Source organism: Erwinia sp. GW821-FHT03D09 (assembly GCF_059420805.1).
In genome coordinates this window covers 185991-231702 of record NZ_JBWKUK010000007.1, presented here as the reverse complement: position 1 = coordinate 231702, position 45712 = coordinate 185991, and the positions used below count along the sequence as shown (strand labels likewise).

Annotated in this window: 41 protein-coding genes, 3 tRNA genes and 3 pseudogenes; 21 read left to right on the top strand and 26 right to left on the bottom strand. The window is 52.8% G+C overall.

The genetic code is table 11. The features are described from left to right. Positions 1-73 (bottom strand): hypothetical protein (locus tag AC07U6_RS09230; protein WP_494764795.1); only part of this gene is annotated, 73 nt, incomplete at its 3' end. A gap of 25 nt (positions 74-98) precedes the next feature. Further along, entirely contained in the window at positions 99-533 is a 435-nt protein-coding gene (locus tag AC07U6_RS09225) for a DcrB-related protein (protein ID WP_494763992.1), read from the bottom strand. Positions 534-814: 281 nt separating this feature from the next. Between AC07U6_RS09225 and AC07U6_RS09220 the strand changes: the two genes are divergently transcribed. Continuing rightward, on the top strand, positions 815-1198 hold the full coding sequence (locus AC07U6_RS09220; protein ID WP_494763993.1) for a DUF2645 family protein: 384 nt from the start codon (positions 815-817) through the stop codon (positions 1196-1198). Positions 1199-1838: 640 nt separating this feature from the next. On the opposite strand, the gene AC07U6_RS09215 is transcribed toward AC07U6_RS09220, so the two are convergent. Then, positions 1839-1914, bottom strand: a tRNA-Gly gene (locus tag AC07U6_RS09215). 293 nt (positions 1915-2207) lie between these two features. Between AC07U6_RS09215 and AC07U6_RS09210 the strand changes: the two genes are divergently transcribed. Then, complete coding sequence (locus tag AC07U6_RS09210; protein WP_494763994.1) at positions 2208-2669, top strand: substrate-binding domain-containing protein; 462 nt, start codon at positions 2208-2210, stop codon at positions 2667-2669. Between the two features lie 563 nt (positions 2670-3232). On the opposite strand, the gene AC07U6_RS09205 is transcribed toward AC07U6_RS09210, so the two are convergent. The 7 genes from AC07U6_RS09205 to orn all read right to left on the bottom strand — a co-directional run bounded on the left by AC07U6_RS09205 (position 3233) and on the right by orn (position 8682). Further along, positions 3233-4486 carry a hypothetical protein gene (locus tag AC07U6_RS09205; protein WP_494763995.1) on the bottom strand — a complete coding sequence of 418 codons (1254 nt, stop codon included), beginning with the start codon at positions 4484-4486 and terminating at the stop codon, positions 3233-3235. Then, positions 4483-4827, bottom strand: a complete 345-nt coding sequence (locus AC07U6_RS09200; protein ID WP_494763996.1) for a DUF2645 family protein — start codon at positions 4825-4827, stop codon at positions 4483-4485. The genes AC07U6_RS09205 and AC07U6_RS09200 overlap by 4 nt, the downstream gene beginning before the upstream one ends. Continuing rightward, positions 4824-5546 (bottom strand): hypothetical protein, encoded by a 723-nt coding sequence (locus AC07U6_RS09195; protein ID WP_494763997.1) that lies wholly within the window; start codon positions 5544-5546, stop codon positions 4824-4826. Before AC07U6_RS09195 ends, AC07U6_RS09200 begins: the two co-directional genes overlap by 4 nt. Positions 5547-5560: 14 nt before the next feature. Further along, on the bottom strand, positions 5561-6040 hold the full coding sequence (locus tag AC07U6_RS09190) for an Hcp family type VI secretion system effector (RefSeq protein WP_494763998.1): 480 nt from the start codon (positions 6038-6040) through the stop codon (positions 5561-5563). 721 nt (positions 6041-6761) lie between these two features. Next, entirely contained in the window at positions 6762-7622 is an 861-nt protein-coding gene (locus AC07U6_RS09185) for a tyrosine-type recombinase/integrase (protein ID WP_494763999.1), read from the bottom strand. Positions 7623-7848: 226 nt separating this feature from the next. Next, positions 7849-7924 (bottom strand) — tRNA-Gly (locus AC07U6_RS09180). Positions 7925-8136: 212 nt separating this feature from the next. Beyond that, complete coding sequence (gene orn, locus AC07U6_RS09175) at positions 8137-8682, bottom strand: oligoribonuclease (RefSeq protein WP_494764000.1); 546 nt, start codon at positions 8680-8682, stop codon at positions 8137-8139. A 102-nt stretch (positions 8683-8784) separates the two neighbouring features. On the opposite strand from orn, the gene rsgA reads away from it, so the two are divergent. The 3 genes from rsgA to mscM all read left to right on the top strand — a co-directional run bounded on the left by rsgA (position 8785) and on the right by mscM (position 14252). Beyond that, positions 8785-9846, top strand: a complete 1062-nt coding sequence (gene rsgA / locus AC07U6_RS09170; RefSeq protein WP_494764001.1) for a small ribosomal subunit biogenesis GTPase RsgA — start codon at positions 8785-8787, stop codon at positions 9844-9846. 161 nt (positions 9847-10007) lie between these two features. Then, the gene (gene asd, locus AC07U6_RS09165; protein WP_494764002.1) at positions 10008-10871 is read left to right on the top strand and encodes an archaetidylserine decarboxylase; all 864 of its coding nucleotides are present in this window, start codon (positions 10008-10010) and stop codon (positions 10869-10871) included. A 45-nt stretch (positions 10872-10916) separates the two neighbouring features. After that, a complete protein-coding gene (mscM, locus tag AC07U6_RS09160; protein ID WP_494764003.1) occupies positions 10917-14252 on the top strand; it encodes a miniconductance mechanosensitive channel MscM in 3336 nt (1111 codons plus the stop codon). Between the two features lie 192 nt (positions 14253-14444). On the opposite strand, the gene epmA is transcribed toward mscM, so the two are convergent. Next, positions 14445-15422 (bottom strand): elongation factor P--(R)-beta-lysine ligase, encoded by a 978-nt coding sequence (gene epmA / locus AC07U6_RS09155; protein WP_494764004.1) that lies wholly within the window; start codon positions 15420-15422, stop codon positions 14445-14447. A 268-nt stretch (positions 15423-15690) separates the two neighbouring features. Between epmA and frdA the strand changes: the two genes are divergently transcribed. The 4 genes from frdA to frdD are packed head-to-tail and all read left to right on the top strand — an operon-like array spanning position 15691 to position 18960. After that, the gene (gene frdA, locus AC07U6_RS09150; RefSeq protein WP_494764565.1) at positions 15691-17460 is read left to right on the top strand and encodes a fumarate reductase (quinol) flavoprotein subunit; all 1770 of its coding nucleotides are present in this window, start codon (positions 15691-15693) and stop codon (positions 17458-17460) included. Next, positions 17453-18187, top strand: coding sequence for a succinate dehydrogenase/fumarate reductase iron-sulfur subunit (locus tag AC07U6_RS09145; protein WP_494764005.1), 735 nt, complete (start codon positions 17453-17455; stop codon positions 18185-18187). The genes frdA and AC07U6_RS09145 overlap by 8 nt, the downstream gene beginning before the upstream one ends. Before the next feature lie 11 nt (positions 18188-18198). Then, positions 18199-18594 (top strand): fumarate reductase subunit FrdC, encoded by a 396-nt coding sequence (frdC, locus tag AC07U6_RS09140; RefSeq protein ID WP_494764006.1) that lies wholly within the window; start codon positions 18199-18201, stop codon positions 18592-18594. A gap of 9 nt (positions 18595-18603) precedes the next feature. Further along, a complete protein-coding gene (gene frdD, locus AC07U6_RS09135; protein ID WP_494764007.1) occupies positions 18604-18960 on the top strand; it encodes a fumarate reductase subunit FrdD in 357 nt (118 codons plus the stop codon). Positions 18961-19049: 89 nt separating this feature from the next. Here the strand turns inward: frdD and AC07U6_RS09130 are convergent, their stop codons facing one another. Both AC07U6_RS09130 and efp read right to left on the bottom strand, forming a co-directional pair. Then, the gene (locus AC07U6_RS09130; RefSeq protein WP_494764008.1) at positions 19050-19181 is read right to left on the bottom strand and encodes an entericidin A/B family lipoprotein; all 132 of its coding nucleotides are present in this window, start codon (positions 19179-19181) and stop codon (positions 19050-19052) included. Positions 19182-19319: 138 nt separating this feature from the next. Further along, positions 19320-19886, bottom strand: a complete 567-nt coding sequence (efp, locus tag AC07U6_RS09125; protein WP_494764009.1) for an elongation factor P — start codon at positions 19884-19886, stop codon at positions 19320-19322. A 42-nt stretch (positions 19887-19928) separates the two neighbouring features. Between efp and epmB the strand changes: the two genes are divergently transcribed. After that, positions 19929-20957 (top strand): EF-P beta-lysylation protein EpmB, encoded by a 1029-nt coding sequence (epmB, locus tag AC07U6_RS09120; RefSeq protein ID WP_494764010.1) that lies wholly within the window; start codon positions 19929-19931, stop codon positions 20955-20957. 81 nt (positions 20958-21038) lie between these two features. On the opposite strand, the gene AC07U6_RS09115 is transcribed toward epmB, so the two are convergent. From AC07U6_RS09115 to AC07U6_RS09100, 4 genes are all read right to left on the bottom strand, one after another. Beyond that, the gene (locus AC07U6_RS09115; protein ID WP_494764011.1) at positions 21039-21383 is read right to left on the bottom strand and encodes a DUF4156 domain-containing protein; all 345 of its coding nucleotides are present in this window, start codon (positions 21381-21383) and stop codon (positions 21039-21041) included. Positions 21384-21568: 185 nt separating this feature from the next. Continuing rightward, the gene (groL, locus tag AC07U6_RS09110; RefSeq protein WP_494764012.1) at positions 21569-23215 is read right to left on the bottom strand and encodes a chaperonin GroEL; all 1647 of its coding nucleotides are present in this window, start codon (positions 23213-23215) and stop codon (positions 21569-21571) included. Between the two features lie 47 nt (positions 23216-23262). Then, a complete protein-coding gene (locus AC07U6_RS09105; RefSeq protein ID WP_105592113.1) occupies positions 23263-23556 on the bottom strand; it encodes a co-chaperone GroES in 294 nt (97 codons plus the stop codon). Between the two features lie 227 nt (positions 23557-23783). After that, positions 23784-24245 (bottom strand): FxsA family protein, encoded by a 462-nt coding sequence (locus AC07U6_RS09100; RefSeq protein WP_494764013.1) that lies wholly within the window; start codon positions 24243-24245, stop codon positions 23784-23786. A 460-nt stretch (positions 24246-24705) separates the two neighbouring features. Between AC07U6_RS09100 and aspA the strand changes: the two genes are divergently transcribed. The 6 genes from aspA (at position 24706) to AC07U6_RS09070 (ending at position 31199) form a co-directional block, all read left to right on the top strand. Next, entirely contained in the window at positions 24706-26136 is a 1431-nt protein-coding gene (gene aspA, locus AC07U6_RS09095) for an aspartate ammonia-lyase (protein WP_105592115.1), read from the top strand. A 122-nt stretch (positions 26137-26258) separates the two neighbouring features. After that, positions 26259-27560: an anaerobic C4-dicarboxylate transporter gene (locus tag AC07U6_RS09090; RefSeq protein WP_494764014.1), complete on the top strand. Its 1302-nt coding sequence runs from the start codon at positions 26259-26261 to the stop codon at positions 27558-27560. Between the two features lie 180 nt (positions 27561-27740). Continuing rightward, positions 27741-29546: a protein-disulfide reductase DsbD gene (locus AC07U6_RS09085; protein ID WP_494764015.1), complete on the top strand. Its 1806-nt coding sequence runs from the start codon at positions 27741-27743 to the stop codon at positions 29544-29546. Between the two features lie 64 nt (positions 29547-29610). Beyond that, positions 29611-30189 (top strand): division control transcriptional repressor DicD, encoded by a 579-nt coding sequence (dicD, locus tag AC07U6_RS09080; protein WP_494764016.1) that lies wholly within the window; start codon positions 29611-29613, stop codon positions 30187-30189. 110 nt (positions 30190-30299) lie between these two features. Continuing rightward, positions 30300-30375 (top strand) — tRNA-Phe (locus tag AC07U6_RS09075). Between the two features lie 161 nt (positions 30376-30536). Further along, positions 30537-31199: an integrase arm-type DNA-binding domain-containing protein gene (locus tag AC07U6_RS09070; RefSeq protein ID WP_494764017.1), complete on the top strand. Its 663-nt coding sequence runs from the start codon at positions 30537-30539 to the stop codon at positions 31197-31199. A gap of 215 nt (positions 31200-31414) precedes the next feature. Here AC07U6_RS09070 and AC07U6_RS09065 read toward each other — a convergent pair. Then, positions 31415-32068 (bottom strand): annotated as a pseudogene (locus AC07U6_RS09065) (integrase domain-containing protein); the annotation flags it as partial. Between AC07U6_RS09065 and AC07U6_RS09060 the strand changes: the two are divergent. Further along, positions 32024-32182: a hypothetical protein gene (locus tag AC07U6_RS09060; RefSeq protein WP_494764018.1), complete on the top strand. Its 159-nt coding sequence runs from the start codon at positions 32024-32026 to the stop codon at positions 32180-32182. The pseudogene AC07U6_RS09065 and the gene AC07U6_RS09060 sit on opposite strands and share 45 nt — an antisense overlap. A gap of 312 nt (positions 32183-32494) precedes the next feature. On the opposite strand, the gene AC07U6_RS09055 is transcribed toward AC07U6_RS09060, so the two are convergent. Next, positions 32495-32722 (bottom strand): helix-turn-helix domain-containing protein, encoded by a 228-nt coding sequence (locus AC07U6_RS09055; RefSeq protein WP_494764019.1) that lies wholly within the window; start codon positions 32720-32722, stop codon positions 32495-32497. Beyond that, positions 32719-33006 (bottom strand): annotated as a pseudogene (locus tag AC07U6_RS09050) (hypothetical protein); the annotation flags it as partial. The gene AC07U6_RS09055 and the pseudogene AC07U6_RS09050, both read right to left, overlap by 4 nt. Here AC07U6_RS09050 and AC07U6_RS09045 point away from each other — a divergent pair. Further along, on the top strand, positions 32996-34744 hold the full coding sequence (locus AC07U6_RS09045; protein WP_494764020.1) for an AAA family ATPase: 1749 nt from the start codon (positions 32996-32998) through the stop codon (positions 34742-34744). The pseudogene AC07U6_RS09050 and the gene AC07U6_RS09045 overlap by 11 nt on opposite strands. A 73-nt stretch (positions 34745-34817) precedes the next feature. Here AC07U6_RS09045 and AC07U6_RS09040 read toward each other — a convergent pair whose 3' ends face one another. Continuing rightward, positions 34818-35960 carry a Fic family protein gene (locus AC07U6_RS09040; RefSeq protein ID WP_494764021.1) on the bottom strand — a complete coding sequence of 381 codons (1143 nt, stop codon included), beginning with the start codon at positions 35958-35960 and terminating at the stop codon, positions 34818-34820. Between the two features lie 828 nt (positions 35961-36788). On the opposite strand from AC07U6_RS09040, the pseudogene AC07U6_RS09035 reads away from it, so the two are divergent. The 3 genes and pseudogenes from AC07U6_RS09035 to AC07U6_RS09025 all read left to right on the top strand — a co-directional run. Beyond that, positions 36789-37782 (top strand): annotated as a pseudogene (locus AC07U6_RS09035) (IS3 family transposase); the annotation flags it as partial. 332 nt (positions 37783-38114) lie between these two features. After that, entirely contained in the window at positions 38115-38825 is a 711-nt protein-coding gene (locus tag AC07U6_RS09030) for a flagellar brake protein (RefSeq protein WP_494764022.1), read from the top strand. Positions 38826-38922: 97 nt separating this feature from the next. After that, positions 38923-39636 (top strand): EAL domain-containing protein, encoded by a 714-nt coding sequence (locus AC07U6_RS09025; RefSeq protein WP_494764023.1) that lies wholly within the window; start codon positions 38923-38925, stop codon positions 39634-39636. Positions 39637-39669: 33 nt separating this feature from the next. Here AC07U6_RS09025 and AC07U6_RS09020 read toward each other — a convergent pair whose 3' ends face one another. From AC07U6_RS09020 to AC07U6_RS09000, 5 genes are all read right to left on the bottom strand, one after another. After that, positions 39670-40320, bottom strand: a complete 651-nt coding sequence (locus AC07U6_RS09020) for a fimbrial protein (RefSeq protein ID WP_494764024.1) — start codon at positions 40318-40320, stop codon at positions 39670-39672. Between the two features lie 14 nt (positions 40321-40334). Then, positions 40335-41330, bottom strand: coding sequence for a fimbrial protein (locus AC07U6_RS09015; protein WP_494764025.1), 996 nt, complete (start codon positions 41328-41330; stop codon positions 40335-40337). Beyond that, entirely contained in the window at positions 41321-43807 is a 2487-nt protein-coding gene (locus tag AC07U6_RS09010) for a fimbria/pilus outer membrane usher protein (RefSeq protein ID WP_494764026.1), read from the bottom strand. The genes AC07U6_RS09015 and AC07U6_RS09010 overlap by 10 nt, the downstream gene beginning before the upstream one ends. An 11-nt stretch (positions 43808-43818) precedes the next feature. After that, the gene (locus AC07U6_RS09005; protein ID WP_494764027.1) at positions 43819-44520 is read right to left on the bottom strand and encodes a fimbrial biogenesis chaperone; all 702 of its coding nucleotides are present in this window, start codon (positions 44518-44520) and stop codon (positions 43819-43821) included. A gap of 93 nt (positions 44521-44613) precedes the next feature. Next, positions 44614-45222, bottom strand: coding sequence for a fimbrial protein (locus AC07U6_RS09000; protein ID WP_494764028.1), 609 nt, complete (start codon positions 45220-45222; stop codon positions 44614-44616). Between the last annotated feature and the right edge of the window lie 490 nt (positions 45223-45712).

The following is a 45712-nucleotide window of genomic DNA, read 5'->3' as shown; positions in this document are numbered from 1 at the left end:
TTGTGCCGCCGATCAGTCCGGCGAGCGCACCCGAATGGCCGATGGTATCCCCAACGCGTGCTGCTTCCAGCATGGTAAACCGTCCTTGGTTGGAAGCGTTAAGGGTGTCGGTAGCTGCTCAGGCAACGCGAGAAAAAGGCTTCATCCGTTTCCGTTAACGGATTGACACTTGCCAGCGTGAATATCAGTACCGTGGTGGCCGATATCGGAAATACGGCCTGACGCTGATACTGGGTCTGGCCCTTTTGCGGGTGGTAACGGGAGAGCAGAGTAATGCCCGGGATCTGACCCTCGCCCAGTGCCGCAGGCTGTTCATCCAGCGCCTGGTATTTGCGCAGGCCTTTCTGCAGCACGCCACGCTGACGGGCCAGGTAGGCCTCAAAGTTTTCGTCAGGTTGCAACCGGTCACGGGAAATGTTTAATGAAGGGCCGTTTTCGGTTACCAGTATGTTGACGGTCTGCTCACGATAGCCGTCAGGTAAGGCAATGCTGCCTTCGGTAAAGGTACAGCGCGTGCCTGAATGCTGATCCATCCCTGTCTGTGCTCCCCTGCCAAGGAAATCCAATTCATGCCAATGGCGTTTAGATCTATCAAATTCTGTATGAAGATGCGATAGAAATGTTCAGGGATTTCATGAGGGAAAGTTTTTCTGGTCCTGCCTGTTCTGTCAGAACATAGGGGCGGTTACGGGGTGTGCATCTTCAGATGCCAGCCACAATGACAGGCATTCTCGCAGCAGGAAATATCAGAATCCTTGTCAGAAGGGCAAGAACCCGGTGGCCTACAGCGGCACTGGATCCGGGGGTATAAAAAATGCTTTGGCAGAAAAACACGAATAGCCTAATCGTGGGCAGTTACACAGAATTATTTACAGGGTCGATCATCGCGCTTCTTTCCCTCGCGGGATATTTTGTATTGGCCTACTTTGTCATTGAATTTTTCTCGATCAGTAAATATGACTGGATGCGAGAACCCGGCGACAGTGTGTGCAGCCTCCCCCCTGATCCGGGCGACACGCGAGATATTATCGCGCCGCTGTTCCTGTTCTTCCTGGGAACGCCACTTTTGATTGCCCTGATACGTGACATCCTCTTTAAAGACGTCTTTAAGGCAACCCTCTATGGCTTCGGGCTGGCAGTGGTGATTATCTACTGGTGGTGGTCGTACCGGGGGCAATACAGCGCGTGTGCTGCCTGAACGCATGACCTGTAGAAACGCTGACGCGGCCTGCGGCCTTGTCGGCTACCCGTCTGTAATTCACCTTGAAGGGTGATTCACAGCCAGGCAGCTCAGGTAAAGACCTGTGTATGCTCTTGCCCCGTGTTCGGATCCCGGCGACGGGGTTCCTGATGGATCCACCGGGTCAGACGTCACACGGTGATCGCCCTGATCACCGTTTCAAGTGCAGCCTTCGTTCCTGCCGCTGAACTGGACAGGCAGGGACGTAACTGTTCGTAGCTGACTGTCGCAGTTGCGCTCTCTGGAGCTGCGTGAGCAGCCAGCAGCCACAGGGTCTTGCGCTCCAGGGGCGGTCAGGTTTTTATCCTGCAGCAGTGCAAGATGCTGGGGGTTGTGAGAGATGGCTTTAAGGATGACATGAGTGGACTCCAGTAACGCGGCGGCACGGTTGCCGAATCGCGTCATGTCATCCGAAAGGGAAGCCAAAAGCAGCAATAAAACCGCACTACCTGCGCTCCGCTTTTACAGGTACTCAAAGATGTACTTGTTTTGTGCGGATGAGGGTGTTTCTGGCTGGTTTCCAGTGGGCAACAATTCAGCGAAATCTTTTTTCTTTCAGTGAGTTGTGGTGCTTAATGGAAATCCTTGGATTGTATATTGGAGCGGGAAACGAGACTCGAACTCGCGACCCCGACCTTGGCAAGGTCGTGCTCTACCAACTGAGCTATTCCCGCTTAGGAGTGATACTGCTATCAAACTTTCGGTAATTGTTTGATATTTAAATCTTTTATTTCATTCCCGAATCAGGAATGGGCGCCATTATGGACCAGATGATGCGACCTGACAAGCCCCCTTTCACGCTTTTTCATCTTAATCAGACCGACTGCTATAAATTTCTCCAAAAAGCATGTTTAACAAGCAAAATTCAGCACTTTCGAGCTAATTACGACCCTATGTACATATAAAAGGTTTACAGTATCATTAATTGATAATGATTATCACTTACAATTAAAAAGGATGTTGTTTTATGCCTCTACCTCATTTTACTCGTCGTAGCGTGACGATCGGTCTGCTGCTCACCGCTACTGGCGCATTTGCAGCCGATACTGTTGCCCCAAACGTACCCATTACCGACAGTATCAATACCCAGACACTGTACAAAAACCCTCAGAATGTCGTGGTCTGCGATCTCGCAATGTTGGATATTCTTGATGTACTGGGCGTAAAAGCTTCTGGCCTGCCGTTGCCTAAAGAAAAAGGAGTTATCCGGCCTATCTCAGCAAGTACGAGTCAGACAGCTACTACAAACGTCGGCAACCCCTTTAAACCGGACTTCGACGTGCTTAAGCAGCATAAGCCCGATCTGATTATCGGCGGCAGCCGCGCATTTGAATCAACCGATAAATTACGCGCTGTCGCACCCACGCTGGATCGGACCGTGGATAATGCCCATCTGCTCAGCAGTCTTGAAGATCGTACTTGTACCTGAGGCAAGCTGTTTGATAAACAGCCGCAGGCGGTGGAGACATCGCCCTGATAATTCTCTGGGCTTTGCAAGAAATACGACGGTTTTTAAATTCGCTGGCGCAGAAAGCAGTCGGATATAAGAGAGGATTTCAGGCATAAAAAAAGACCCGTTAGGGTCTTTTTTTACTATTCCACCGCTTGCACGGCAGAACAAAATTTGGAGCGGGAAACGAGACGTCAATCTGTTCGCTAACCGGTTGATAACGGTTGCTTTCTCGTTTCTGCACTTGTGGGTGCGGACTGGATTGTGGACTGGTCTGGTGGCGTATGCAAGTGGTTTTGTGTTTTGCGGTGTTTGAGTGCGCATTTTTTGTTCAACGCAACTCCAGCCTAGTAGTTCGCTGGATTGCGCCCTAGTCCTCTACAAAAGGTTTATCAATAAGACCATCATGCAGTCAGCGCAGCCCCAGGCCAAAACCATCGAACTGCGGGAGCCGTGGTGCACGGCTTCCTATGCAAAATTACTCCGGCAGGCACCAAATGTGCCGAATCTAAATTTTATTCACCTCCTCAAGGGTCATAGATTCACCACTGACGCTCCAGCGAGAGCAAATAAGAGTATGGATTATTATTTCTTGTCTGGCGTCTTTGATTCGCCAGCAGTACAGCAGATGCGGTAAGAGAAATACCTGCTCCAGCCAGCAAAGCGATGGAACTAGGGATGCCCGAAAGTATTGCAACAGATGTTGGAGCAGCGGAGAAAAATGAAACTTTCAATAACCCATTAAGGCCTGTTTCCCAGTTTTGAGCTTTGAGTGAATCCCGAAGGCTACGAATTGCCGGCATCACATTGGCCTGATATTGGTCTGACACAGCTTGCCTTAAAGCTTCTATAGATGCTTCTTTCGGTAAGTCACTAGCTAACTTAGCTACTTCCTTACGAAATATAGCTAATTCCTCTTGATGGCTATTCTTAAATCTTAAAATCTCTGCTGCTGAAAGATGATTGGGCAATGATATTCCTTGCACCATCAGATCAATGAGTAAACTTGGCGCAACATCTCTGGGCAATGATCTTCTCGGCCCAAATGCATCGAAATGCCGTCCTCTTCTGCCAGTGTTGCCTGTACCGAGAGGTTTCCCTTTATGGACAGCAATTGCCAAATGATCTGCTGTTGACGACTCTGTAATCAGACCGACCCCTAGCCGTTCAGACAATTGGGAGGCAAGCAGCGTCATATAGAAGCTGGCAAAACCAGGGGCTACATGAAGCCATCCGTCATCGTTTAAGCCTTTCTCAAGCTCTGAGCGGATCATGTATGGCAGTTTTTCTGGATGTATATGTGCAAATTCGCGTAACTCAAGCGATATTTTGTCTGGATGGATTCGGCGACTTGAATTCCCATCAATATCGAACATAACAGCCGCCGATGCTGGATCTGTAAGGAAATCAAGAACCTTATCAGTCAGTTCCTCAACTTCCTCCATATCAGACGAGACTCGAACAGGTAGAAGTACCCCTTCATCACACAAAGCCCGAGCAAGATCGTTTGAATAGGGATCACGATGTGAAACTGGGACGATAGTTCTAATGGAGTCCCAAAACAACGCAGCACTCCGCAGCCATCTTTCATTTTTTATGTCAATGTAGGGATAGTAGAGCGCCGATGAGAATGCAACTGCCATTTTAAATTCTCCAATGTTTATTTTCGTCAACTGTTTACTTAAATTTGATCGAATGCATCCACCCTTACCTGAGCTGCCCGGCTGTGAGTCACCTTTCATGGTGAATGGCAGACGGGCAGCCGACAAGGCCACAGGCCGCGTCAGGGTTTTCATGGGAAGGCAGCACACGCACTGTACTGCCCCCAGAACGACCACCACCAGTAGATAATGACCACGGTAAGCCCAAAGCCATAGAGGATCGCCTTGAAGATATCTCTGAAGATAATGTCCCGTATCAAGGCAATCAAAAGCGGTGTGCCCAAGAAGAGCAGGAACAGCGGTGCGGTGATATCCCGTGTGTCGTCCGGGTCTCGGGGAATGCTGCACACGCTGTCACCCGGCTCCCGCATCCAGTCATATTCTCCGATGTTAAAGACCTGCATGCACAGATAGACGAGGATGAAGTACCCCCCGAGGGAGAGGATTTCGACCCATCTTTTTCGATCTATTTTCACCAGTTTATTTCCAGCAGTCTTTTGATGTGGGGGCGAATGGACAGCAGGCGCTCACCGTAGGAGATGTAGGGCCAGTTGGGATCGCCTCTATGTACGTTGCCGCTCATCCATCGGATGAAATCTTCCCGCTGACGTTCGATCCCCCGGTTGTAGCGTATCCCGGCCATTTTATATTGTATGTCTGTCGGGTGCAGGGTGGCGGCATCCGGGTAGTCGTAGAGGATCAGGTCTCTGAGGTGGTGTGCAACCAGACGCAGGTTGAATTGATCTTCCAGCAGACAGGTGGCGAGTTCGAGTTGGTCGCGTGTGGTCAGGGTTGCCGGATCAAGTCCCAGCGTACTGGCAGCAACACGGATTTGCATGGCAACCGAGCCGACGGAGGTATGGTCTGCCGGTTTGACGTTTTTCATGAAGCTGAATTGTTCACGCCAGTTCATGGTCAGGGGTTTGTATTCTTCCGGTTTTCCCCCTACTTCAATCCAGGCAACACCGCCCAGCAGTTCAGGCGGTATGCCGAAGGCGTTGGCCGATTCGATGATGAGTTGTCTGTTGTACTGAACATAGGCGTCCTTATAGGCGTTTGAGTAGTATTCTCCGCTTTTGCGCTCCGGGTTGTTTCGGGTCAGTTTCCAGTACATGGCGTCGATTTCATCCCATTTTCTGAATTTGATCCGGGTGATGTCACAGAATTGGTTCCGGGCAACAATATTGTTCTGCATGGGTTCCCCTCCTCTTAGTACACGCGCTCGTCCCAGATGCTGTAGCCGCCGGTTCCGGCGATGTGGTGTTTCCAGTCGATGCTTTTGTAGCCAACGGAGATCATTTCTTCGGGCTGGTTGTCCGCGTGGGTCAGGGCATGCGGGTAGGACACTGCAATGTTTGTCAAAGTCGCGCCAGTGAGTTGGATGGAGTAGTATTTTTCTTGTGCGCCGGTTTGTGATGTACGGTAGAAGTCAAACAGGAGTTCGAGTTCTTCGTTGTTGGTGATGGCGATGCCAAAGAGGGGGGAGGATTTGTCAATGGGTTTGCAGAATTTGATCGGGTGATGCTGGGTGTGCTGGCTGCGGCTGATGGCATGGTCAAACTGGAGGACCAGGATCTGGTCTTTATGGCCGCTCTGGTATTTGTTGCCGATGGAGTCGAGGGTGCCGCATCCGGCGGAAATCAGTCCCTGCTTTTCACCTGTGATGGTGAGGTAGATGTTGTTTGCCATGTCCGTCTTGTCCTTTGGTTTTTTCCCCGAAAGGCCCTTCCTTGCCGGGGCAGGCAGTAAAGCGCTATTTGACTGGTGGAAATATAAACAGGGAAACAGCAAAAGAATCGTGTAATGAAGGTTGCCAGTGTGTTATGAATTTTTTGGACTGGCGCAATGACTGTTTTTTATGCTCCGGATTCTAGAAAAGTCGCCGGGGGAATTCAATGGAAAGGTAAGGTTTATTTACGTTAGTCGGTAAGGGGTCGCTGATCCCGGCGCATAAAAGTTATATCCAGCAGCGCGATAAGTATGACGGGCAGTGCCAGTCGCTGGGGCTGAATCGTATGCATGGGTTGCGGCATTTGTATGCCCAGGTGCGCTATGAAGTGCTGACGGGGTGGAAAGCGCCCGTCGTTGGGGGGCCCTCTGCCAGACAATTAACACCAGAACAGCGGACGATTGACCGGCTGGCGCGTCAGACGATCAGTTCAGAGCTGGGGCATGGGCGAACCCAGATTACGGCGGTGTATTTGGGGCGGTAGAACGGGACATCACAGCCAAATTTAACAAAAAGAGGAAGGTTTTTAACACCTTCCTCTCACCAGACAACCGCGTTTTATCCTGCTTTATCCTATTGTTTCAGTCGTCATCAGCAGAACAAGGGCAGAAATTTTTTCCAGCAGGATGAAAGATAGGGACTCCTTCACCAGCGCCTGTTCCACGTGCTGCATGCTGTAGCTCAATGCGAAGCACTGTTCAGTAGGGGGCGACTACCTTTCCTTCTTTGCTCTGGCGCTGGAGTTGTTTGACGTTTTCCGGGGGGATCAGCCAGAGGTTGTTGGGGAGGTCGAATTGTTCGGGGGTGGCGGAGTTCGCTAGTTCTAACCCCCGTCAGAAGCAACAGACGGATACCAAGCTGGGTCACAAGGCTGGGGTAGTGATGGAGGGTATGCAGGAATGCAGGGATTTCATGCATGTGCAGGTAGGGGTTGTGGGTGACCGGGAGTTTGGGGTGGGCGACGATGTTGAGTTCGGTCGCTGGATGGGTGTCAAGGTTGTGTTTGACGAGGGCATAGCGGAAGAGTTGTTTGAACCAGGTGCGGACTTTTTCGGCGGTGGTGTAGGCTTGGCGCTGTTCGATGCGGTTCAGTATATTGAGCAGGTCAGTACGCTTGATATCATGAATGGGGCGCTCTCCGAGATGCGGGAGGATGTCTTTTTTGAAGATGCGTTCGATCTGGGACAGGGTGCTCTGACGGCCTGTTTTGAGGCTGAGGGCACGAAAGTCGTACCAGTGCTGGTAAACGGTGTTAAACGTCAGGACGGTTGCGGGGGTTTTAGGCTGGCGCAGGGTGCGCGGGTCGGTGCCCTGCACGACGAGGGTTCGGGCTTCGTCGCGGCGCTGTCGGGCGGCTTTGAGGCCGATGGCGGGATAGGTGCCTAAAGAGAGGCGTTTTTGTTGTCCGTGCCAGTGGTAGCGAAAGAGCCAGGCTTTGCCACCCTGGGCACGAACACTGAGTGAGAGTCCGTGACTGTCGTACAGGGTGTAGTCTTTGCCGATGGCGCGTGCCTGTCGCACGGTGATTTCGGTGAGGGCCATAGAAATGCCCCTGATTAAAGGTCAGGAACGGATTTTTGGCTCGTGCGATTCGGGTTTCCAGCAACAATCCGCACTACCTGCACTCCGCTTTTTGTAGACAGGTTTGTGGACTGCTGTGTGCCGGATTTTGGTGGAATCCGCTGATTCCCGCTGGAAGATGAAAACAGATTTAACGCTTTGCTTTCAGCGAGTTATGGCGTTCGACGGAACGCCATAAACATAATCTTGGAGCGGGAAACGAGACTCGAACTCGCGACCCCGACCTTGGCAAGGTCGTGCTCTACCAACTGAGCTATTCCCGCTAAGTCGCAACGATGTAATTTCTTCATCGGTACGGGGAGCGCATTATACGGAGATTTACCTCCTGCGCAATCCCTTCATCGTAAAAATATGGTTTTTCCTTTCCAATTGCTGATAAAGCAAGCAAGAAGGTGTATTTATCAGCAACTCAGGTGCGAAATAAGGCTGACAGCCGTAAAAAAATAATATTCAACGCACCGCCCGCTATCTCCGATCACAGCTGAATAAAATGCTCGCGGTAGTAGGACAACTCGGCAACGGATTCACGAATATCATCCATTGCCTGGTGCGAGCCCTGCTTTTTAAAGCCAGGCAAGATTTCAGGCTTCCAGCGACGCGCCAGCTCTTTTAGCGTGCTGACGTCCAGGTAACGATAGTGGAAGTAGGCTTCCAGCTCCGGCATGTACTTAAACAGGAAACGGCGATCCTGGCCAATGCTGTTGCCGCAAATCGGTGAGCTGTTCGCAGGAACCCACTCTTTCAGGAATTCAATGGTGGCCAGCTCGGCCGCGCGATCGTCATACTGACTGGCCTTCACTCGCTCGACCAGTCCGCTGTTGGTGTGCGTGCGCACGTTCCAGTCATCCATCAGCGCCAGCTGTGCGTCGGACTGATGCACGGCAAAGACCGGCCCTTCAGCGAGAATATTCAGATTGGCATCGGTAACAAGCGTGGCAATCTCGATAATCCGATCCTGCTCCGGGTCCAGGCCCGTCATTTCAAGATCGATCCAAATCAGGTTATTAGCATTTGCGGTCATAGTGCATCTCACTGTGGTCAAAGCGGCATTGTCGTTAATTAGCGTGTATGATAGACGTTTTGCCCCCGTAGGGCGAAACATGCCTGATTTGTGTGAGGAACAGTGAGTAAAAACAAGCTATCCAAAGGTCAACAACGTCGCGTGAGTGCTAACCACGATCGGCGCCTGAAGCAGCGTGCCGATAAGCCCGAACCGGATGACAGCCTGTTCGGCGAGGCGCGGGATGGCGTAGCGATCAGCCGGTTTGGTATGCACGTTGACGTGGAAGATGCGGATGGTTCGGTACACCGCTGTAATATTCGTCGCACCATACGTTCGCTCGTTACCGGTGACCGCGTGCTGTGGCGCCCGGGCGTGGAAGGTAGCGCAACGGTGAAAGGCATCGTCGAAGCCGTACATGAGCGGACCTCAGTCCTGACCCGCCCGGATTTCTACGATGGGGTGAAACCTATCGCCGCCAACATTAATCAGATCGTGATTGTCTCTGCCATTTTGCCCGAACTGTCACTGAACATTATCGATCGCTATCTGGTCGCCAGCGAAACGCTGGACGTTGAGCCGCTGCTGGTGCTGAACAAAACCGATTTGCTGGATGAAGAAGGCCGCAAATTCGTTGATGAGCAGATGGATATCTATCGCCATATCGGCTACCGCGTGCTGATGGTCTCCAGCCATGAAAAACAGGGTCTGGCTGGACTGGAAGAAGCCCTGACCGGGCGCGTCAGCATCTTTGCCGGCCAGTCTGGTGTTGGAAAATCGAGCCTGCTTAACGCCCTGCTCGGTCTGGACCTCAGCAGTAACGAAATCCTCACCAACGACGTATCTGATGTCTCCGGCCTTGGCCAGCACACCACCACCGCTGCCCGCCTTTATCACTTCCCACACGGTGGCGACGTGATTGACTCCCCCGGCGTTCGTGAATTCGGTTTATGGCACCTTGAACCGGAACAAATCACCCTCGGATTTGTCGAATTCCGTAAGTATTTAGGTGGCTGCAAGTTTCGCGACTGCAAGCATGATACCGATCCGGGATGCGCCATCCGTGAAGCCGTGGATCAGGGTGAAATTGACGAGTCACGCTTCGTTAACTACCACCATATTCTGGAAAGCATGTCTGAAGTTCAGGCGAAAACCCGCCGTAACTTCAACACTGACAAAGATTGACAGTCCGTCATCTATGATGCTGATGGCTGCAGAGCGCCAGAATAAACTGCCGCTATATTACTGACTGAACGCGCCCGGTCAGGCATTAGCCTTAACCACCGGGCGCTGTTACAATCCGCCCCCATTTATTTTTCGCTGTCTGATTAAGCCAGGAGGCTCACGTGTTAGATCGTATTAAACTCGGCCTGAATAATTTATTGCCTAAAAAGGCCCTGACTGAACTTGCGGGCTGGGGTGCCAGCAAACGCGGTGGATGGCTGACCAAAGCGGTCATCGACGTCTTTGTGTGGTTCTATAAAGTCGATATGAAAGAGGCGCAGAAGCCGGATACCGCCAGCTATCGCACCTTTAACGACTTTTTTGCCCGTCCGCTACGCGATGACGCGCGCCCTCTGATTACCGATCCAAACCTGCTGGTGCTGCCGGCAGATGGTGCGATCAGCCAGCTCGGCCATATTGACGGTGACCAAATCTTCCAGGCCAAAGGCCACACCTACTCGCTGGAAGGCCTGCTGGCCGGCAACGCGCAGATGACGGAGATGTTCCGCAACGGTGAGTTTGTAACCACTTACCTTGCCCCCCGCGACTACCATCGCGTGCATATGCCATGCAACGGTATTCTGCGTGAGATGATCTACGTTCCGGGTGATCTCTATTCCGTCAACCCGCTCACCGCACAGAATATCCCGAATCTGTTTGCGCGTAATGAGAGAGTCATCTGCCTGTTCGATACTGAATTTGGCCCGATGGCGCAAATTCTGGTCGGTGCCACGATCGTTGGCAGCATTGAAACCGTCTGGGCGGGTACCGTTACCCCACCGCGTGAAGGCGTAATTAAGCGCTGGAGCTTCCCGGGTGCGGATGCCGAAGGTTCAGTTGTCCTGCTGAAAGGTCAGGAAATGGGCCGTTTTAAACTTGGCTCAACGGTGATTAACCTGTTTGCCGAAGGCAAAGTAAAACTGGCTGAAAGCCTGGCTGCGGAAAGCAAAGTCCGCCTGGGCGAGACGCTGGCCATCGCACTGTAAAAAGACAGTGCGGAAGACGTTCTCCATCATCCATAGCGGATTACCATGTCACGCCTGATTCTCACTATCTTGTTAGGCTGGAGCCTCCTCCAGCCGCTCTACGCCGCCAGCGCACCGGATGCCGCGCAAATCAAACAGGAACTTGAACAGGCGAAATCAGACAAAACGACTGCAAATCAGGCGGAAGTTGTCGATGCCCTGCAATCAACCCTGAACTGGCTGGATGAGCAAAAGTCCTCGCTGGATAAAGCGCAGGAATATCAGCAGATAATCGATGATTTCCCTAAGCTTTCTCGTGATTTACGCCAGCAGATCGCCAGTCTGACCGACAGCAATAAACAGCTGCGCAGCAATATGAGCGCGGCCGATCTCGATCAGGAGATCCTGCAGGTTAGCAGCCAGCTGCTGGAAGAAGGCCGCCTGTCTCAGCAGGAACAGGATCGCGCCCGGGAAATCAGTGATTCACTTTCACAGCTGCCGCTACAGCAAACCGATGCCCGCCGCAGCCTGAGCGAGGTGGAGCGCCGCCTGCAGGGGCAGCCGACCGCAACCACCCCGCTGGCGCAGGCGCAGCTGGCGGCACGCCAGGCGGAATCCGCCGCGCAAAAAGCACGGGTGGATGAACTGGAACTGGCGCAGCTGTCCGCGAACAACCGCCAGGAACTGGCGAGAATGCGGGCGGAAGTCCACCAGCTCAAAGCCAGCCAGCTGGATGCCTATCTACAGGATTTGCGCAATCAGCTAAACGGCCTGCGCCAGCGCGAAGCGGAAATGGCGCTGGCACGTACCGAGCAGCTGGCAGAAAACAGCGGAGATATGCCGGAAGGCATCGCCGAGCAGTTCCGCGTTAACCGCGAACTGTCCGCCGCACTGAATCAGCAGGCGCAGCGGATGGATCTGGTGGCGTCGCAGCAGCGTACCGCCGCCAACCAGACTATTCAGGTCCGTCAGGCGCTAAGCACGCTGCGCGAGCAGTCGCAATGGCTGGGTATGTCCAACGTCCTTGGCGAAGCGCTGCGGGCGCAGGTTTCGCGCCTGCCGGACATGCCAAAGCCGCAGCAGCTGGACAACGAAATGGCGCAGCTGCGCGTGCAGCGGCTGCACTATGAAGATCTGCTGGAGCGCCAGCAAACGCTGAAGCAGCTTCGCCAGGATGACAACAGTAATCTGACTAGCGAACAGCGCCGTATTCTGGATGCGCAGCTAAAAACCCAGCGCGAGCTGCTGACCTCGCTGCTTTCCGGCTGCGATAACCTGATCCTCGGCGTGACCAAGCTGAAGGTCGGTAACAGCCAGCTGGTCGATGCGCTGAATGAAGTCAAAGAAGCCACCCACCGTTATCTATTCTGGACCGCCGACGTCAGCCCAATCAGCATCAGCTACCCGCTTGAACTGGCACGCGATCTGCAGCGTCTGCTTTCTCTGGATACGCTGGGGCAGCTGGGCGGCGCACTGGTGATGATGGTTACCAGTCGCGAAACGGTGATGCCGATCCTTGGTGCCATTCTGCTGGTCGGATTCAGTATCAGCTCGCGCCGTCACTTCCGTAGCTTCCTCGATCGCGCGTCCAGCAAGGTCGGTAAAGTCACCCTGGACCACTTCAGCCTGACGCTGCGCACCGTATTCTGGTCCATTCTCGTTGCCCTGCCGCTGCCGGTACTGTGGGCCGCGCTGGGCTATGGCCTGCAGCACGCCTGGCCTTATCCGATTGCCGTTGCCGTGGGTGATGGCGTCACCGCCAGTGTCCCGCTGCTGTGGGCGTTTATGATCAGCGCCACCTTTGCCCGCCCGCAGGGGCTGTTTATCATCCACTTCCGCTGGCCGCAAACCCGCGTGGCGCGCGCTATGCGCTTCTACACGCTCTGTATTGGCCTGGTTGTGCCGCTGATGATGGTGCTTATCGCCTTCGATAACCTCGAAGACCGCGAGTTCTCTGCCACGCTGGGCCGCCTGTGCTTTATTCTGATTTGCGGCGCGCTGAGCCTGGTGACCGTCAGTCTTAAGCGCGCCGGCATTCCGCTGCATCTGGATAAAGAGGGTAACGGCGAGAATTTCATTAATAACATCCTGTGGAATGCGATGATTGCCATTCCGCTGATTGCCGCTCTGGCATCCTGCATTGGCTATCTGGCGACAGCCCAGGCACTGCTGGCCAGGCTGGAAACATCGGTGGCCATCTGGTTCCTGCTGCTGGTGATCTACCATATCATTCGTCGCTGGATGCTGATTCAACGACGCCGTATCGCCTTCGATCGTGCCCGCAACCGCCGCGCCGAGATCCTTGCCCAGCGCGCACGCGGTGAAGAAGAAACCGCCGCACAGCAGAGCGCCACCGACAGCATCGACGCAGAAGAGCCGGTTATCGATCTTGACGCCATCAGCGCTCAGTCGCTGCGGCTGGTGCGCTCGATTCTGACGCTGATTGCGCTGGTGTCGGTGATTGTACTCTGGTCAGAAATTCATTCGGCGTTTGGCTTCCTGGAAAATATCCGTCTGTGGGACGTCAATACCACGATTCAGGGCGTGGAAAGCCTGCAGCCGATAACGCTCGGTTCGGTTCTCATTGCTGTTCTGGTACTGATTATCACCACCCAGCTGGTGCGCAATATGCCTGCCCTGCTGGAACTGGCGCTATTGCAGCACCTCGATCTGACACCGGGTACCGGCTACGCCATCACCACCGTCACCAAATATCTGCTAATCCTGATCGGCGGACTGACCGGATTCTCGATGATCGGCGTGGACTGGTCGAAACTCCAGTGGCTGGTCGCGGCGCTGGGTGTGGGACTGGGCTTTGGTTTGCAGGAGATTTTCGCCAACTTTATCTCCGGCCTGATCATCCTGTTTGAAAAACCGATTCGCATCGGCGATACCGTTACCATTCGCGATCTCACCGGCAGCATTACGCGTATCAACACCCGCGCAACCACCATTACCGACTGGGACCGCAAAGAGATTATCGTGCCGAACAAGGCGTTTATCACCGAGCAGTTTGTTAACTGGTCGCTTTCCGACTCGGTCACCCGCGTGGTGCTGACTATTCCTGCGTCGGCGGAAGCCAACAGTGAAGAGGTGACCAACGTGCTGCTACAGGCAGCTCATCGCTGTAGCTACGTGCTGGAAACACCGCAGCCGGAAGCCTTCCTGGTTGATTTACAGCAGGGGATTCAGCTGTTTGAGCTGCGTATTCACGCCGCAGAAATGGGGCACCGTATGCCGTTGCGCCATGAACTGCATCAGCTGATCCTGCGCGGCTATCAGGAACACGGGCTGGAGATGCCATTCCCACCTTTCCAGGTACGAATGGAAACCATCGGCCGTAAAACGCCGGCCAGCAACGGGGCTCCGGTGGCGAGAACCTTTAAATCAGGTGGTTTATAACCGGCAGGCCTGCAGCGTCAGGCGTCAGGCGTCAGGCGTCAGGCGTCAGGCGTCAGGCGTCAGGCGTCAGGCGTCAGGCGTCAGGCGTCAGCAGGCCGCAAATTTAGCTGCACTTGAGGTTATTCAGATAACGATATCGAGTACGACAGATCCCGGGGCGGGATCTGTCGCTGAGAAGGGTTTGCCGCCTTATCAGCAGCGATCCACCGTAAAGGCAATCACGTCGCTCAGCTGCTCCGCCTTTAACGCCAGCATGATAATACGGTCAACGCCCAGCGCCACACCGGAGCACTCCGGCAGGCCGTGCGCCAGCGCATCCAGCAGATTGTTATCAATCGGCTGTTCCGGTAAGCCTGCCGCCGCGCGCTTTTTATTATCCTGCATAAAACGCTGACGCTGTTCACGGCTGTCGGTCAGCTCGCGGAAACCATTCGCCAGTTCAATCCCCTTGAAGTAAACCTCGAAGCGTTCCGCCACGCGGTGATCTTCCGTGCTGATCTCCGCCAGCGAAGCCTGAGTGGCCGGGAAGTGATAAACAAAGGCCGGGCGGTCTTTGCCAATTTCCGGCTCCACGCCGAGCATAAACAGCAGCTGCAGCAGCGTATCGCGATCTTCTTCCCGGTTTGCCAAATCACCCGCACCGAGCTTTTCAGCCGCTTCACGCAGCTGGGCCTTATCGGCAGAAAGCGGATCGACCTCCAGATGGCGAATAAACGCCTGCTGATAGGAAAGCGTTTCCGCCGGGGTGCATTCCAGCACCTGCTGGAGCAGATCGTCCACCTCATTCATCAGGCGGTACATATCATAATGCGGCCGATACCACTCCAGCATAGTGAATTCGGGATTATGGTGGCGCCCCATTTCTTCATTGCGGAAACTGCGGCACAGCTGATAAATAGGCCCGCTGCCCGCGGCCAGCAGGCGCTTCATATGATATTCCGGGCTGGTCATCAGATAGAGATCGATGCCTGCCGATGCGCCCGGTCCCACAAAACGGGTCTGGAACGGGAACAGGTGGACGTCGGTAACCGTGGCCTGGCTCATCGCCGGGGTTTCCACTTCCAGTACGCCACGATCGGCAAAGAAACGCCGGATTTCAGCCATGATCGCCGCTCGTTTTAATAAATTAGCGATGGATGCACTCGGCTGCCAGCTGGCCGTTTCGCTCATCTTTTCTACTCCAAAGTCAGTCAGGGCAAGAAGTCTACCTGTCCCTGCCGTAACACACAATTCTGCGCGGAATAAAACCGTTTCTTACGGCAAATAACTCCTGGTACGCTTTTTCTACACTACCCGCCCAAATACCCGAACACATCAAGTTAGCGCATTTTTAGCCAAAGTATACTGGGGGCAGACTGGTGAAAAATATTCGCCAACACTATGAAAATAATACAAAAAGTTAAACAGGGAGGAACATGTGCACATCCTGACTGTAGACATGGTCATTGTGGGTGCTGGGGGGGCCGGCCTGCGCGCCGCCATTGCTGCCGCAGAAGCTAACCCGAGGCTGAAGATAGCGCTGATCTCTAAGGTCTATCCGATGCGAAGCCATACCGTTGCCGCCGAAGGGGGTGCCGCCGCCGTCACCACTTCACAGGACAGCTTTGACTCTCACTTTCACGATACGGTTGCCGGCGGCGACTGGCTCTGTGAGCAGCCGGTCGTAGATTACTTTGTGGAACACTGTCCGCAGGAGATGGCCCAGCTTGAACGCTGGGGATGCCCGTGGAGCCGCCAGCCGGACGGTTCCGTCAGCGTACGCCGGTTTGGCGGCATGAAAAACGAACGCACCTGGTTTGCCGCTGACAAAACCGGCTTCCATATGCTGCACACATTGTTCCAGACGTCGCTGCAGTATCCGCAAATTCAGCGGCTGGATGAATATTTTGTCCTCGACCTGCTGGTCGATGACGGCGTTGCCAGCGGCCTGGTCGCGCTGAGTATGATGGAAGGCACCCTGGTTGAGGTGCGGGCGGGCTCGGTCATCCTTGCTACCGGCGGCGCGGGGCGTGTTTATCGCTACAACACTAACGGCGGCATCGTCACCGGCGACGGCATGGCAATGGCCTTCCGTCACGGCGTACCGCTGCGCGATATGGAGTTTGTGCAGTATCACCCTACCGGCCTGCCCGGGTCCGGCATACTGATGACCGAGGGATGCCGTGGTGAAGGCGGAATTCTGGTCAACAAAGACGGCTATCGCTATCTGCAGGATTACGGCATGGGGCCTGAAACCCCCATCGGCAAGCCGAAAAATAAATATATGGAACTGGGGCCGCGCGATAAAGTTTCTCAGGCATTCTGGCACGAATGGCGTAAAGGCAACACCATTGCCACCGCGCGCGGTGACGTGGTGCATCTGGATTTGCGCCATCTCGGTGCGAAAAAGCTGCATGAGCGGCTGCCGTTTATCTGCGAACTCAGTAAAGCTTACGTCGGCGTCGATCCGGTCAATGCGCCAATTCCCGTGCGCCCTACCGCTCACTACACCATGGGCGGCATCGAAACCAATGCGCAGTGCGAAACCCGAATCCAGGGGCTGTTTGCGGTCGGCGAATGCTCTTCCGTCGGTCTGCATGGCGCTAACCGATTGGGTTCAAACTCGCTGGCAGAGCTGGTGGTGTTTGGCCGCCTTGCGGGTGAACAGGCGGCACAGCGCTGCGCTCAGCCGCATTCAATCTCCGATAATGCCACCAGCGCCCAAAGTCGCGATATCGAGCGCCGTCTGCACGCGCTAACTCATCAGTCCGGCAGTGAAAATCTGTCGGCGTTGCGTGATGAGATGGGCATGGCGATGGAAGAAGGCTGCGGTATCTATCGCACCCCGGAACTGATGCAGAAGACGATTGACAAGCTGGCCGAGCTTAAACAGCGGGTTGAAAACGTGGCGATAACCGACAGCTCCAGCGTCTTTAATACGCAGCTGCTGTATACCATCGAGTTGAAACACGGCCTGGACGTTGCGGAATGCATGGCTCATTCGGCGATCCAGCGGAAAGAGTCTCGTGGTGCGCACCAGCGCCTGGATGAGGGCTGTACCACACGTAATGATGACAAATATCTGCAGCACAGCCTGACCTTCTTTAAACCGCATGCTGCCCCTGAGGTCGCATGGGACCCGGTTACCATTACCCATCTGCCACCGGCACAGCGCGTGTACGGTGCCGCATCGGAGGATAACAGCCAGAAGGAGCCCGTAAATGAGTGATAACACCCTGCGTAGAATCGATATTCTGCGCTACAACCCCGAAAGCGATCGGCTGCCGCGCCATGAAATTTTCAACGTGCCCTGGGATGAACAAACGTCGCTGCTGGATGCCCTGGGCTATATCAAGGACAACCTCGCCTTCGATCTGTCCTACCGCTGGTCCTGCCGGATGGCCATCTGCGGTTCCTGCGGGATGATGGTCAACGGCGTGCCGAAACTCGCCTGTAAAATTTTCCTGCGCGACTATCCGCAGGGAATGAAGGTCGAGCCGCTGGCCAATTTCCCCATCGAGCGCGACTTGATTGTGGATATGACCCACTTCATCGAAAGTCTGGAAGCCATCAAGCCGTGGATTATCGGCAACGCAGGAGATGCCGCGCAGGGCCCGGGGCGCCAGACGCCTGCGCAGATGGCGAAGTACCATCAGTTTTCCGGCTGTATTAACTGCGGTTTATGTTACGCCGCCTGTCCGCAGTTCGGGCTTAACCCGGAGTTTATCGGCCCTGCGGCTATCACCCTCGCCCATCGTTACAACCTGGACAGCCGGGATCGCGGCAAAGCGCTGCGCATGCCGCAGCTAAACGGGGAAAACGGCGTCTGGAGCTGTACCTTCGTCGGCTACTGCTCCGAAGTCTGCCCGAAACACGTCGATCCGGCGGCGGCCATTCAGCAGGGAAAAATTGAGAGCAGCCGCGACTTTCTTATCGCTACGCTGAAACCTCATTAAGGGAGATCGATATGACGACAAAACGCAATCCTTACTGCCGCCCTGTGGAGTCCGGCTGGTGGCGTTCGCTGCCCTTCTACCGTTTCTATATGCTGCGCGAAAGCACGGCGATCCCCTCACTGTGGTTCAGTCTGGAACTGATCTTCGGCGTGTTTGCCCTTAAGCACGGTGCGGAAAGCTGGGCAGGTTATGTGGCGTTTTTACAGCACCCCGTCACGCTATTGCTTAACCTGCTGGCGCTGGTCGCTGCGCTGTTGCATAGCAAGACCTGGTTCGATCTGGCGCCTAAGGCATCGATCATTATCGTTAAAGGGGAGAAACTCCCGCCGGAGCCGCTGATTAAAGGGTTATGGATCATCATGATCGTCCTCAGTCTTGCAGTACTGACCGTAGCGCTGTGGGCGTAAGGAGCAAAAATGAAAGCATTACCGCAACGTTCTGACGAACCGATCTTCTGGGGGCTGTTTGGCGCAGGAGGTATGTGGACGGCGATGTTCAGCCCGGTGCTGATCCTGCTGGTCGGCCTGCTACTACCCGTCGGCTGGTCGCCGGAAGAGGCTTTCAGCTACACGCGAATTATGGACTTTGCCGCCTCTTTCCCCGGCCGTGTGATCCTGCTGCTGGCCATCATACTGCCGCTGTGGTGCAGCATGCATCGCCTCCATCACGGGCTGCACGACCTGAAACTGCATATTCCAGGCAGTAAGTGGCTGTGCTACGGGCTGGCGGGGATACTGAGCGTGGTGGCATTAATTGGCGTAGTTACGCTGTAGTACCAGCAGGTGAAAGAGATTCACGTCAGAAGGTAAAACGCTTAGAAAGGCTTGTCAGGCCAGCACCGTGTACTGGCCTGACAAGCTGATTACTGAGTACTTTTTTGAATTGCCTTACCGCCCGCCTCAATGTCTTCGCCCACGCCACGCGTGGTGTTACAGGCTGTCAAAACGGAAGAGAGAGCCAGAACGGAAAGAATGGCTAAAATACTTTTCTTCATGGCAATTTCCTTTTAATCATTAATAAAGAACAGCGCTTTAAGCATAGCCGTAATTTATTCAATTGCCCTGAGGCCGCAGAGAAAAAGGAAAAGCGTGCGGATAAGGGTCCGATGAACCGAACCCTTACTGATTCAGGCTTACTTTACGCGTGAAACGTATTCGCCAGAACGGGTATCAACTTTAATCACTTCGCCAATCTGTACGAACAGAGGCACTTTCACTACCGCGCCGGTGCTCAGCGTAGCTGGCTTGCCGCCGGTACCTGCGGTATCACCCTTCAGGCCAGGATCGGTATCGATGATTTCCAGCTCAACAAAGTTTGGTGGCTGAACGGCGATTGGACGACCGTTCCACAGAGTCACGATGCACTCCGCGTTATCCAGCAGCCATTTTGCCGCTTCGCCTACGGTCTTCGCCTCAACAGGGTGCTGTTCGAAGGTTTCCGGGTGCATGAAGTGGAAGAACTCACCGTCGTTGTACAGGTAGTTCAGGTTGGTATCTACTACGTCAGCGCCTTCAGCGGAGTCGGTAGACTTGAAGGTTTTCTCTACACGAGTACCGGTCAGCAGGCGACGCATTTTTACGCGCGCGAATGCCTGGCCTTTACCTGGTTTAACAAACTCGCTGGCTTCGACAGCATAAGGCTCGCCTTCGAACATGATTTTAAGACCGGGACGGAAATCGTTGCTAGAATAAGTCGCCATAAAGGCCCTCTACAATTTTATTACTGGTACTAAGCCAAAAAAATGGCACACATTGTAACCCTAAATACCCCTGCACGAGAAGATTGGTTGCATCAACTTGCCGATGTAATCACCGATCCCGATGAATTACTGCAACTTTTAGCGTTGCAGAATGACCCTGAGCTCGCTTCAGGCCATGGCGCACGCCGGCTTTTCGCACTCAGGGTGCCAAGAGCGTTTGCTGCGCGCATGCGCAAGGGCGATCCGCAGGACCCTCTGCTGCTACAGGTGATCACCTCACAGCAGGAGTTTGTTGATGCGCCAGGTTACAGTACCGATCCGCTGGATGAGCAGAGCAGCGTGGTGCCGGGTCTGTTACATAAATATCGAAATCGTGCGCTGTTGCTGGTTAAAGGCGGCTGTGCCGTCAACTGTCGGTACTGCTTCCGCCGCCATTTCCCCTACGAAGATAATCAGGGCAATAAGCGCAACTGGCAGCAGGCGCTCGAGTATATCCGACAGCAGCCAGAACTGGATGAGATTATTTTCTCCGGTGGCGATCCTTTGATGGCGAAAGATCACGAACTGGACTGGTTAATCGGCGAACTGGAGCGCATTCCGCATATTAAGCGCCTGCGTATTCACAGCCGCCTGCCGGTGGTCATTCCACGACGCATTACCGAGGCGCTCTGTCAGCGGCTGGCGCAGTCGCGTTTGCAAACGCTGCTGGTGAGCCATATTAACCACGCTCAGGAAATTGACGATGACCTGCGTCACGGTATGCGTATGCTAAAGCGTGCAGGCGTAACGTTGCTGAATCAAAGCGTGCTGCTGCGCGGTGTGAACGACAGTGCCGCTGCACTGGCTGCGTTGAGTAATGCCTTGTTTGATGCTGGTATCCTGCCGTACTACCTGCACGTACTGGACAAAGTTCAGGGCGCTGCGCATTTCTATGTTGATGACAACCGGGCACGCGCTATCGTGCGTGAACTTCTGGGAATGGTGTCGGGCTATCTGGTGCCGACGCTGGCACGAGAAATTGGTGGCGAACCGAGTAAAACTCCGCTCGATTTACAGCTGCGGCAGGAATAGCAGGGGCCAACAGAACAGAGAGTTGCCTCAGGACTGAAATAGTGGGTGGATGGCAATCCACCCCATTCACTCCGGTATGCCTTACGGGCACTTATAAACCTGGCCGCTCATTTTACTGTCGAGTGGGGCGAAGCTGGACCAGATATTCTGCGTTGGGCTGGTAGCCCCATAAATCACGTTACCGCCCATCTCCGCCGCACGGTTGCGGAGGTCATTTGCCGCGCCGCGCAGAGAGCTACCTTCCCCGCCGGAACCAGAGAACCAGTTGCTCTGAGAACCAGTCACGTTACCCAGAAGCTGGCAGCTGCTGGCCGGTTGCTGATCGGTAAAAGTGACGCGCTCGCCCGCAGAACTCAGCGTGTTAGATGAGCTACAGCCTGCCAATAACAGGGCCACTACAGAAAGTCCCAGCAAGTTAATCCGCATTTTTATCCTCGTTTATTATCATCAGAGTCAGGTCAGAGCGTAGCGGAAATCACTCGGATTTCTTAGCCATCCTTGCCCCGCAATTCATCAGCTTAGCTAGTGCGACATTGACTTTACTATTTTCCCCCCAAAAAGAAAAACCCCCTGTCAAAGACAGGGGGTTTAATCTCACACGGGGGGAGGAATTACATCATTCCGCCCATACCACCCATGCCGCCCATACCGCCAGCACCGCCTAAGTCAGGCGCGTCGCCTTTTGGCAGGTCGGTCACCATGCACTCGGTGGTGATCATCAGGCCAGCAACAGATGCCGCGTACTGCAGAGCAGAACGGGTAACTTTGGTTGGGTCCAGGATACCGAAGTCGATCATGTCGCCGTATTCTTCAGTCTGTGCGTTGTAACCGTAGTTACCTTCGCCCGCTTTCACCGCGTTGGTGACAACAGATGGCTCTTCACCGGCGTTGGACACGATCTGACGCAGTGGCGCTTCCATTGCGCGCAGCGCAACTTTGATACCCACGTTCTGGTCTTCGTTCTGGCCACGCAGTTCCAGCAGCTTAGAAGCCACACGAACCAGCGCCACACCACCACCAGCAACCACGCCTTCTTCAACCGCAGCACGGGTCGCGTGCAGGGCATCTTCAACGCGAGCTTTCTTCTCTTTCATTTCAACTTCAGTTGCTGCGCCCACTTTCAGAACGGCAACGCCGCCTGCCAGTTTCGCTACGCGCTCCTGCAGTTTTTCACGATCGTAGTCTGAGGTTGCTTCTTCGATCTGCTGACGGATCTGAGTAACACGGCCAGAGATAGCCGCTTCGTCACCGGTACCGTCGATGATGGTGCTGGTGTCTTTGTTGATTACAACGCGCTTAGCCTGGCCCAGATCTTCCAGGGTGGCTTTTTCCAGTTCCATACCGATCTCTTCAGAGATAACGGTACCACCGGTCAGCACAGCGATATCCTGCAGCATCGCTTTACGACGATCGCCGAAGCCAGGTGCTTTAACCGCAGCCACTTTCACGATGCCGCGCATGGTGTTAACAACCAGCGTTGCCAGCGCTTCGCCTTCAACATCTTCAGCCACGATCAGCAGTGGTTTACCGGCTTTCGCTACCGCTTCCAGTACTGGCAGCAGCTCACGGATGTTAGAGATTTTTTTGTCAGCCAGCAGGATGAATGGAGATTCCAGCTCAACTGCGCCAGTTTCTGGCTTGTTGATGAAGTAAGGGGACAGGTAGCCACGATCGAACTGCATACCTTCAACCACATCCAGCTCGTCCTGCAGGCCGGTGCCTTCTTCAACGGTGATAACGCCTTCTTTGCCCACTTTTTCCATCGCCTGAGCAATCAGTTCGCCCACGGTTTCGTCGGAGTTAGCAGAGATAGTACCAACCTGAGCGATAGCTTTAGAGTCGGAGCAAGGTACAGACAGTTTTTTCAGCTCTTCAACGGCTGCAACAACGGCTTTATCGATACCGCGCTTCAGATCCATTGGGTTCATGCCAGCAGCAACGGCTTTCAGGCCTTCGTTAACGATAGACTGAGCCAGAACGGTCGCAGTGGTGGTACCGTCGCCCGCAGCATCGTTAGCTTTAGAAGCCACTTCTTTCACCATCTGTGCACCCATGTTCTCGAACTTGTCTTCCAGCTCGATTTCACGCGCAACAGACACACCGTCTTTAGTGATGGTCGGTGCACCGAAAGATTTATCCAGAACCACGTTACGGCCTTTCGGGCCCAGGGTAACTTTTACTGCATCTGCCAGTACGTTCACGCCGCGCAGCATTTTTACGCGAGCGTCATTACCGAATTTTACGTCTTTAGCTGCCATTTTCTAATTTCCCTTAAATTCGTTAGGTTCAGTGAGTTACGCGTAAATTACGCTTCAACAATCGCCAGGATGTCGTTTTCAGAGATGATCAGAACTTCTTCGTTGTCGATCTTCTCGGTTTTTGCGCCGTAGCCTTCGTTGAAAATTACTACGTCGCCAACTTTCACATCCAGCGGCTTCACTTCGCCACTTTCCAGGATACGACCGTTACCTACAGCCAGCACTTCGCCACGGGTGGATTTACCCGCTGCGGAACCGGTCAGCACGATGCCGCCTGCAGATTTAGATTCAACTTCTTTACGTTTAACAATCACACGGTCGTGCAGTGGACGAATTTTCATTGATAGCTCTCCTTTGAGAAGTCCAATCAGTCTTTTGGGATGAATGCCGGGCTTCGCTCGAAGCTGGCCTCGTGACGGAAGAGATAAGGACGGAACACCGCCCTTTCAAGGGCTGGAAAATATTTTTTTTGCTTATGTCGCCGTTCGCGTAGTTTTTGAGCAGTTGGCGGTGAAAAAAACGGCGTGACCATCAGGTCTACGCCGCCAGGGATTGCGACACAACAGGCTTAACGCCGGCCGTCGCGATCGTCATGTTCGATCAGATTATTCTCTTTGCGCTCATATTCACCGTCAACGGTAAACCCACTGCCGCCGTTAGTCCGGCCGCCCCCCCAGACACGCAGATGCGGCATCAGTTTCAGCGTCAGGTGCTTCTGCACCGGCGGCAGCAGCAGTAGCAGCCCCAGGAAGTCAGTGAAAAATCCGGGGATCAGCAGCAGGAAGCCCGCCAGGATCAGCGAAACGCTTTTGACCATTTCGGCAGCAGGGCTCTCGCCCGCGTTAAGTTTTTGCTGCATCAACATAAAGTTTTTCATCCCCTGGTTTTTTACCAGTGAGATACCGATACAGGAGGTAAAAATCACCAGCAGCATGGTGAGCAAGACCCCCAGGACGTGGGCAACCTGAATAAAGAGCGAAATCTCTATCCAGACCAGCACAAAAATTACTAAGAACGGTAACCAACGCACCGTATTCTCCTCTGTTAATGGCCATCCCGCTGTAAGCAGGACGGCAGAAAATGGCGATCCAGACGATCGATATTATAGAAGATGGGAGCGCGCCCCCCCGTTTTCAACCATTAATGTGGAAATTCATCCATCCTCATCTTTTGCCGAAGCGATCACATATTATTGAAGTTGTATGAAACGACTAGCGGTTTAAGTGATCTGGATTCAGGCTTTTGCCTGGCAACAGAATATGATCTGTGCCTGAGCGGTTATGAATGGATAAAATACGGCTCAGGGCGTTTAACGCCACGATAATCCCCCGGTGACCTGATTCCGAGCTGGTTATTGTTGCTGAAATTCGTTGTACACGGACAGTACGCAGGATCAACTCCGTGCTGACGAAACGATCAGTACCTGTTGCCAGAGAAGGCAGGCGCTTAAATTGTGAAGATTTCCCGGCAGTTCTAACAAGAAGGTTCTCATGGCTAATAACATTCGTATCGAAGAAGATCTGTTAGGTATACGTGAAGTTCCGGCGGATGCTTACTACGGTGTTCATACTCTGCGTGCGATTGAAAACTTCTACATTAGTAACAGTAAAATCAGCGACATTCCCGAGTTTGTTCGCGGCATGGTGATGGTAAAAAAAGCCGCCGCGCTGGCGAATAAGGAGCTGCAAACCATCCCTCGCAACGTCGCCAATGCGATTGTCAGCGCCTGTGATGAAGTGTTGAACAACGGCAAATGCATGGATCAATTCCCCATCGATGTGTACCAGGGGGGAGCCGGCACCTCGGTGAACATGAACACCAATGAGGTTCTGGCGAATATTGGTCTTGAGCTGATGGGCCACCAGAAAGGTGAGTATCAGTACCTGAACCCAAACGATCACGTTAATAAATGTCAGTCTACCAACGATGCCTACCCGACCGGCTTCCGCATCGCGGTATACAGCTCAATCCTCAAACTGCTTGATGCGATTGCTCAGCTGAGCGAAGGCTTTCAGCGCAAAGCGGTCGAGTTTCAGACAATTCTGAAAATGGGCCGTACCCAGCTACAGGATGCGGTGCCGATGACCCTCGGCCAGGAATTCCATGCATTTAACGTGCTGCTAAATGAAGAGATCAAAAGCATTCTGCGCACCGCCGAGCTGCTGCTGGAAGTGAACCTGGGCGCAACCGCCATCGGCACCCGCCTGAACACCCCGGACGGCTATCAGCAGTTGGCCGTGCAGAAACTGGCTGAAGTCAGCGGCCTGCCGTGCGTTCCTGCAGAGGACCTGATTGAAGCGACCTCCGACTGCGGTGCTTACGTTATGGTGCACAGTTCGCTGAAGCGCCTGGCGGTAAAACTGTCGAAAATCTGTAACGACCTGCGCCTGCTCTCATCCGGCCCGCGCGCCGGCCTGAACGAGATTAACCTACCGGAACTGCAGGCGGGCTCTTCCATCATGCCGGCCAAAGTTAACCCGGTGGTGCCGGAAGTGGTCAATCAGGTCTGTTTCAAAGTGATTGGCAACGATATTACCGTAACGATGGCCTCAGAAGCGGGTCAGCTACAGCTGAACGTGATGGAGCCGGTGATTGGTCAGGCGCTGTTTGAATCGGTCCATATCCTCACTAACGCCTGTTACAACCTGCTGGAAAAATGCGTCGATGGCATCACCGCTAACAAAGCGGTATGCGAAGCCTACGTGTTTAACTCTATCGGGATTGTGACCTACCTCAACCCGTATATCGGCCACCATAACGGCGATATCGTCGGTAAGATTTGTGCCGAAACCGGTAAGAGCGTACGTGAAGTGGTGCTGGAGCGTGGCCTGCTGACCGAAAGCGAGCTGGATGACATTTTCTCTACCCAGAACCTGATGTTCCCGGTCTATAAAGCAAAACGCTACACCGATGAAAACTAACAATAAGCGATTTACCCGATAGCCCTTTTAAGGCACGTCAGTTCAGCGAACGACGTGCCTTTTTACTTTCCAGGGTCTACAAATCATTAACAATTTATTATCAGTAATTTAAGGAGCACGTGATGTTGCTACCCGAGCTTGTCGTTGTCCTGCTGGCCATCTACCTTGGTGCCCGGCTGGGAGGGATCGGTATTGGTTTCGCCGGTGGTTTAGGCGTGCTGGTGCTGACCCTGGGGTTCCAGATAAAACCCGGTGCCATTCCCTTTGACGTGATTGAAATTATCATGGGGGTGATTGCCGCCATTGCCGCGATGCAAATAGCCGGAGGGATGGATTACCTGGTCAACCTGGCCGAGCGTCTGCTGCGTAAACACCCGCGCTATATTACGTTTCTGGCGCCGCTGGTGACCTATACCATGACGCTGCTGGCGGGTACCGGCCACACCGCATTTTCCACCCTGCCGGTGATTGCCGAGGTAGCGAAGGAGCAGGGCGTGCGTCCTTCCCGTCCGCTGTCGATTGCCGTGGTCGCCTCACAGATCGCTATTACCGCCTCCCCTATTTCCGCCGCCGTGGTGTTTCTGGCCGCGCTACTGGAACCGAAGGGCGTCAGCTATCTCGGGCTGCTGGCAGTGGCGATTCCCTCAACGATGGCGGCTATTTTTGTCGCCGCGCTGGTGACCAATTTCCTGGGTAAAGAGCTGAAAGACGATCCGGTGTACCAGGCGCGCCTGGCGAAGGGCGAAGTGACGCTGCGTGGTGCCAGCGTGTTTAAAGAAAAGCCCGGGGCGAAGCTCTCCGTGACGCTGTTCCTGGTCGGCATTGTGGCGGTGGTGTTCTACGCAACGGCAATCAGCGACGCTGTCGGCCTGATCCAGAATCCGGTCCTGCCGCGCAATGAAGCGATTGTGGTGTTTATGCTGACCGTTGCCACGCTAATCTGCCTGACCTGCAAGGTCGATACCGGCGAGATCCTCAGCGCCAGCACCTTTAAATCCGGCATGAGCGCCTGCGTCTGCGTCATGGGCGTTGCCTGGCTGGGAGACACCTTTGTAAAAGCACACATCGGCGAAATCCAGAGCGTGGCCGGTGAGCTGCTGGACAGCTACCCGTGGATGCTGGCGATCGTGCTGTTCTTCGCCTCCACGCTGCTCTATTCTCAGGCGGCCACCACCAAGGCGCTGATGCCTGCCGCACTGATGCTCGGCGTATCACCGGTCACGGCGGTCGCCTCCTTCGCGGCGGTATCTGCACTGTTCGTGCTGCCGACCTACCCGACGCTGCTTGCCGCCGTTGAAATGGATGATACCGGTTCCACGCGCATTGGTCGCTTTGTCTTTAACCACTCATTCCTGATCCCCGGCACCCTGGCGATTATTCTCTCCGTGGCGTTTGGCTTCCTGATTGGGCATTTAGTGCTGTAGTTCACCGCACAGCGGGCCGTTCTTCAGCGCGTGCGGCCCGCATCACCCCATCGTTATCATCCTGATAACAGCCATCCCCCGGATTGCCATGCTATCATCTGCGCTTGCAGTACAAAGAATAGCCGACAGAACCGCTCACCGGTCTGTTTCAGCCCCAAATGGAGAGAGCAAACACCCATTATGATCCCACGAATTTTGACTTCTTTTTTACTGCTGCTGTGTACCCTGTTCAGCATCAGTGCCAGTGCATCGCTTTTCGGCCAGGGCAATAACAGCCAGTTTGTGCCGGTTAATCAGGCTTTTGCGTTTGACTTTACTCAGCAGGATAATCAGCTCACTCTCAGCTGGCAGATCAAACCCGGTTACTACCTCTATCGTCAGCAGATGCATATCAGCGTGCAAAACGCCACGCTGGCGCAGTGGGATCTGCCTGCCGGTAAACCGCATGAGGATGAGTTCTACGGTAAAACCGAAATCTACCCGGAAAGCCTGACGCTGCCGTTCACCATTCAGCAGGCGGATAGCGGTGCACAGCTCACCGTCACCTATCAGGGCTGCGCCGCCGTTGGATTCTGCTATCCGCCGGAAACTCGCAGCGTGCCGCTTAGCGCCGTCTTCGGGCAGGAACCCGCTTCCGCGCCGGGTGCATCCGTCGCGGCGCCGCCTGCTGAAGCGTCGCCGGTTGCAGCCGATAACCAATCCGCGGTTAACGAGTCACCGGTTGCCGCCAGCAATGCGTCCGCTACCGCAACGCCTGTGGATGAGCCCTCCTCGCTGCCGTTCTCCCCGCTGTGGGCGTTACTGATTGGCATCGGCGTGGCATTCACCCCCTGCGTATTGCCGATGTACCCACTGATTTCCGGCATTATTCTCGGCGGCAGCCGCAAATTCAGTCTGGGCCGCCTGTTTATGCTGGCGATGATCTACGTTCAGGGCATGGCGCTGACCTATACGGTGATGGGTATTGTCGTTGCGGCCGCCGGGCTGCGTTTCCAGGCGGCGCTTCAGGCCCCGGCCGTGCTGATCGGCCTGTCGGTGCTGTTTATCGTGCTCGCCCTGTCGATGTTTGGCCTGTTCACACTGCAGCTGCCTTCCGCGCTGCAAACCCGGCTGACTCTGTGGAGCAATCGTCAGCAGGGCGGATCGCTGCCCGGCGTCTTCCTGATGGGCGCGCTGGCCGGATTAATCTGCTCCCCCTGCACGACCGCACCGCTGAGTGCGATCCTGCTGTACATCGCGCAAAGCGGCAATATGCTGGCGGGAGCGGGCACGCTCTATCTTTATGCGCTGGGGATGGGCCTGCCGCTGATTGCCATCACCCTGTTTGGTAACCGCCTGCTGCCGAAAAGCGGCCCGTGGATGCAGACGGTGAAAGAGGGCTTTGGCTTCGTGATCCTTGCCCTGCCGGTGTTCCTGCTGGAACGCGTGATCGGCGACGTCTGGGGACTGCGGCTGTGGAGCCTGCTCGGCGTCGCCTTCTTCGGTTGGGCATTTATCAGCAGCCTGAAGAGTAGCCGCGGCTGGCTGCGTGTAATTCAGGTGATCCTGCTGGCGGCGATGCTGATTGCCGTACGCCCGCTGCAGGACTGGGCGTTTGGCACTCAGGCAACCCGTACTGAGGCCGCACACCTTAACTTCCAGCGTATCAGCAGCGCGGCACAGCTCGACCAGCAGCTACAGGCCAACGGTGGCAAAGTCACCATGCTCGATCTGTACGCGGACTGGTGCGTGGCGTGCAAAGAGTTTGAGAAATATACCTTTAGCGATAAGCAGGTGCAGTCAGCACTGAGCAACGTGCAGCTGCTGCAGGCCGATGTCACCACGAACAGCAGTACGGACAGCGCGTTACTGCAGCATTTACAGGTACTGGGACTGCCGACCATCCTGTTCTTCGATGCCAATGGTCACGAGATCCCAGGTTCACGCGTCACCGGCTTTATGAAACCGGATGATTTCCGCCAGCATTTGCAGAAAGTGACACCATAAACAACACTAAGGTCTTATTGCGCATCCGTGGCGGTGCCAGACCGGAACAGAAAAGGAGAGCCAATTGCAGCGTGAACAGGTACTCGATCATGCCCTGAATATCCTCGAGAAATACGGATTGGCGGCAACAACGTCTCTTTCCATGCTGGTCGGAGAGCTGGATTGCTCCGAAGAAGAGATTAAACGCTTCTGGCCCGATCGTGAAGCGTTGCTGTATGACGCCCTGCGCTATCACGGCGAGCAGATCGATGTCTGGCGGCGCAAGCTGTTGCTGGATGACAGCCTCAGCCCCGGGCAAAAACTGCTCGCTCGCTACCAGGTACTGGCAGACGCGGTTAATAACCAGCGCTATCCCGGCTGCCTGTTTATTGCAGCCTGTAGCTTCTATCCACAGGCCGACCACCCTATCCATCAGCTCGCTGAACAGCAGAAAAAATCCTCATGGCAGTATACCCACGAGCTGCTGAATACGCTGGAAGCAGAGAATTCCACCCTGGTTGCTCATCAGATGGAATTGATTCTGGAAGGCTGCCTGTCTCGCCTGTTGGTCAAACGTCAGGTGCAGGAAGTTGAAATCGCCCGCAGGCTGGCAGAGGACGTTCTCGCTATCGCCATGTGCCGCAAAAACGGCGCGCTGTCCTGAACACCTTTTGCACCATCAGAGCAAAAAGCAGGCAGTCGGCGGGGATTCAGGTATTTTTTATGACAAAGCCGTTGACGTCGAACGGCCATTACGGTTTAATGCGCCCCGTTGCCCGAATAGCTCAGTCGGTAGAGCAGGGGATTGAAAATCCCCGTGTCCCTGGTTCGATTCCGGGTTCGGGCACCAAAATTTAGTTTCATGATGTCCTTATACATCCTGAAACGTTATAAAATCAGTTAGTTAAAGAAACCTGATGGCACTGAAAAGTTCCGTCAGGTTTTTTGACATCCATAGTTTTTAGGGGCTTAATTGGGGGCCTGTTGGTTCGATAAACTACGGAGCCCCCAATGCCTCTCACCGATACCGCCATCCGCAACGCAAAGCCGCTCGATAAACCTTACAAACTCAGCGACTCGCAGGGCCTGTACCTGCTCATCAAGCCCAACGGTTCAAAACTCTGGCATCTTAAGTACCGCTTTGGCGGCAAGGAGAAGAAGCTGGCGTTTGGCGCTTACCCGACCGTTACGCTGGCTAATGCGCGTAAGCTACACGAAGAAGCAAAAGCCACTCTCAGCGCAGGCAACGATCCGGGCGTGAAAAAGCAGCAGGAAAAACAGGCGGTGACGGTGCTGAAACAGCTAAAGCTTCTGTCCGGTAACAGCGAACTGCTGTTTCCCGGCGATCACGATCCGAGCAAGCCAATGAGCGAAAACACCATCAACAAGGCGCTGCGGGTGATGGGTTATGATACGAAGGTGGATGTCTGCGGCCACGGTTTTCGCACGATGGCCTGTAGCGCGCTGATTGAATCCGGGCGCTGGTCGAAAGACGCCGTGGAGCGGCAGATGAGCCATCAGGAGCGTAACAACGTTCGTGCCGCGTATATCCACAAGGCGGAGCATCTCGACGAGCGCACGCAGATGATGCAGTGGTGGTCGGATTATCTCAACGCCTGTCGGCAGACGTTTGTTGCGCCGTATCGGTATGACAAGAGAGTTCAGGTGGCCTGAGTCCGTTAAGGAGTCACACAGAAAAGCAGCTCCCGGCGGAACTGCTTTTTTATTTGCACCAGTTAACCCGGATAAACGTCGATCTGCGCCAGCTCCAGCCTTTTAAACCCTTTGGCCCTTTCCGGGCTGGCGCTGTTACCCTTAGCGCACCTTTACCCCTTCAGCCCTTTTTCCTTTGCTGGCGGATCGCTTCATGATTGCACCAGAACAGGAAATTATTCCTCATCACGAGCACGCCGCCCGTAGACCTGAGCCACATAACGCCCACGCCCGTCGCCGTGGCCCAACCCCATAGCGACCATTGCCAGCGCTTCCTTCTCGCTGAATCCCGGCGCCAGATAATGGCGGATCGCGTCCTGCGCCCAGGCGTAACGCAGTGAGTGCGGGGAATACGCGCCAGTCAGTCCGGCGATGGTCGCCTGTTTATGCCAGTAGTTCATAGCCGATTTGAGATCGGGTCTGTCGATCAGCCTGCCATTACGCTGTTCTGCAAGCGTTAACGCATTCTCCAGCGCCCTTCGGACTGCGCCAGTATCCAGAATCACCGTTTCGCGGGGCCGCCCGCCTTTGGTGCCGTAAACCACGGTCAGCCGCGTTTCTCCGCGATCAACCGCCTGCTTCCACGTTCTCAGCGACTGCGCGCTCTGCACCGCTTCCTGCGAGCGCAATCCCATCAGCCTTGAAAGCTCCAGAGCTGCCGCCAGACCAGCGTCTTTATCCCGGGCGGCCGCGAGCACATGCTGGTAATGCTCCGGCGTGATGGCCTGCTGCGTACCGCTACGCGATGCCCCCGCCAGTCCTAATGATTTGTTGGTCAGACGCGAATGTTCCGCCACCTGACTGCGCCCCGCCTGTTGCAGTACAACCTGGCGGCAATGCAGGTCGCAGCCCGTAAGTTAAAGGCGCTGGTTTGTCAGCTGGCGCAGGAGTTACCGGGCAATACCCGATGGGATGAAACATCGACCAGCGAACTGGTGCAGTGAAGGATAGCCTCTGCCGAAGATATTTTGCGGCCCGGTAATTGCAGAAGTTTGCACCGGTAGGGTTGACCATGCTGACCGTCAGGTCAGGCGCTGCTTGCAGGTCTGAGCGCGGGTGCTGTCAACGACAGCGTGGAGCAGGAGGGAGCTTACACCCGGTCAGCACGCATGAAAAGGGGAAACCTTTTTTCTGGAAATTGAGTTGATTGTGGATTTTTTCGCAACTTTATGAATGGAAATCTGCCGCGCTTCGCTTGCCCTCTCCCGATCTTCTGACAGCAAATCAGTCAGAAGATCGGGAGAGTCTGTTTTGTTTTAGCGGTGTTCAGGCTTCCGGTAGCGTGAAGGCCAGATCTGCTCTGGCGCAACACCCAACTCTTCAGCGATCAGCCGTTCACCTTTGGGCCAGTGCCTGCTCAATGCGTTTGCCAATGTAGAGGATGACAGACCTGCTTTACGGGAAACAGCAGCAAGTGATGTTCCCTGTTTTTTCAGTGCCGCGATAATATCGGCGGAATGCCAGTCCGGTTGCACCTTATTCATGCAGTCACCTCATCGATAAACTTCACGCCGTCGGCTGTGCGGATCCAACGCGGGGCTTTCATTTCCGCAGCGAAGTAGTTGATCAGATCGTACAGCAGCCAGCTAAGATATTTCTCCGTTTCAGAGGAAAATCCCTGCCCTGCCAACGTTTGCGTCAGGGCGAGGCAGTAGCGGCAAAGCTCTGTACACTCAGGATCGAAGCGAGGAGAACTGGCGGGCAGCGTATCGACGGTCAGGCTTTCAATAAGATGGGGAGGAACCGGATCGAGCAGCGTGGGCTGTAGTGCCGAACGATTCAAACAAAAAGTACTCACTGAAAAATCATCAAATAATGCAGCGCTTGTTAGCTTAGATATTCTGAAAGAAAAATCGGCAACTATTTTCTCGGCAAGCCCGGAAAAAAGACAGAAACTACCGTTAATTAACGCACAACCGTTAATCGATATAGCGTCGTCCGATATTTTACAAAAAGCTATAGTAGGTAGTCAGGATATTGATATTGCCGCCATGATTAACCGGTTAGGCAACAGTGACTGGGTCAAGCAAGGCATTCATTTCCATCAGCATAATGATGATATTTGCCCTTTCTGCCAGCAGCCAACCGATAAAACATTCGCTCAAAACCTTAAAGATTTCTTTAATGAAAGCTATGAGGCTGAATTGGGTGCAGTAACACAACTGGCAGATAACTACCAGCGGGTTATTGAACAAATTATATCGACTCTTGAGACGATCACTACCCTACAATCCGTCCATTTAGACCCTGCTCTTTTCGATGCTTCTTCCCGCGCATTAAAAGAGCGAATGGAAAATAACCTTAAACTTATTCAGACAAAACAGCAGGAGCCCAGCAGAAAGATAATGCTGGAGCCACTGGGTGAGTTTTTAACGCCATTAAGTGAACAGCTCGGCGTAGCCAATACGGCGATAGATCAGCATAACCTTACGGTTGATAATTTGCAGACAGAGAAAAGGCAGCTTATTGCGCAAGTATGGAAATTTATTCTGGAGGAGCTTAAACCCCATCTGGATAGCTACGAGGCCACGAAAACCCGCCTGAAAAATACCATAGATGGAATGACATCCAGCCTGGAAGAGAAAAAACGCAGGCGAAATGGTGTTGATATACAAATTAAGGCACAAGAAAAGCAGTCCACATCAATAATCCCTACCAAAGACGCCATTAACACTTTACTCCATTCATTTGGTTTTACATCATTTAGTATTGATGTTGTGGATGAAAAAGGTCATTACAAGATATGTCGCAGCAACGGAGATGATGCCAGCCGTTCGCTTAGTGAGGGTGAGAAAACATTTATTACATTTTTATATTTTTATTCACTAATTAAAGGTGCGCAGGAAGCATCCGGGATAACGCAGTCCAGAGTAGTGGTTTTTGATGATCCCATTTCCAGCCTGGATAGCGACATTCTATATATTGTCAGCAGTCTGATTAAAGGTATTTTTGAAGAAATAAGAGACAATAAGGGATCTATTAAACAGGTATTTATATTGACGCACAACGTCTATTTTCATAAAGAAATTAGCTATCATCCCAAGCGTCCCCATGATGCCTCTTTGGCTGAAGAAAGTTTCTGGCTGGTGAAAAAACAGGCAGACACCTCATACGTAGAGAAATGCAGCTGTAACCCGATAAAATCTGCCTACGAGTTGCTTTGGGAAGAGGTGAAAAAGCCTAACCCCACCAGTATCTCGTTACAAAACACCCTACGCCGCATTCTGGAAAACTATTTCACTATGTGGGGCGGAATGTCAAAAGATACCGTATGTGGGTTATTTGAAGGCCGAGAGAAGTTAATTTGTCAGTCTTTATTTTTTTGGGTAAATGATGGTTCTCATTCAATGCATGATGACCTATATATTAATCATGGCGACAAAACGAATAAGGCTTATTTACAAGTATTTCGGAACATTTTCAAAAAAGCTAATCAGGATGGCCACTATAATATGATGATGGGAATAACTGAAGACGCACTTGTATCAATATATGAACCCGCGTAATGAAAAAGTTATTAGTTTGAAATTCAAGCACTGCTTTAACATAGCCCCCATCTGATTTACAGATGGGGAATTATCACAAATCAGGAATAAACCCTTCTTCCCGCAGAACCTTAATCACCCCACGTATCAGATACGAGTTAGAAAACTTTGCCGTATAGCTACGAGCCCCCTCTTCTACTGGCTGAAGCAACCCCCGCTCAATCAGCTTACCAAGCTGATAAGTCACCTGCGCCGGTTTCAGATCGGGCAAAACAGAGCGTAGATCGCCTGCTTTTATCGTACCCAACGCAACAGAACGTTTCAGCACCTTCGATTCCAGCGGGTTTATCAGCCCTCTCTCCGACGAAAAATCGATCGCCGGATACAGGATCTTCTCGCTCAGGAAAGCGTGGTTTGTCAGTTGATCGACTTTCTTCAGCTCAGATGACATCCCCGAAAGCACATATAAGCACCATTCTTCCAGCCCCTGCTCCGTTCCCTTATCAGCTAACGACAGCATGGCGTAATAGCGTTCACGGTCGTTACAGAATACCGCGGTCGGATTGAGTACCCGACCACCCACCTGAACATTAAAACCATACTTGATAAGCAACGCATAGGTCAGCAACCTGACCGTTCTGCCATTACCGTTGCCAAAAGGATGTATCCAGCCAAAGCGATGATGCACCAGAGCAATCTTCATCAGATCGTACTTTGGCTTATCGGCACGGTTAATAAAGGTAGTCAGTTCCGCCATATAATCAGCAACATGGATATGATCCGGCGGTAAATGGTCAGACTGAGCGATACTGACATTATGTTGTCGATATGCGCCGGGCGTTCTATCGCCTTCCTGTTGTAGCCCGACTACCGCCAGACTATGCAACTCGCGGATAAAATACTCCGTTATGTCATCGCCATTGTTCAGATATTCGTCGATGAACTCCATCGCGGCTTCAATGTTGTTGATTTCTTTGAGCTGGTCTGTCGAACTTTGGGTTCCTTCAACCTTGCTTTCAACGTAGTCGGCAAGCGTGGTGTGGTTTCCTTCAATCCTTGCAGAGCCAAGACTCTCCAGCATGTGAAAAACGGCCTTCAACTGCGCAAACAGGATAGGGTGAACATCGGTTTCCAGCCGCAGATGCCGGAGTAACTCCAGCTCCGTCAGCGCGTCAACCAAAGGAGAGTCAAAACTCGGGTTCAGCAGCGAGAGTTCAAAGTGATTAAATTGAGCCATGATGTTTAGTTATCTCAACTGATGCATGACGGTATCTCAAAAGTATAGCAAAAATACCAATTTAATCCATAAATTAGAAATAACATCGCTTATAATTATCTCAAAAACCATTATCCAACATATCAAATGTAAGTTTAAAAGATGTTCAACACGAAGGGAGATCGGGCCTTGCCTGCATAATGCAGTACGGATGTTTTATCACCAGTTTAAAGTCGATTTTTAGCGCCGTAATGTGTAAAGTTCTGACTGTTATATGTGGACCTGACTCCACACACAACGGATCCCATCCCTTTAAACAACGATTTTTCGTGATAATTATCACAAAAAAAAAGCAATTTCTTATGGGGGCTCTGCTTGAGAGAAATACTAATAAAAACAATAATAAACAGAAAGTTAATTGTGGATATGATTTCGAGTCCGGCACCAAAATCAAAGAACCCGCCTAACGGCGGTTTTTTGCTTTTTAGGGGTCCGGTCGATTTCTGGTCACGTTAACGACTCATGTCATTACTGTGCTTCTGCCATCCAGCCTGAGCATTTCTCTTGAGCAGTTACCCGCCTTTCGGGTCGCTGTGACGTTACCTGCCACACCTCAATTTGCCAATACACACTATTCCCACCCTATGCCATGGCCTCTCAGGCAATCATTCTGAATGTGCTTAGGTACCTTTCCTGCACCTAAAGAAAACGATGAACTCGCAGCCAAAAGCAAACGTAGCAACGGTGGCGTGAATTTGCTGCGCCGACGGGCTGCGTCGTCGGCGCTTTTGGCTATTTGCGCGTTTCGGCCAGGTCGAAGCGCAATGGGAGGAGGCAGTCCATCCCATTAACTGGAAGTCGAAATACGGCGGCATGGAAGCGTCTGATATTAAAAAGATCAAGGATCTTGAGGACGAGAACCGACGTCTTAAACAGATGTCTGCCGATCTCAGCCTTGAGAACCGGGCACTGAAGGATGTTATCGAAAAAAGCTCTAAAACCAGCCTTTAAGCGTGAGCTGGTAACGCATCTGATAACGACATTCGGACTCAGCATTCGTCAGGCCTGCCGGAGTCTGAATCTGAGCAGAACGGTTTACCATTACCACCCGGATACCGCTCGTGACGAACCTGTTATTTTCGCATTACAGGCGGCGGCCGAACGGTATCCACGCTATGGTTTTCCCAAATTGTTTCAGGTTCTGCGACGGCAGGGATACCCGTGGAATCATAAAAGGATCCATCGTATTTACTGTCTGCTTAAACTGAATTTTCGCCGCAAAGGTAAACAGCGTCTGCCGGTGCGTCATCCCGCCCCGCTGGCTACACCTGAAGCTTTAAACCAGAGCTGGTCCGTTGATTTTATACATGATGCTCTGATTTGCGGTCGTCGTTTTCGTACATTCAATGTTGTTGATGATTTTAATCGTGAGGCGTTGTCGATCGAAATAGACCTGAACCTGCCAGCCCAGAGAATAGTTCGTGTACTCGACAGGATCGCGGCTGACCGGGGATTTTCGATGATGCTTCGCATGGATAATGGTCCGAAATTTATCTCGCTGGCACTGGCTGAATGGGCAGAGAAACACGCAGTAAAACTGGAGTTTATTCAGCCGGGTAAGCCGACACAGAACGCTTACATTGAGCGCTTTAACCGGACATACCGAATAGAAGTACTCGATTTTTATCTGTTCAGAACACTGAATGAAGTACGGGAAATCACGGAAAAATGGTTATTAGAATATAACTGTGAACGCCCGCATGAATCGCTGAACAATATGACACCGGAGGAATACCGACAGCACCATTATTTGACCGGGATCTCAAAAAATGCATGGAACTAAAACGGGTCTATTTACATCAGCACTACCTCTTAGTATAAAATAAAAATATAATAGCCCTCTCACTTTTTCTTCACCGTAGCAAACCTGCTACCAGAATTACTTTTACCCTTCGTTTAAGCGAAGAGTAAATAACCACATAATAAATAAGTGTTATTTAGTTTTATCCTGCACGAAAGAATAAATAGTACAACTATCATGTAGCTATTAATTGTCTTCATCTATTATTTAAACACTAACGATAGACGACCCTGACAATCTCTTACACTAAGCGGTGATTTTTTCCTATAGGATAAAGACCAAAATGGTACTAAAATAGCATGAGAGGATATGGAATGCCAGTGGGGATCTTAAAAGAGTCTAAATATGAAATATTGGCGATCTTGAGAGAAGAGTGCAGAGTTAAATCTGAAATAGACATTTATCATCAAGGAGAATTGTGGGCAGCAAATATCAAAAAGGTTGATTTCTCATGTTTTTATATTAATCCTGATGATTCAAATTTTTCATCGATTACGGATAACGCTGAGTTTTATTTTGTATTACATAGTCAGTTAGGAAAAATTGAGTTTAGCGCTGTACTCAGTACCGAAAGCGATCGTCAAAACACCGCCAATGCCGTTGCTTTTTTTTTGCCTGATAGCATTAACATTTTGCAACGTCGCTTAACACAACGCATACGCGTTAAAAACGATTCGGGATTTTTCTGTTCGGGTCGGCATAAGAGCGGTGAAAGTTACAGATTTACTATCAACGACCTTTCTGAAGGAGGATGCTCATTTATATCTGAATCCTTCAAAAAAAAGTTTATGGATAAAGGAATGGTATTAGACAATGTTGAGATTTCACTTGCAGAATACGGTATTATCGTCATCAGCCTGAAAGTGATTAACGTCACGCCGGTATATCAGGACCGTTCTCATGAACGAAGTACATTTCGCATCTCCTGTAAATTCAACTATAAAAACCCCGACACTAAAAAGTACATCGAGGACACCGTATTAAAGATAACCGTCGATCAGAAGCTTAAGTCCCGACGATTGTAGCCATCAATAACCTTTAAATTTTAATAACATATTATGTATTCTGATTGTCATTGCCGTAGGTAATGACATATCAAATAAAACTGACACCTGAAAAATAATGAGCAATACGATGCTTAACGATACGTTATCTCGTCGTGACATAGCCATTCGTTATGTCTATCAGAAAATGTTCTCCCCTGAAGGCAAGCTGGTTGCCGTTGAGTGCCTGAGCCGCTTTGACCGAAACGCTGTCTCCCCCGAGGATTTTTTTCGCAGTGTAAACAATTCATTACGTGAAGATATTTTTATCGAGCAGCTCGCACAGGCAGAACAGCACAGGGACTGGTTCCTGGAAAACGCCGTGTTTCTGACTATCAATATCGACGATCATATCCTCTCGCTTCTGCAGCGTAATGATATTGCGGAACGAATCAAGCAGCTGGATTATGTCCATTTTGAGGTCGCTGAATACTCAATAAGTTTACTGAACCACGCGCTGGCGAACCATTTGTTACCGTTAAACGTCCAGCTCTGGCTGGATGATTTTGGCTCCGGCTATGCCGGTATTAGTGCTATTCGCGGTTATCATTTCAATTACGTAAAAATTGACAAGGAATTTTTCTGGCATTTAATAGAAAAAGAGCACGGACGCCAGCTAATGCAGGCGTTAATTGCATTTCTGTCGAGAAATAACCACCGGGTGATTATCGAAGGTGTAGAGAGCGAAGAACATCAACGCTGGCTAAGCGGCATGGAATGGTTTGCAATGCAGGGGTTTTACTGGCAGGAAGTCAGTATTGAACAGCTGGTGCAGGAACAGGTCGTTAATTAATATGCCGGAGAAATCCGGCATCACGTTGCGTTATTAATTATAAACCAATTCCAGCGTTGCCAGGCTACTAATCGGTCCGCTGGTCACCTGCTGCGGTGAGGTGGTCACGTAGCCAATATAGTAGGTTAATACGCCACTGCCTGCCGGTTGTTCCCGTATCTGAACCTGATTCTGCTGTGGGTCGGCCGGAACAATTTTATTTTCCGCCGCCAGCGTGCTGCCGTCATTGGTCGCCAGAGCCAGATAAATATGGCGCGCACCGTCGGGTAAAATATTGTCCAGGTACTCCGCACTGGCATTATTCACCGCGCTCATTCCTACACCACTAATCCAACGTACGCTGACTACCGGAAACGATATTTGCCGATCTTCCCCGCCAGGCAAATTTAGCTGGCACTTTGACAGTTCCAGCGTAAAAGCCTGCGGCTTCATAAATGCCCCTGCTCCTCGCTGATGAACTTCAGTAAGGCTGACCGGCGCCAGCCAGATATTACCGCTGCCAGCGTTATTACTGCCATTCAGTGCCACGCGGCATGACGTATCACTGACTCGCCCGCGAAAATCGATCCGTCCATCATCATAGAAAGGCATCTTCCCCTGGGCTGAAAAGGCGGTTAAACCGCAGCCCAGCAGAATCATCCGAACGATCTTTTTAAGGGTTAAATACGATAACGATTCGCTCATATCCACCTCCCGGATTAATCGTACGTCAGGTTAAAGACCATATGGGATGCCACTTCACCGGCCGAGGTCGTCGGCAGATACTGATAGAAACGGGCGCGGTACGGCAAGGTGATATAGCGCGTTTCCTGGCTCTGTAAGGTTCCGATACTGTATTTTTTATTGAATTCGATTGGCGTTCCGTCTTTCAGCACCTGCACCCCGATCCCTTTCGCCGCTGAATCGCCGATTTTCTCGTTAATCAGCGCCCCTGTGGTCGCGGTGGTGCCGGTGGCCAGATTCCCGGAGAACGTGGTATTGATATTCGCAAATCCGGCGGTGCTTAAACCGCCGCTGCACTGCAGCTGAATATTAAAATCTTTGCCGCCCGCGGTCGTACCAACGCCGTTTAAATCGGAACGTTTAATTGTCCCCAGTTCCACGTTCATATTCGTGCCGCTCAATACCGTACACGAAGGCGAAACAATGGTAATCGCATCAGCGCTCAGATAGGTTTCCAGCATAGGATTATTACCATTTTCCAAATCGTAGGTGGTATATTTCCCTGCCGCCAGCGTTCCACTCCCGGTGGTGGTGGCGGTTTTAATAATTTCCAGAGTAAATCGCGATCCCTCAAGCGTATAGATCGTTTTTTGCGTCGCCGTTGGGGAATAAATACCCGGGTAGACGATATTGACCCTCTCTCCACCGCGGCTGAACCGCATGCCAATCCCCGGCACGTTGGTAGAGAACACTTTGTTGCCAAGATCCGTGCTGCCCGCCTGCGTTATCTTCCCCACAAAGCGATTGACTCCTGGTGGACAGAGATAGCTGGGGCCCTTAGCCGCACTCATCGTCCAGTTCCGGGTGGCAATCACCGCCCCTACCGGCAGATCGGGCATCACCACCACCCTGCCCACCGCCATATCCAGCTGCACCGTCGGCTGGGAAAGGAAAGTACAGGCTGCCCAGGCAGACGTTGTGCCCATCATCATCAGCCCCATCAAGATAACCAGCTGTTTACTCAGCGACATACCCGTTCCTTATTATTTTCCTGGCCCAGCTCAACGGAACACTCTCCGCCGCTCCACTTCACCACAGCTCGCCGTGCGCTGGCGTCGCTGATAAACAGCATGCTGCCCTGGCCTACTACGCCAATCGCCTTCCCGTCCGCATCGTAAACAGAGGCGGCAAACGGCAGCGGCGTATGGTTTGCCTGCCGGGCATGCAGCGTGATGGTGTTCTGAATTGACGTATTGAAGGAGACTTTCACTACGCTGTCCTCCCACGGCACCACCTGAGCGACCGTACGCTCGAAAGCGACGTCGTCACTGCTGCCTTTAGGATCGATTTCCACCGCGTTGATACGATAAGGGCGCAGGTACGGCAGCAGCGCATAACCGTTCTTATCCACGCGCGTTCCCGGCGCCCCAGGCAGCTCGGCACCGGCGGCGTCTTTCGCCTCAATCAGCGCCATGGTCGTGCCGGTCTCCGGCGACAGGACAATACCGCCGCTGTGGGCAACCAACGTACCGCTGCCGCCCAGCCCGCTCTGGCGATAGCCTGCGCCCTGGCTGTAGCTGCCGTTCCACGTGGCTAGCGGAGTGCGGTAGCTGCCATTCAGCGCCACATCATGTTCACCACCCCTGGAGGTAGTGGTAGAAATGCCGTAATTCAGGTTATTACTGCTATCCAGCGAGCCGTTCACGCCAATCTGCGAGCTGACGAAATTCGAGTTATTAAATGAGGTATTCGAGGTCAGGTTAGCCGTGCGGCCCTCGCCAAACCACAGTGGATAGCTGAAGTTGAGCGATACGCGATCGTCACGGCTGTGGCCGGAACTGTCCGGGGTATAAACGCGCTGAGCGCCCACCGACCATGACAGCCGGCCAAACATATTGTTGTAGCTGAGCTGATACTGCTTCTCGGTGCCGGAGCGGTTCCAGTAGTCCGAGATACGACCGCTAAGATAGAAACCGCCCCAGCCGTCCGGCAGGCTCTGGTTCACGGTAAAAGTCAGTCCGTTTTTCTGCCGCCACTGGGTGTAATTACTGTCGTAGTACTTCTCTTGATCGACCGCAAACAGCGCGTCGTTCAGGTTGTAATAGCCTTTGGTGGAGTAGCGATAGGCCGCCAGCACGATGCTGGTCTGGGTCTCGGTGAACATCCTGTTAAAGGTGGCGCGGTAGCTCTGCCCGTTTTCATTCAGTGTGTCGCTCTTCAGCCGCGACTGGGTGATATCGAAGGAGAGCGCGCCGAAGCCGGTATTCATCCCGGTACCGAGCAGGAAGGCCTGATAGTCATTAAAGCCGGTGGCGCCAACATAGCCAGTAAACAGGTTACTCAGGCCGTGCTGCCAGGTGGCCTGGTACAATACGGGCCGATTGCGCAGCGAGCTGTCATCGACCTTACCGGCGGAGAGCGCATAGCGCGTCATCCCCGGGCGCAGCAGCTGCGCCACTGAGGCGTAAGGCACGTTAAACACCTCAGTGCTGCCGTCAGATTCTTTCACCGACACTTCCAGATCGCTGCCGTAACCGGAAGGATAAACATCTTTCAACACAAACGGCCCCGGTGGCACCGAGGTCTGGTAAATCATGTTCGCGCCCTGACGGACCGTTACCAGCGCGTTACTCTGCGCCACGCCGCGGATCTCCGGTGCGTAAGAACGCATCCCGTCCGGCAGCATATTGTCGTCGGTCGCCAGGTTCACACCGCGCACGCCAATGGTGTCGAAGAACTCGCCGTTGGTGAAGATTTGCCCCGCGCTGACGATGGAATCTATCTGCGGCAGCGGCCGCTGTACGTAGGTCTGGTTACTGCTCCAGCGTGCCTTGCCCTGCTGCTGCTGCCAGTTCAGATTCCCCACATGCTTCAGCAGCCAGCCGTCCCAGGAGAATCCCGCATTGATGCCCAGATAGGCGCTGTTGTTATCCGAACTTTCACCAGCCGAAGCGTGGCTGGTCCAGGTGTTCGCCATCCAGCCCAGGTTCAGCGCGGGAATGCCTTTATCCCAGAATTCCGGGCTGACGAAGTTTTTAAAGCGCTGATCTTCATAGATTTGCGGCACGGATATTTCCAGCCGCAGAGAGGACTGGATCAGGTTATCTTTAATCGTGTCTTCGCTGCGCCACGCCTGCAGACGGCCACAGAAACCTTCCTGCTGGCTGAGCGTGGGGTTGAGCTTCTCGGCGGCAATACCAAATTTCGCGAGCTGCGCGCGGGTGTAACAGATCCCCATTTTCCCGTCTCGATCGCGGGTGACATTGAGATCGTAGCGCCCTTTCCACTCGCCGTTGGTGTACACGTCAAGTGAGTAGGTTCCCTCGGTGATGGCGCTGGTAGAGAATCGTGACAGATCGACTTTTTCACGGCTGCCGACGATAAAACCGTCGTTAAAAGTGTAGGTCGCCCCTGGGTTTTCCTGTCCGCTGGAAACTAACGGCAAGCCGCAGAACGCAATTACCATCGCCACGCGTAAACTCCCCGGGCAGAATGACTTCTGCTTCATTATTTTCACCCTTATTGAACGGCGACTTTCACAGCAACATCGGCACCATAGTCATTGATATTGTTAACAGTCAGCGTCTCGCCTTTCCTCACCGACGCGTTCAGCGCAATCACCTGGCTTGACTTCGGGGCAAGCATCACCGTTTTGCCGTTGAGCGGCTTGGTGCCGTCGCGCGAAATGCGGCTGACGGTGATATAAAACGGCGTGGGGTTCGATACCGATAAGCGATTCCCGCTGGCCGAGAGTGTGAGTTTTTCCGCCGCCGCATCACGATTGCCGAGGCCTGCCGGGCGATAAATAAATTTGAACCGTGAGCGAATCGCCAGCTGCAGGACGTTTTGCCCTTCATTTTTGCCGCTAGCAACCACCGGGGGAATTTCCAGCAGGTTCAGCCACCACAGCGTCTCTTTATCTTTGGCTAATCCGGCATCACTGCCGAGTTTGATGCGCAGCGTCTGGCCGCTTTTGGCATCCACGCGGGAAATTGGTGGTGTAATAATAAATGGCGTGGTGATGGTATCCGGCGTAGCGTCGGGATTACCGTTATCCAGCCAGGTTTGCGCCAGCGCTGGGCGATCGGCGGTGTTAGAAAGCTGCACCGTTATTTCTTTTTCATTTCCCGGATAAATAAAGCGGGTGCCGTTGACAATAATATTGTTGGCGCTGGCTGCAACGCTGAAAATAGAAAAGAAAAAAAGGGCAATCGACTTCATGCTAACCTCAGAATATAAAAATAAGCGGCAGCGCGTGCCGCTTTATCACTGTTTAAAACTGCTTATTAAGGCCGTTTTAATTTCAGGCAGTAATTACTGGTAGGTAATTTCGTAAGTCGCGTAACTGTTAACCACACCGGTGGTTACAGTAGACGGGGTGCTGGTGGCGTAACCCACGATATATGTGAAGCGTGCACCGTCCTGTACGGCAGTGGCGTCACCGGATACTTTCGGCTGGGTGCTGTCGCCCGGGATGATTTTGTTGGTCAGCGCGGTTGCGCTGTCGGTAGCCAGAACCAGCTGGATGTTTTGAGCACCGGCAGCTTCGGTGTTCGCCAGGTAGCCCTGCTGTTTGCTGGTTGCGCCAGCCAGCAGATTACCGCCGGTCCAGTTCACGCCCAGCTTGGTCAGATCGTCCTGCGCGCTGCCGTCAGCAGCCTGGCAGTTAGACACGTCGATGGTGAAAGCTTTTGGTTTCAGCAGCGTATCGGCCGATGCGCCTTTCACTTCAGTTAAGGTCACTGGAGACAGATAAACATTGGCATCGCTGCCCTGGCCATTAACGGAAATAGTACAAGAAACATCGGTCACTTTACCGAAGAAATTAACCTGACCACCACCTACATTCTGATCCGCCGCATTAGCTGCAGACAGGCCTAAAAACGCGGTCGCCATTGCGGCGGAAAGAATTACCTTTTTCATTGCTTATCCTTGTCGGAGAGAGTTATTTATCAATTAGCCTACAGTGGCCCTGCACAAAGCCATCGGCTTTTTGCCATACGTACTTGTGCAACGGTGAATAGAAACTTCAACTGACCGGAAGCCGCAAGACTAAAGCGTCAGATAGCGAGCCTCGTTAAGGAAAACTCGTTAATACTGTCGGCGTCAAAGAATGCTATTTCGTCGACAAATATACATTTGTTCACATCTCTCTGGAGACTATTTTAAGAGCTGATGACTATTAATTTTTAAGGAACAATCGCTAAAATTAATAATAAAAGTGAAAAAGTGGCGATTTTTCAACCAAAAAATAAGCATATTAATGTCTTTTAAGGAAAAAATGTTACCGCTGCGTCCGCCGTCATCGGGCGGGCAGCGCCTTAAAATAGCGGGTGAACAGGCGGGTGAACGATTGTTGGCTTTCAAAACCGTAGCGCAGCGCAATACCCGGAACGGTCAGTTCGGTCAGCCA

Coding starts and splice junctions, on each gene's coding strand:
- AC07U6_RS09225 (WP_494763992.1), bottom strand. CDS start 533: ATGGATCAGCATTCAGGCACGCGCTGTACCTTTACCGAAGGCAGCATT.
- AC07U6_RS09220 (WP_494763993.1), top strand. CDS start 815: ATGCTTTGGCAGAAAAACACGAATAGCCTAATCGTGGGCAGTTACACA.
- AC07U6_RS09210 (WP_494763994.1), top strand. CDS start 2,208: ATGCCTCTACCTCATTTTACTCGTCGTAGCGTGACGATCGGTCTGCTG.
- AC07U6_RS09205 (WP_494763995.1), bottom strand. CDS start 4,486: ATGAAAACCCTGACGCGGCCTGTGGCCTTGTCGGCTGCCCGTCTGCCA.
- AC07U6_RS09195 (WP_494763997.1), bottom strand. CDS start 5,546: ATGCAGAACAATATTGTTGCCCGGAACCAATTCTGTGACATCACCCGG.
- AC07U6_RS09190 (WP_494763998.1), bottom strand. CDS start 6,040: ATGGCAAACAACATCTACCTCACCATCACAGGTGAAAAGCAGGGACTG.
- AC07U6_RS09185 (WP_494763999.1), bottom strand. CDS start 7,622: ATGGCCCTCACCGAAATCACCGTGCGACAGGCACGCGCCATCGGCAAA.
- orn (WP_494764000.1), bottom strand. CDS start 8,682: ATGACCGCAAATGCTAATAACCTGATTTGGATCGATCTTGAAATGACG.
- mscM (WP_494764003.1), top strand. CDS start 10,917: ATGTCACGCCTGATTCTCACTATCTTGTTAGGCTGGAGCCTCCTCCAG.
- epmA (WP_494764004.1), bottom strand. CDS start 15,422: ATGAGCGAAACGGCCAGCTGGCAGCCGAGTGCATCCATCGCTAATTTA.
- frdA (WP_494764565.1), top strand. CDS start 15,691: ATGGTCATTGTGGGTGCTGGGGGGGCCGGCCTGCGCGCCGCCATTGCT.
- AC07U6_RS09145 (WP_494764005.1), top strand. CDS start 17,453: ATGAGTGATAACACCCTGCGTAGAATCGATATTCTGCGCTACAACCCC.
- frdC (WP_494764006.1), top strand. CDS start 18,199: ATGACGACAAAACGCAATCCTTACTGCCGCCCTGTGGAGTCCGGCTGG.
- frdD (WP_494764007.1), top strand. CDS start 18,604: ATGAAAGCATTACCGCAACGTTCTGACGAACCGATCTTCTGGGGGCTG.
- AC07U6_RS09130 (WP_494764008.1), bottom strand. CDS start 19,181: ATGAAGAAAAGTATTTTAGCCATTCTTTCCGTTCTGGCTCTCTCTTCC.
- efp (WP_494764009.1), bottom strand. CDS start 19,886: ATGGCGACTTATTCTAGCAACGATTTCCGTCCCGGTCTTAAAATCATG.
- epmB (WP_494764010.1), top strand. CDS start 19,929: ATGGCACACATTGTAACCCTAAATACCCCTGCACGAGAAGATTGGTTG.
- AC07U6_RS09115 (WP_494764011.1), bottom strand. CDS start 21,383: ATGCGGATTAACTTGCTGGGACTTTCTGTAGTGGCCCTGTTATTGGCA.
- groL (WP_494764012.1), bottom strand. CDS start 23,215: ATGGCAGCTAAAGACGTAAAATTCGGTAATGACGCTCGCGTAAAAATG.
- AC07U6_RS09105 (WP_105592113.1), bottom strand. CDS start 23,556: ATGAAAATTCGTCCACTGCACGACCGTGTGATTGTTAAACGTAAAGAA.
- aspA (WP_105592115.1), top strand. CDS start 24,706: ATGGCTAATAACATTCGTATCGAAGAAGATCTGTTAGGTATACGTGAA.
- AC07U6_RS09090 (WP_494764014.1), top strand. CDS start 26,259: ATGTTGCTACCCGAGCTTGTCGTTGTCCTGCTGGCCATCTACCTTGGT.
- AC07U6_RS09085 (WP_494764015.1), top strand. CDS start 27,741: ATGATCCCACGAATTTTGACTTCTTTTTTACTGCTGCTGTGTACCCTG.
- AC07U6_RS09070 (WP_494764017.1), top strand. CDS start 30,537: ATGCCTCTCACCGATACCGCCATCCGCAACGCAAAGCCGCTCGATAAA.
- AC07U6_RS09060 (WP_494764018.1), top strand. CDS start 32,024: ATGTTCCGCCACCTGACTGCGCCCCGCCTGTTGCAGTACAACCTGGCG.
- AC07U6_RS09055 (WP_494764019.1), bottom strand. CDS start 32,722: ATGAATAAGGTGCAACCGGACTGGCATTCCGCCGATATTATCGCGGCA.
- AC07U6_RS09040 (WP_494764021.1), bottom strand. CDS start 35,960: ATGGCTCAATTTAATCACTTTGAACTCTCGCTGCTGAACCCGAGTTTT.
- AC07U6_RS09030 (WP_494764022.1), top strand. CDS start 38,115: ATGCCAGTGGGGATCTTAAAAGAGTCTAAATATGAAATATTGGCGATC.
- AC07U6_RS09025 (WP_494764023.1), top strand. CDS start 38,923: ATGAGCAATACGATGCTTAACGATACGTTATCTCGTCGTGACATAGCC.
- AC07U6_RS09020 (WP_494764024.1), bottom strand. CDS start 40,320: ATGAGCGAATCGTTATCGTATTTAACCCTTAAAAAGATCGTTCGGATG.
- AC07U6_RS09015 (WP_494764025.1), bottom strand. CDS start 41,330: ATGTCGCTGAGTAAACAGCTGGTTATCTTGATGGGGCTGATGATGATG.
- AC07U6_RS09010 (WP_494764026.1), bottom strand. CDS start 43,807: ATGAAGCAGAAGTCATTCTGCCCGGGGAGTTTACGCGTGGCGATGGTA.
- AC07U6_RS09005 (WP_494764027.1), bottom strand. CDS start 44,520: ATGAAGTCGATTGCCCTTTTTTTCTTTTCTATTTTCAGCGTTGCAGCC.
- AC07U6_RS09000 (WP_494764028.1), bottom strand. CDS start 45,222: ATGAAAAAGGTAATTCTTTCCGCCGCAATGGCGACCGCGTTTTTAGGC.